Source organism: Pseudomonas palmensis (assembly GCF_017848315.1).
Lineage (GTDB): Bacteria > Pseudomonadota > Gammaproteobacteria > Pseudomonadales > Pseudomonadaceae > Aquipseudomonas > Aquipseudomonas palmensis.
The window spans coordinates 1-55,838 of the sequence record NZ_JAFKEC010000025.1 but is presented as its reverse complement, the minus strand read 5'-3'; the positions used below and the strand labels follow the sequence as shown (position 1 = coordinate 55,838).

General features: G+C 65.6%; 54 protein-coding genes and 1 tRNA gene (1 of these 55 running past the window's edge). 36 read left to right on the top strand and 19 right to left on the bottom strand.

Annotation, left to right across the window (positions count from 1 at the left end):
* The 4 genes from JZZ72_RS14975 to bfr all read left to right on the top strand — a co-directional run.
* Window positions 1-794 carry the 3' portion of a DNA-directed RNA polymerase subunit alpha gene (locus JZZ72_RS14975; RefSeq protein ID WP_003186012.1) on the top strand. The gene continues 208 nt to the left of window position 1, outside the view, so only the last 794 of its 1,002 coding nucleotides appear in the window; its start codon lies beyond the left edge, outside the window; it ends in the stop codon at window positions 792-794.
* Window positions 795-837: 43 nt separating this feature from the next.
* The gene (gene rplQ, locus JZZ72_RS14970; RefSeq protein WP_002555463.1) at window positions 838-1,224 is read left to right on the top strand and encodes a 50S ribosomal protein L17; all 387 of its coding nucleotides are present in this window, start codon (window positions 838-840) and stop codon (window positions 1,222-1,224) included.
* A 175-nt stretch (window positions 1,225-1,399) separates the two neighbouring features.
* Window positions 1,400-2,848 (top strand): catalase, encoded by a 1,449-nt coding sequence (locus JZZ72_RS14965; protein ID WP_210014653.1) that lies wholly within the window; start codon window positions 1,400-1,402, stop codon window positions 2,846-2,848.
* Between the two features lie 155 nt (window positions 2,849-3,003).
* The gene (gene bfr / locus JZZ72_RS14960) at window positions 3,004-3,468 is read left to right on the top strand and encodes a bacterioferritin (RefSeq protein ID WP_043861921.1); all 465 of its coding nucleotides are present in this window, start codon (window positions 3,004-3,006) and stop codon (window positions 3,466-3,468) included.
* A 99-nt stretch (window positions 3,469-3,567) separates the two neighbouring features.
* Here bfr and uvrA read toward each other — a convergent pair whose 3' ends face one another.
* On the bottom strand, window positions 3,568-6,402 hold the full coding sequence (gene uvrA, locus JZZ72_RS14955) for an excinuclease ABC subunit UvrA (RefSeq protein ID WP_043861920.1): 2,835 nt from the start codon (window positions 6,400-6,402) through the stop codon (window positions 3,568-3,570).
* 129 nt (window positions 6,403-6,531) lie between these two features.
* On the opposite strand from uvrA, the gene JZZ72_RS14950 reads away from it, so the two are divergent.
* Both JZZ72_RS14950 and JZZ72_RS14945 read left to right on the top strand, forming a co-directional pair.
* Window positions 6,532-7,926, top strand: a complete 1,395-nt coding sequence (locus JZZ72_RS14950; RefSeq protein ID WP_054916437.1) for an MFS transporter — start codon at window positions 6,532-6,534, stop codon at window positions 7,924-7,926.
* 9 nt (window positions 7,927-7,935) lie between these two features.
* Complete coding sequence (locus JZZ72_RS14945; protein WP_043861918.1) at window positions 7,936-8,451, top strand: single-stranded DNA-binding protein; 516 nt, start codon at window positions 7,936-7,938, stop codon at window positions 8,449-8,451.
* A 174-nt stretch (window positions 8,452-8,625) separates the two neighbouring features.
* Here JZZ72_RS14945 and JZZ72_RS14940 read toward each other — a convergent pair whose 3' ends face one another.
* Window positions 8,626-9,198, bottom strand: a complete 573-nt coding sequence (locus JZZ72_RS14940) for a hypothetical protein (RefSeq protein ID WP_052504272.1) — start codon at window positions 9,196-9,198, stop codon at window positions 8,626-8,628.
* 193 nt (window positions 9,199-9,391) lie between these two features.
* On the opposite strand from JZZ72_RS14940, the gene fdnG reads away from it, so the two are divergent.
* The 7 genes from fdnG (at window position 9,392) to JZZ72_RS14905 (ending at window position 18,511) form a co-directional block, all read left to right on the top strand.
* Entirely contained in the window at window positions 9,392-12,457 is a 3,066-nt protein-coding gene (gene fdnG, locus JZZ72_RS14935) for a formate dehydrogenase-N subunit alpha (protein WP_146094976.1), read from the top strand.
* Entirely contained in the window at window positions 12,457-13,404 is a 948-nt protein-coding gene (gene fdxH / locus JZZ72_RS14930) for a formate dehydrogenase subunit beta (protein WP_043861915.1), read from the top strand. Before fdnG ends, fdxH begins: the two co-directional genes overlap by 1 nt.
* The gene (locus JZZ72_RS14925; protein ID WP_088514373.1) at window positions 13,401-14,054 is read left to right on the top strand and encodes a formate dehydrogenase subunit gamma; all 654 of its coding nucleotides are present in this window, start codon (window positions 13,401-13,403) and stop codon (window positions 14,052-14,054) included. Before fdxH ends, JZZ72_RS14925 begins: the two co-directional genes overlap by 4 nt.
* On the top strand, window positions 14,051-14,971 hold the full coding sequence (gene fdhE / locus JZZ72_RS14920) for a formate dehydrogenase accessory protein FdhE (protein ID WP_210014652.1): 921 nt from the start codon (window positions 14,051-14,053) through the stop codon (window positions 14,969-14,971). The genes JZZ72_RS14925 and fdhE overlap by 4 nt, the downstream gene beginning before the upstream one ends.
* Before the next feature lie 103 nt (window positions 14,972-15,074).
* On the top strand, window positions 15,075-16,499 hold the full coding sequence (selA, locus tag JZZ72_RS14915) for an L-seryl-tRNA(Sec) selenium transferase (RefSeq protein ID WP_210014651.1): 1,425 nt from the start codon (window positions 15,075-15,077) through the stop codon (window positions 16,497-16,499).
* Complete coding sequence (gene selB / locus JZZ72_RS14910) at window positions 16,496-18,409, top strand: selenocysteine-specific translation elongation factor (protein WP_210014656.1); 1,914 nt, start codon at window positions 16,496-16,498, stop codon at window positions 18,407-18,409. The genes selA and selB overlap by 4 nt, the downstream gene beginning before the upstream one ends.
* Before the next feature lie 6 nt (window positions 18,410-18,415).
* Window positions 18,416-18,511: transfer RNA gene (locus tag JZZ72_RS14905), tRNA-Sec, on the top strand.
* 14 nt (window positions 18,512-18,525) lie between these two features.
* Here the strand turns inward: JZZ72_RS14905 and JZZ72_RS14900 are convergent.
* Both JZZ72_RS14900 and JZZ72_RS14895 read right to left on the bottom strand, forming a co-directional pair.
* Complete coding sequence (locus JZZ72_RS14900) at window positions 18,526-19,518, bottom strand: asparaginase (protein WP_210014650.1); 993 nt, start codon at window positions 19,516-19,518, stop codon at window positions 18,526-18,528.
* A gap of 80 nt (window positions 19,519-19,598) precedes the next feature.
* On the bottom strand, window positions 19,599-21,053 hold the full coding sequence (locus JZZ72_RS14895; RefSeq protein WP_210014655.1) for an alanine/glycine:cation symporter family protein: 1,455 nt from the start codon (window positions 21,051-21,053) through the stop codon (window positions 19,599-19,601).
* A 168-nt stretch (window positions 21,054-21,221) separates the two neighbouring features.
* On the opposite strand from JZZ72_RS14895, the gene JZZ72_RS14890 reads away from it, so the two are divergent.
* Window positions 21,222-22,040 carry a helix-turn-helix domain-containing protein gene (locus JZZ72_RS14890; RefSeq protein ID WP_043861908.1) on the top strand — a complete coding sequence of 273 codons (819 nt, stop codon included), beginning with the start codon at window positions 21,222-21,224 and terminating at the stop codon, window positions 22,038-22,040.
* A 12-nt stretch (window positions 22,041-22,052) separates the two neighbouring features.
* On the opposite strand, the gene JZZ72_RS14885 is transcribed toward JZZ72_RS14890, so the two are convergent.
* Window positions 22,053-22,895: an alpha/beta hydrolase gene (locus JZZ72_RS14885; RefSeq protein ID WP_054916428.1), complete on the bottom strand. Its 843-nt coding sequence runs from the start codon at window positions 22,893-22,895 to the stop codon at window positions 22,053-22,055.
* Between the two features lie 254 nt (window positions 22,896-23,149).
* On the opposite strand from JZZ72_RS14885, the gene JZZ72_RS14880 reads away from it, so the two are divergent.
* Together JZZ72_RS14880 and JZZ72_RS14875 are read left to right on the top strand one after the other, a co-directional pair.
* Window positions 23,150-24,034: a sugar nucleotide-binding protein gene (locus JZZ72_RS14880; RefSeq protein ID WP_043861906.1), complete on the top strand. Its 885-nt coding sequence runs from the start codon at window positions 23,150-23,152 to the stop codon at window positions 24,032-24,034.
* Window positions 24,027-24,956 carry an NAD-dependent epimerase/dehydratase family protein gene (locus tag JZZ72_RS14875; protein ID WP_058541922.1) on the top strand — a complete coding sequence of 310 codons (930 nt, stop codon included), beginning with the start codon at window positions 24,027-24,029 and terminating at the stop codon, window positions 24,954-24,956. Before JZZ72_RS14880 ends, JZZ72_RS14875 begins: the two co-directional genes overlap by 8 nt.
* 102 nt (window positions 24,957-25,058) lie before the next feature.
* On the opposite strand, the gene JZZ72_RS14870 is transcribed toward JZZ72_RS14875, so the two are convergent.
* From JZZ72_RS14870 to JZZ72_RS14850, 5 genes are all read right to left on the bottom strand, one after another.
* A complete protein-coding gene (locus JZZ72_RS14870; protein WP_043861904.1) occupies window positions 25,059-25,742 on the bottom strand; it encodes an OmpW/AlkL family protein in 684 nt (227 codons plus the stop codon).
* 110 nt (window positions 25,743-25,852) lie between these two features.
* The gene (locus JZZ72_RS14865; protein WP_043861948.1) at window positions 25,853-26,365 is read right to left on the bottom strand and encodes a DUF3299 domain-containing protein; all 513 of its coding nucleotides are present in this window, start codon (window positions 26,363-26,365) and stop codon (window positions 25,853-25,855) included.
* 11 nt (window positions 26,366-26,376) lie between these two features.
* Window positions 26,377-27,642 carry an ABC transporter permease gene (locus JZZ72_RS14860; RefSeq protein WP_210014649.1) on the bottom strand — a complete coding sequence of 422 codons (1,266 nt, stop codon included), beginning with the start codon at window positions 27,640-27,642 and terminating at the stop codon, window positions 26,377-26,379.
* Window positions 27,642-28,361 carry an ABC transporter ATP-binding protein gene (locus JZZ72_RS14855; protein WP_043861902.1) on the bottom strand — a complete coding sequence of 240 codons (720 nt, stop codon included), beginning with the start codon at window positions 28,359-28,361 and terminating at the stop codon, window positions 27,642-27,644. Before JZZ72_RS14855 ends, JZZ72_RS14860 begins: the two co-directional genes overlap by 1 nt.
* 1 nt (window position 28,362) lies before the next feature.
* Entirely contained in the window at window positions 28,363-28,926 is a 564-nt protein-coding gene (locus tag JZZ72_RS14850; RefSeq protein ID WP_058541921.1) for a DUF2796 domain-containing protein, read from the bottom strand.
* Between the two features lie 125 nt (window positions 28,927-29,051).
* Here JZZ72_RS14850 and JZZ72_RS14845 point away from each other — a divergent pair, with 125 nt between their 5' ends.
* Window positions 29,052-29,396 (top strand): hypothetical protein, encoded by a 345-nt coding sequence (locus JZZ72_RS14845; RefSeq protein ID WP_058541935.1) that lies wholly within the window; start codon window positions 29,052-29,054, stop codon window positions 29,394-29,396.
* Between the two features lie 79 nt (window positions 29,397-29,475).
* Here JZZ72_RS14845 and trxA read toward each other — a convergent pair whose 3' ends face one another.
* From trxA to JZZ72_RS14830, 3 genes are read right to left on the bottom strand one after another with little or no spacing between them, the layout of a single operon-like run.
* On the bottom strand, window positions 29,476-30,348 hold the full coding sequence (trxA, locus tag JZZ72_RS14840; RefSeq protein WP_210014648.1) for a thioredoxin: 873 nt from the start codon (window positions 30,346-30,348) through the stop codon (window positions 29,476-29,478).
* Between the two features lie 31 nt (window positions 30,349-30,379).
* Window positions 30,380-31,042: a class I SAM-dependent methyltransferase gene (locus JZZ72_RS14835; protein WP_054916423.1), complete on the bottom strand. Its 663-nt coding sequence runs from the start codon at window positions 31,040-31,042 to the stop codon at window positions 30,380-30,382.
* The gene (locus tag JZZ72_RS14830) at window positions 31,039-31,485 is read right to left on the bottom strand and encodes a YbaY family lipoprotein (RefSeq protein ID WP_043861898.1); all 447 of its coding nucleotides are present in this window, start codon (window positions 31,483-31,485) and stop codon (window positions 31,039-31,041) included. Before JZZ72_RS14830 ends, JZZ72_RS14835 begins: the two co-directional genes overlap by 4 nt.
* A 108-nt stretch (window positions 31,486-31,593) precedes the next feature.
* On the opposite strand from JZZ72_RS14830, the gene nrdR reads away from it, so the two are divergent.
* From nrdR to JZZ72_RS14775, 11 genes are all read left to right on the top strand, one after another.
* The gene (gene nrdR, locus JZZ72_RS14825; RefSeq protein WP_043861897.1) at window positions 31,594-32,058 is read left to right on the top strand and encodes a transcriptional regulator NrdR; all 465 of its coding nucleotides are present in this window, start codon (window positions 31,594-31,596) and stop codon (window positions 32,056-32,058) included.
* On the top strand, window positions 32,055-33,191 hold the full coding sequence (gene ribD / locus JZZ72_RS14820) for a bifunctional diaminohydroxyphosphoribosylaminopyrimidine deaminase/5-amino-6-(5-phosphoribosylamino)uracil reductase RibD (protein ID WP_210014647.1): 1,137 nt from the start codon (window positions 32,055-32,057) through the stop codon (window positions 33,189-33,191). The genes nrdR and ribD overlap by 4 nt, the downstream gene beginning before the upstream one ends.
* A gap of 43 nt (window positions 33,192-33,234) precedes the next feature.
* Window positions 33,235-33,897 carry a riboflavin synthase gene (locus JZZ72_RS14815; RefSeq protein ID WP_043861895.1) on the top strand — a complete coding sequence of 221 codons (663 nt, stop codon included), beginning with the start codon at window positions 33,235-33,237 and terminating at the stop codon, window positions 33,895-33,897.
* An 18-nt stretch (window positions 33,898-33,915) separates the two neighbouring features.
* The gene (gene ribBA / locus JZZ72_RS14810; RefSeq protein WP_043861894.1) at window positions 33,916-35,007 is read left to right on the top strand and encodes a bifunctional 3,4-dihydroxy-2-butanone-4-phosphate synthase/GTP cyclohydrolase II; all 1,092 of its coding nucleotides are present in this window, start codon (window positions 33,916-33,918) and stop codon (window positions 35,005-35,007) included.
* Window positions 35,008-35,097: 90 nt separating this feature from the next.
* Window positions 35,098-35,574 (top strand): 6,7-dimethyl-8-ribityllumazine synthase, encoded by a 477-nt coding sequence (gene ribH / locus JZZ72_RS14805; RefSeq protein WP_043861893.1) that lies wholly within the window; start codon window positions 35,098-35,100, stop codon window positions 35,572-35,574.
* On the top strand, window positions 35,571-36,071 hold the full coding sequence (nusB, locus tag JZZ72_RS14800; protein WP_043861892.1) for a transcription antitermination factor NusB: 501 nt from the start codon (window positions 35,571-35,573) through the stop codon (window positions 36,069-36,071). Before ribH ends, nusB begins: the two co-directional genes overlap by 4 nt.
* An 18-nt stretch (window positions 36,072-36,089) precedes the next feature.
* Window positions 36,090-37,043 carry a thiamine-phosphate kinase gene (thiL, locus tag JZZ72_RS14795; RefSeq protein ID WP_100634157.1) on the top strand — a complete coding sequence of 318 codons (954 nt, stop codon included), beginning with the start codon at window positions 36,090-36,092 and terminating at the stop codon, window positions 37,041-37,043.
* A gap of 9 nt (window positions 37,044-37,052) precedes the next feature.
* Window positions 37,053-37,556 carry a phosphatidylglycerophosphatase A family protein gene (locus JZZ72_RS14790; protein ID WP_043861890.1) on the top strand — a complete coding sequence of 168 codons (504 nt, stop codon included), beginning with the start codon at window positions 37,053-37,055 and terminating at the stop codon, window positions 37,554-37,556.
* 13 nt (window positions 37,557-37,569) lie between these two features.
* Window positions 37,570-38,364 carry a substrate-binding periplasmic protein gene (locus JZZ72_RS14785; RefSeq protein ID WP_078481663.1) on the top strand — a complete coding sequence of 265 codons (795 nt, stop codon included), beginning with the start codon at window positions 37,570-37,572 and terminating at the stop codon, window positions 38,362-38,364.
* Window positions 38,365-38,432: 68 nt separating this feature from the next.
* On the top strand, window positions 38,433-39,050 hold the full coding sequence (gene ribA, locus JZZ72_RS14780; RefSeq protein ID WP_043861888.1) for a GTP cyclohydrolase II: 618 nt from the start codon (window positions 38,433-38,435) through the stop codon (window positions 39,048-39,050).
* Window positions 39,047-39,466 (top strand): hypothetical protein, encoded by a 420-nt coding sequence (locus JZZ72_RS14775; protein WP_043861887.1) that lies wholly within the window; start codon window positions 39,047-39,049, stop codon window positions 39,464-39,466. The genes ribA and JZZ72_RS14775 overlap by 4 nt, the downstream gene beginning before the upstream one ends.
* A gap of 62 nt (window positions 39,467-39,528) precedes the next feature.
* Here JZZ72_RS14775 and dxs read toward each other — a convergent pair whose 3' ends face one another.
* From dxs to JZZ72_RS14760, 3 genes are all read right to left on the bottom strand, one after another.
* Entirely contained in the window at window positions 39,529-41,427 is a 1,899-nt protein-coding gene (gene dxs, locus JZZ72_RS14770) for a 1-deoxy-D-xylulose-5-phosphate synthase (protein ID WP_054916420.1), read from the bottom strand.
* Window positions 41,428-41,579: 152 nt separating this feature from the next.
* Window positions 41,580-42,467 (bottom strand): polyprenyl synthetase family protein, encoded by an 888-nt coding sequence (locus tag JZZ72_RS14765; RefSeq protein ID WP_210014646.1) that lies wholly within the window; start codon window positions 42,465-42,467, stop codon window positions 41,580-41,582.
* Window positions 42,464-42,706 (bottom strand): exodeoxyribonuclease VII small subunit, encoded by a 243-nt coding sequence (locus JZZ72_RS14760; protein ID WP_043861884.1) that lies wholly within the window; start codon window positions 42,704-42,706, stop codon window positions 42,464-42,466. Before JZZ72_RS14760 ends, JZZ72_RS14765 begins: the two co-directional genes overlap by 4 nt.
* 244 nt (window positions 42,707-42,950) lie before the next feature.
* Between JZZ72_RS14760 and JZZ72_RS14755 the strand changes: the two genes are divergently transcribed.
* Genes JZZ72_RS14755 through JZZ72_RS14745 form a run of 3 tightly spaced genes read left to right on the top strand, consistent with a single transcriptional unit; the run spans window position 42,951 to window position 46,718 of the window.
* Window positions 42,951-44,354: an MBOAT family O-acyltransferase gene (locus JZZ72_RS14755; RefSeq protein WP_238596467.1), complete on the top strand. Its 1,404-nt coding sequence runs from the start codon at window positions 42,951-42,953 to the stop codon at window positions 44,352-44,354.
* Window positions 44,341-45,507: an SGNH/GDSL hydrolase family protein gene (locus tag JZZ72_RS14750; RefSeq protein WP_210014645.1), complete on the top strand. Its 1,167-nt coding sequence runs from the start codon at window positions 44,341-44,343 to the stop codon at window positions 45,505-45,507. The genes JZZ72_RS14755 and JZZ72_RS14750 overlap by 14 nt, the downstream gene beginning before the upstream one ends.
* Before the next feature lie 2 nt (window positions 45,508-45,509).
* On the top strand, window positions 45,510-46,718 hold the full coding sequence (locus JZZ72_RS14745; protein ID WP_043861881.1) for an SGNH/GDSL hydrolase family protein: 1,209 nt from the start codon (window positions 45,510-45,512) through the stop codon (window positions 46,716-46,718).
* 243 nt (window positions 46,719-46,961) lie between these two features.
* On the opposite strand, the gene JZZ72_RS14740 is transcribed toward JZZ72_RS14745, so the two are convergent.
* Window positions 46,962-48,047, bottom strand: coding sequence for an alpha/beta hydrolase (locus JZZ72_RS14740; protein ID WP_177333013.1), 1,086 nt, complete (start codon window positions 48,045-48,047; stop codon window positions 46,962-46,964).
* Window positions 48,048-48,132: 85 nt separating this feature from the next.
* Window positions 48,133-49,716: an RNA repair transcriptional activator RtcR gene (gene rtcR, locus JZZ72_RS14735; RefSeq protein WP_043861879.1), complete on the bottom strand. Its 1,584-nt coding sequence runs from the start codon at window positions 49,714-49,716 to the stop codon at window positions 48,133-48,135.
* Window positions 49,717-50,327: 611 nt separating this feature from the next.
* Between rtcR and JZZ72_RS14730 the strand changes: the two genes are divergently transcribed.
* From JZZ72_RS14730 to JZZ72_RS27835, 5 genes are read left to right on the top strand one after another with little or no spacing between them, the layout of a single operon-like run.
* Entirely contained in the window at window positions 50,328-51,473 is a 1,146-nt protein-coding gene (locus JZZ72_RS14730; RefSeq protein ID WP_043861878.1) for a slipin family protein, read from the top strand.
* 45 nt (window positions 51,474-51,518) lie between these two features.
* Entirely contained in the window at window positions 51,519-52,733 is a 1,215-nt protein-coding gene (locus JZZ72_RS14725) for an RtcB family protein (protein WP_100634145.1), read from the top strand.
* A 50-nt stretch (window positions 52,734-52,783) separates the two neighbouring features.
* Window positions 52,784-53,581 (top strand): nucleotidyltransferase domain-containing protein, encoded by a 798-nt coding sequence (locus tag JZZ72_RS14720; protein ID WP_210014644.1) that lies wholly within the window; start codon window positions 52,784-52,786, stop codon window positions 53,579-53,581.
* Between the two features lie 28 nt (window positions 53,582-53,609).
* Window positions 53,610-53,921 carry a hypothetical protein gene (locus JZZ72_RS14715; RefSeq protein ID WP_043861876.1) on the top strand — a complete coding sequence of 104 codons (312 nt, stop codon included), beginning with the start codon at window positions 53,610-53,612 and terminating at the stop codon, window positions 53,919-53,921.
* A 4-nt stretch (window positions 53,922-53,925) separates the two neighbouring features.
* Window positions 53,926-54,999 (top strand): DUF6708 domain-containing protein, encoded by a 1,074-nt coding sequence (locus tag JZZ72_RS27835; RefSeq protein ID WP_052504270.1) that lies wholly within the window; start codon window positions 53,926-53,928, stop codon window positions 54,997-54,999.
* Here JZZ72_RS27835 and JZZ72_RS14705 read toward each other — a convergent pair.
* Window positions 54,929-55,834 carry a DMT family transporter gene (locus JZZ72_RS14705; RefSeq protein ID WP_210014654.1) on the bottom strand — a complete coding sequence of 302 codons (906 nt, stop codon included), beginning with the start codon at window positions 55,832-55,834 and terminating at the stop codon, window positions 54,929-54,931. The two genes, JZZ72_RS27835 and JZZ72_RS14705, sit on opposite strands and share 71 nt — an antisense overlap.
* Window positions 55,835-55,838 lie beyond the last annotated feature (4 nt).

Here is a 55,838-nt window from a genome sequence, read left to right as displayed (position 1 = left end):
CCATCGAAGGTGTTCAGGAAGACGTCATTGAAATCCTGTTGAACCTGAAAGGCCTGGCTATCAAACTGCACGGTCGTGACGAAGTTACGCTGACCTTGTCGAAGAAGGGTTCGGGGGTGGTTACCGCTGCCGATATTCAGCTGGATCATGATGTCGAGATCGTTAACCCCGATCACGTAATCGCTAACCTGGCGTCCAATGGCGCCTTGAACATGAAGCTCACCGTAGCTCGTGGTCGTGGTTATGAACCGGCCGATTCGCGTCAGAGCGATGAAGACGAAAGCCGCAGCATTGGTCGCTTGCAGCTCGACTCTTCGTTCAGCCCGGTTCGCCGTATCGCATACGTGGTGGAAAACGCCCGTGTCGAGCAGCGTACTAACCTGGACAAGCTGGTTATTGATCTGGAAACCAACGGTACTCTGGATCCTGAAGAGGCAATCCGTCGTGCTGCAACCATCCTGCAACAGCAGTTGGCTGCATTCGTCGACCTCAAGGGTGACAGCGAACCAGTGGTAGTCGAACAGGAAGACGAGATCGATCCGATCCTGCTTCGTCCGGTTGACGATCTGGAATTGACCGTGCGTTCGGCCAACTGCCTTAAGGCGGAGAACATTTACTACATCGGCGACCTGATTCAGCGTACCGAAGTAGAACTGTTGAAGACTCCGAACCTGGGCAAGAAATCCTTGACCGAAATCAAGGACGTTCTGGCCTCCCGTGGTCTGTCCCTCGGCATGCGCCTCGACAACTGGCCGCCTGCAAGTCTTAAGAAGGACGACAAGGCGACTGCCTGATCGTCGTAATCACCGAACGTAGTGTTTGGTAAGGAATGAACCCATGCGTCATCGTAAAAGTGGACGTCACCTGAGCCGTACCAGCTCTCACCGTAAGGCCATGTTCCAGAACATGGCGGTGTCGCTGTTCGAGCACGAGCTGATCAAAACTACTCTGCCAAAAGCCAAGGAACTGCGCCGCGTTGCCGAGCCGCTGATCACCCTGGCCAAGGAAGACAGCGTTGCTAACCGTCGTCTGGCTTTCGACCGTACCCGTTCGAAAGAAATCGTCGGTAAGCTGTTCAACGATCTGGGCAAGCGCTATGCCACCCGTCAGGGCGGCTACCTGCGTATCCTCAAGTGCGGTTTCCGCGCTGGCGATAACGCACCTATGGCGTACGTCGAGCTGGTTGATCGTCCTGTTGGTGGCTCGGTTGAAGCTGCTGAGTAAGGCGAACAGTCTGTAACAAGGAACCGGGCCCAGTGCCCGGTTTTTTGTTTCTGCGTGAATTGAAATAATCTATTGATCTCAGTCATGTAATGAATTTGATGGTGTCATGTTCCTGGTCGATACTTCTGCCTACGCCGATTAGCCGGCCGCAAAAGTCTGATTAAGGAGAGAGTGCATGAGCCAGAACAAAACGCTGACCACCGCCAGTGGCGCGCCGGTCGCCGACAACCAGAACTCGCGTTCGGCAGGCCCGCGGGGTCCGTTGTTGCTGGAAGACTTCCACCTGATTGAAAAGCTTGCGCACTTCAACCGCGAGAACATCCCTGAGCGCCGTGTACACGCCAAGGGGTCGGGTGCCTATGGCACGTTTACCGTCAGCCGCGATATCACCCAGTACACCTGCGCCAAGCTGTTCGGCAGCGTCGGCAAGCAGACCGAGACCTTCCTGCGTTTCTCCACCGTGGGTGGCGAGCGGGGTTCGGCCGATACCGAGCGTGACCCTCGGGGTTTTGCACTCAAGTTCTACACCGAGGAAGGCAACTGGGACATCGTGGGCAACAACACGCCGGTGTTCTTCATCCGTGATCCGTTGAAGTTCCCGGACTTCATCCACACCCAGAAGCGCCTGCCTCAAAGCAACCTGAAAAGCCCGCAGATGATGTGGGACTTCTGGTCGCATTCGCCCGAATCGCTGCACCAGGTCACCATCCTGTTTTCCGACCGCGGCATCCCGGACGGTTACCGTCACATGCACGGTTTCGGCAGCCACACCTACAGCCTGATCAACGCACAGGGCCAGCGTACCTGGGTCAAGTGGCACTTCAAGACCAAGCAGGGCATCAAGAACCTGGCGCCTGCCGAGGCGGCCCGCCTGGCCGGTACCGACCCGGATTACGCCCAGCGCGACCTGTTCGAAGCGATCGAGCGCGGTGACTTCCCTAAATGGAGCGTGTGCATCCAGGTCATGAGCGAAGCCGAGGCCGCCAGCCGTGCCGAGAACCCGTTCGACGTGACCAAGACCTGGTCGCAGAAGGACTATCCGCTGATCGAGGTGGGCGAACTGGAGCTCAACCGCAACCCGCTCAACTACTTTGCCGAAGTCGAGCAGGCCGCGTTCGGCCCCAGCAACATGATCCCCGGTGTGGGGCTGTCGCCAGACCGCATGCTGCAGGGCCGCATATTCGCCTACGCAGACGCTCACCGTTACCGTGTGGGTACCAACCACCAGCAACTGCCGGTAAACGCCCCACGCAGCCCGGTGAACAGCTACCAGCGCGATGGTTCGATGGCCTTTGGCAGCAACGGCGGCGCGGCGCCCAACTACGAGCCCAACAGCTACGCCGACGCACCCAAGCAGGCCCCGCAGTACGCTGAGCCTGCACTGGCCCTCGGTGGCGCAGCAGACCGTTACGATCATCGTGAAGACACCGACTACTACAGTCACGCCGGTGCGCTGTTCCGCCTGATGAACGATGAGCAGAAGGCCCTGCTGATCGCCAACATCGCCGGCACCATGGCCAGCGTCTCGCGCGATGTGGTGGAGCGTCAGCTGCAGCACTTCTTCAAGGCCGATCCGGCCTACGGAGGGGGAATCGCAAAGGCATTGGGTCTCAATCTGGCCTAAGTCGAAGTGATAAGAAGAACCGCCCTCATCTGGGCGGTTTTTCAATGCAATTGACTACTGTTTGCCCACTTTTTTAGCGGTTTTAGCGCAATTTGCAGTGACCTTACAGTCATCCTGGTTCAAACTATGGCTTTCACACAGGGAGAGTCAGGGCAATGCAAGGTCACCCGGACGTAATCGATTATCTCAACACGTTGCTGACGGGCGAACTGGCGGCACGTGACCAATACTTCATCCACTCGCGCATGTACGAAGACTGGGGCTTCAGCAAGCTCTACGAGCGTATCAACCACGAGATGGAAGAAGAGGCACAACACGCCGACGCCCTGATGCGCCGCATTCTCATGCTCGAAGGCACCCCGCGCATGCGCCCGGACGACCTGGACATCGGCACCACCGTGCCCGAGATGATCGCCGCCGACCTGCGCCTTGAGTACAAGGTGCGCGCTGCGCTGTGCAAAGGCATCGAGCTGTGCGAGCTGCACAAGGACTACGTCAGCCGTGACATCCTGCGTGTGCAGTTGGCCGACACCGAAGAAGATCACACCTACTGGCTGGAGAAGCAGCAGGGTCTGATCAAGTCGCTGGGCCTGGAGAACTACCTGCAATCGCAGATGTAATCCACCGCGCAACGAACAAGGCCATCGGGGTGTACCCGATGGCCTTTTTTTGTGCCCGCATGCCGCTGTGCAGGAGACGGCAAGGCCGGCTCCTGCAGTTCAGGCCCGGTCGCGCGCCAGCAGCGGCTTGAGGTAATACCCCGTGTGCGACTGCTTCATCTCGGCCAGCTCCTCCGGCGTGCCGCAGGCGATGATCTGTCCGCCCTTGGAGCCGCCTTCCGGCCCAAGGTCCACCAGCCAGTCGGCGGTCTTGATCACGTCCAGGTTGTGCTCGATCACCACCACGGTGTTGCCGTGATCACGCAGGCGATGCAGCACGTCCAGCAGTTGCTGGATATCGGCAAAGTGCAGGCCAGTGGTCGGCTCATCGAGGATGTACAGCGTCTTGCCGGTATCGCGCTTGGACAGCTCGCGTGACAGCTTGACCCGCTGCGCCTCACCACCGGACAGCGTGGTCGCCGACTGGCCCAGCTTGATGTACGACAGGCCCACGTCCATCAGCGTCTGCAGCTTGCGCGCCAGTGCCGGCACCGCATCGAAGAACTCGCGGGCTTCCTCGATGGTCATTTCCAGCACCTCGTGGATGTTCTTGCCCTTGTACTTGATCTCCAGCGTTTCGCGGTTGTAGCGCTTGCTCTTGCACACGTCGCACGGCACGTAGATGTCGGGCAGGAAGTGCATCTCGACCTTGATCAGGCCATCGCCCTGGCACGCCTCGCAGCGCCCGCCCTTGACGTTGAACGAGAAACGCCCCGGCCCGTAGCCGCGCGAGCGCGACTCCGGCACGCCGCTGAACAGCTCGCGGATCGGCGTGAACAGCCCGGTGTAGGTCGCCGGGTTGGAGCGCGGTGTACGCCCGATCGGGCTCTGGTCGATATCCACCACCTTGTCCAGGTGCTGCAGGCCATCGCAGCTGTCGTGGGCCGCAGCTTCCAGCGTGCTGGCACCGTTGAGCGCGGTAGCCGCCAGCGGGAACAGGGTGTTGTTGATCAGCGTCGACTTGCCCGAACCGGACACGCCGGTCACGCAGGTCAGCAGGCCGATCGGGATCTCCAGGTCGACGTTCTGCAGGTTGTTGCCGCGTGCGCCCTTGAGCTTGAGCGACAGCTTCTTGTTGCGCGGGGTGCGCTTGGCCGGCACGGCGATCTTCACGCGGCCCGACAGGTACTTGCCGGTCAGCGAGTCCGGGTGCGCCATCACCTCGGCCGGGGTGCCCTCGGCCACGATCTGGCCGCCATGCACGCCCGCGCCCGGGCCGATATCCACCACGTAGTCGGCCATGCGGATGGCGTCCTCGTCGTGCTCCACCACGATCACCGTGTTGCCGATGTCGCGCAGGTGGTTGAGGGTGCCCAGCAGGCGATCGTTGTCGCGCTGGTGCAGGCCGATGGATGGCTCGTCGAGAATGTACATCACCCCCACCAGGCCGGCGCCGATCTGGCTGGCCAGGCGGATACGCTGGGCCTCGCCGCCCGACAGGGTATCGGCGCTGCGATCCAGCGTCAGGTAGTCCAGGCCCACGTTCACCAGAAACTGCAGGCGTTCGCAGATTTCCTTGAGGATCTTGTCGGCGATCTCGCCACGGCGCCCGGTCAGCTTGAGGCCGCCGAAGTAGTCGCTGGCATCGCCGATCGGCAGGTTGGTAACCGCCGGCAGGGTCTTCTCGCCCACCCACACATGGCGCGCCTCGCGGCGCAGGCGGGTGCCGCGGCAGTCGGGGCAGGGCTGGGTACTAAGGAACTTGGCCAGCTCTTCACGCACGGTGGCCGATTCGGTCTCGCGGTAGCGCCGCTCCAGGTTCGGCACGATGCCCTCGAAGGGGTGCGAGCGCTTGACGATATCGCCCCGGTCGTTGAGGTACTTGAAGTCGACGTTGTGCTTGCCACTGCCGTTCAGGATCACCTTCTGCTGGTCGGCCGGCAGCTCGTTGAACGGCACCTCCAGGCTGAACCCGTAATGCGCGGCCAGCGAGCCGAGCATCTGGAAGTAATACACATTGCGCCGGTCCCAGCCGCGAATCGCGCCCTCGGCCAGGGTCAGCTCGCCGTTGACCAGGCGCTTGATGTCGAAGAACTGCTTCACGCCCAGGCCGTCGCAGGTCGGGCAGGCGCCGGCCGGGTTGTTGAAGGAGAACAGCTTGGGCTCCAGCTCGCTGATCGCGTGGCCGCAGATCGGGCAGGCGAAGCGCGCCGAGAAGATCATCTCTTCACCCGGCTCGTCGTCCATCGGCGCCACCAGGGCGATGCCATCGGCCAGCTTAAGGGCCGTCTCGAACGATTCGGCCAGGCGCTGCTGCAGGTCGTCGCGCACCTTGAAGCGGTCGACCACCACATCGATGCTGTGCTTCTTCTGCTTGTCGAGCTTGGGCAACTCGTCCAGCTCGTACAGCTTGCCGTTGACCCGTGCGCGCACGAAGCCCTGGGCACGCAGCTCTTCGAACACCGCCAGGTGCTCGCCCTTGCGCTCGCGAATCACCGGAGCCAGCAGCATCAGCTTGCTGCCCTCGGGCTGGGCCAGCACCAGGTCGACCATCTGGCTGACAGTCTGGGCTTCGAGCGGGATGTCGTGGTCGGGGCAGCGTGGGGTGCCCACACGGGCATACAGCAGGCGCAGGTAATCGTAGATCTCGGTGATGGTGCCCACGGTCGAGCGCGGGTTGTGCGAGGTCGACTTCTGCTCGATCGAGATGGCCGGCGACAGCCCCTCGATGGTGTCGACGTCTGGCTTTTCCATCATCGACAGGAACTGGCGGGCATACGCCGACAGCGATTCCACGTAGCGACGCTGGCCTTCGGCGTACAGGGTGTCGAACGCCAGCGATGACTTGCCGGACCCGGACAGACCGGTGATGACGATCAGTTTGTCCCGGGGCAGGGTCAGGTCGATGTTCTTAAGGTTGTGGGTACGTGCCCCACGTATCAGGATCTTGTCCACTGCGGCCTCGCTTGGCGGGCATAAACGGAGGAGTATACGGCGCGCTGCCACCACGCGGCAAAGCGTCGCGTATATGCCGTTAACCGATCCGACTGGTAGAATCGCCGCCGGTTCACACGAGGTTTATCCATGCACGATCCCCACAGCGAACGCATGAGCGGCAGCGAGACCCGCGCCGCAGGCGGCCTGGCCCTGGTGTTCGCCTTCCGTATGCTGGGCATGTTCATGGTGCTGCCGGTACTGGCCACCTATGGCATGGACCTGGCGGGCGCCACGCCGGCGCTCATCGGCCTGGCCATCGGTGCCTATGGCCTGACCCAGGCCGTACTGCAGATTCCGTTCGGGGTCATTTCCGACCGCATCGGCCGTCGGCCGGTGATCTACCTGGGGCTGGTGATCTTTGCCCTGGGCAGCGTGCTGGCAGCGCAGGCCGACTCGATCTGGGGCGTGATCGCCGGGCGCATCCTGCAGGGTGCGGGCGCCATCTCCGCCGCGGTCATGGCGTTGCTCTCGGACCTCACCCGCGAACAGCACCGCACCAAGGCCATGGCCATGATCGGCATGAGCATCGGCCTGTCGTTCGCCGTGGCGATGGTCGTGGGGCCTCTGGTAACGCGGGCCTTCGGCCTGTCGGGGTTGTTCCTGGCCACCGCGGCGATGGCGGTGGTGGGCATCGGCCTGATCGCCTTCGTGGTGCCGGCCTCCAACGGCCCGCTGGCGCACCGCGAGTCGGGCGTGGCCAAGCAGGCCCTGGGGCCGACCCTGCGTCACCCCGACCTGCTACGCCTGGACGTCGGCATCTTCGTGCTGCACGCCATCCTCATGGCCAGCTTCGTCGCCTTGCCGCTGGCGTTCGTGGAGCGTGGCGGGTTGCCGAAAGAGGAGCACTGGTGGGTCTACCTCACCGCCTTGCTGGTTTCATTCTTCGCAATGATTCCGTTCATCATCTACGGTGAAAAAAAGCGCAAGATGAAACGTGTCCTGCTGGGCGCGGTCAGTGTGCTCATGCTCACAGAGCTGTTTTTCTGGGAGCTGGGCAACAGCCTGCAGTCACTGGTGATCGGCACGGTGATCTTCTTCACCGCCTTCAACCTGCTCGAAGCCTCGTTGCCTTCGCTGATCAGCAAGGTGTCGCCGGCCGGTGGCAAGGGCACGGCGATGGGGGTGTACTCCACCAGCCAGTTCCTGGGGGCGGCGCTGGGCGGGATCATGGGTGGCTGGTTGTTCCAGCATGGCGGCTTGAGCGTGGTTTTCCTGGGGTGCGCAGGCCTCTGTGCCCTTTGGTTGGCCATAGCTGTTACTATGCGCGAACCACCTTACGTGACGAGCCTGCGCTTGCCGTTGTCGCCAGAAGCGATGCGCGAAGCGGGCTTGACCGAGCGCCTCAAGGCCGTGCCGGGTGTGACCGACGCAGTGGTGGTGGCAGAGGAAGCCGCCATCTATATCAAACTGGATACACAAATTTTGGATCGTACGGCCCTGGAGCTGCTGGTAAACCCGGCGCCCGCGGCGTGCCAAGCCTAGGAGAACGTTATGGCCCGTGGGGTTAACAAAGTCATTTTGGTCGGCACTTGCGGCCAGGACCCTGAAGTTCGCCACCTGCCCAACGGCAACGCGGTGACCAACCTCAGCCTGGCCACCAGCGAGCAGTGGACCGACAAGCAGACCGGCCAGAAGGTCGAGCGTACCGAGTGGCACCGAGTGTCGATGTTCGGCAAGGTTGCCGAGATTGCCGGCGAGTACCTGCGCAAGGGTTCGCAGGTGTACATCGAGGGCAAGCTGCAGACCCGCGAGTGGGAAAAGGACGGCATCAAGCGTTACACCACCGAGATCATCGTCGACATGCAGGGCACCATGCAGCTGCTGGGTGGTCGTCCGCAAAACCAGGACGGTTCGCAGCAGGGTGGCAACAACTACAACCAGGCCCCACGTCAGCAGGCGCCTCAGCAGCGTCCGCAGCAGGCCCCTCAGCAGCGCCCTGCGCCGCAACAGCCTGCGCCGCAGCCGGCTGCCGACTTCGACAGCTTCGATGACGACATCCCGTTCTGAGCCCTGGCCAACGCCGCGCTTCAAGACAAACGCCCGATGCGCAGCATCGGGCGTTTTGCGTTCTGGGGAAACCTCGGTGGGCGGTGGCCCTGACACGCTTGCGATGTTCAGCGCACGTGCGGGCCTCGCGGTACCTCTAGCGGGCCGCCAGGAGGTGAAGCGGCCCGTGAGCACTCACGCCGCGGCCACGCCTTGGCCCACCAGCCCGGCCAGTGCATTGAGCATCGGTGCGCGATACTCCACGTCCTTCTCGTTCCAGTACACATGACCGGCTGGCAGGTCGACATTGAAGAAGCTTTCGTAGTAGCTGCCTGGCGCCGAATCCGAACGGTCGTTGCCGAACACCTTCAGGCGCACCGCACCCGCTTCAAGCCCGGTGTCCGCCTGGTGCAGCGCAATCACGCTGAAGCGCTCGCCGACCGCCCCGGGGCCATCGACCAGCTCGATTTCATACAGCTGTGCCAGCGCCTCGATGAACCGCTCGGTCTCCAGGCCCAGCGACGAGATCTCGAGCCCGTCGCTGTAGAAGTGCGCCTGTATCACGTTCATCTCACCATCGAACCCCGGCTGCACGTCGCGCCGCAGCCGCGCCCGCACACCCACCGAGTGCCCGGCGAACGCGGCACGCAGGTCAAAGTGGTAGTGCACGTCATCCTGCATCAGGTGCTGCACCTGAAACACGCAGTCCACAAAACCTTCTTCGCCAAACTGCTCCAGCAGCGGCAACCCGTTCTTGTCCAATTGCATCATGCAGTCCCTTGGCGATGGTGGTCAGGCTGGCGATTATGCACCCGTTGCACGCATCGATAATCCGTTTTAATGGTGCTTGGCCCGATCTTGGCTAGAGTGAATATTGACGACCACCCAGTGGCCGCCACCGTGACTGTTCACGAGACGCCGGCAATGCTCCGCGCGTCCACCACCTGATCAGGAGTGCACGATGGATCTCAACCGTCGGCAATTTTTCAAGGTCGCCGCCATCGGCCTTGGAGGTTCGAGCCTGGCGGCGCTGGGCATGGCCCCCACGCCGGCCTTCGCCGAACAGATACGCCACTTCAAGCTGGCCCGCACCAAGGAAACCCGCAACACCTGCCCCTACTGCTCGGTCGGCTGCGGCCTGATCCTGTACAGCCAGGGCGATGCGGGCAAGAACGTGGCGCAGAGCATCATCCACGTCGAAGGCGACGCCGATCACCCGGTCAACCGCGGCACCCTGTGCCCTAAAGGTGCAGGCCTGCTGGACTTTATCCACAGCCCCAGTCGCCTGCAGTACCCGCAGGTGCGCAAGCCGGGCAGCAACGAGTGGACGCGCGTCAGCTGGGATGAGGCCATGGACCGCGTGGCCGAGCTGGTCAAGGCCGACCGCGACGCCAACTTCATCGAGAAAAACGCCCAGGGCCAGACCGTCAACCGCTGGCTCAGCACCGGGTTCCTCGCGGCCTCGGCGGCTTCCAGCGAAGCCGGCTACCTGACCCACAAGGTCATTCGCAGTTTGGGCATGCTGGGGTTCGACAACCAGGCGCGTGTCTGACACGGCCCGACGGTGGCAAGTCTTGCCCCGACGTACGGCCGTGGTGCCATGACCAATCACTGGACCGATATCGCCAACGCGAACCTGATCCTGGTGATGGGCGGCAACGCAGCAGAAGCGCACCCGTGCGGTTTCAAATGGGTGACCGAAGCCAAGGCGCACAACCAGGCGCGGCTGATCGTGGTCGACCCACGGTTTACCCGTACCGCCTCGGTGGCCGATTACTACGCGCCGATTCGCACCGGCAGCGACATCGCCTTCATGGGCGGCCTGATCAACTATCTGCTCAGCACTGACCAGATCCAGCACGAGTACGTGCGCAACTACACCGACGTGTCGTTCATCGTCAAAGCCGGCTTCGGCTTCGAGGACGGGCTGTTCAGTGGCTACGATGCGGCCAAGCGTACCTATGCCGACAAGTCCGGTTGGGGCTACGAACTGGGTGAAGACGGTTTCGCCAAGGTCGACCCGACCTTGCAGGACCCGCGCTGCGTCTACCAGCTGATGAAGCAGCACTACAGCCGCTACACCCCGGAGCTCGCCAGCATGACCTGCGGCATGCCCCAGGCCAGCATGCAGAAGATCTGGGAAGAGATCGCCACCTGCTCCACACCCGGCAAGACCATGACCATCCTCTATGCCCTGGGCTGGACCCAGCATTCGATCGGTGCGCAGATCATCCGCAGCGCGGCGATGGTGCAACTGCTGCTGGGCAACGTCGGCATGCCGGGTGGCGGGGTCAACGCCCTGCGCGGGCACTCCAACATCCAGGGCCTGACCGACCTGGGCCTGCTGTCCAACTCCTTGCCGGGCTACCTGACCCTGCCCGGTGATGCCGAGCAGGACTACGACGGCTACATCGCCAAGCGCGCCCTCAAGCCGCTGCGCCCTGGGCAGCTGTCGTACTGGCAGAACTACGGCAAGTTCCATGTCAGCCTGATGAAGGCCTGGTATGGCGCCAACGCCACTGCCGAGAACCACTGGGGCTACGACTGGCTGCCCAAGCTCGACATCCCAGGCTACGACGTGCTCAAGATGTTCGACATGATGGGCAGGGGCGAGGTGCACGGCTATATGTGCCAGGGCTTCAACCCGATTGCTGCGCTGCCCGACAAGAACCGCGTCACTGCCGCGCTCAGCAAGCTCAAGTGGCTGGTGGTGATGGACCCGCTGGCCACCGAAACCTCGGAGTTCTGGCGCAACGCAGGGCCGTACAACGACGTCAGCACGGCCGACATCGCCACCGAGGTCATCCGCCTGCCCACCACCTGCTTCGCCGAGGAGGACGGCTCGCTGGTCAACAGCAGCCGCTGGCTGCAGTGGCACTGGAAGGGCGCCGACGGCCCGGGCGAAACCCGTACCGACGTGCGCATCATGAGCGACCTGTTCCTGCGCCTGCGTGAACGCTACCGCGCCGAGGGTGGCGCGTTTGCCGAACCGCTGCTCAACCTCAGCTGGCCGTACAAGGTCGCCGACGAACCCTCCCCCGAAGAGCTGGCCAGGGAGCTCAACGGCGTGGCCGTGACCGATCAGGTCGATGCCACCGGCGCTGCGCTCAAGGGCGGCCAGCAACTGTCGGGGTTCGCCCAGCTCAAGGACGATGGCAGTACCGCGTCCGGCTGCTGGATCTTCTGCGGCAGCTGGACCGAGCAGGGCAACCAGATGGCTCGGCGCGACAACAGCGACCCGTATGGCATGAAGCAGAACCTGGGCTGGGCCTGGGCCTGGCCGATGAACCGGCGAATCCTCTACAACCGTGCCTCGGCCACCCCGCAAGGCCAGCCCTGGGACCCGAAAAAACGCCTGGTATGGTGGAACGGCAAGGCCTGGACCGGCACCGACACCCCGGACTACAAGGCCGACGTGCCCCCCGAGGCGGGCATGAACCCGTTCATCATGAACCCCGAAGGGGTGGCCCGGTTCTTCGCCGTCGACAAGATGGCCGAAGGCCCGTTCCCCGAGCACTACGAACCCTTCGAGACGCCGATCGGGATCAACCCGCTGCACCCCACCAACAAGAAGGCCACCAGCAACCCGGCCGGACGCATCTTCGACTCGGTGTGGGACACCCTCGGCCAGGCCAAGGACTACCCCTACGCGGCCACCACCTACCGGCTGACCGAGCACTTTCACTTCTGGAGCAAGCATGCGCGCCTGAACGCCATCGCCCAGCCCGAGCAGTTCGTCGAGATCGGTGAAGTGCTGGCGCAACAGAAGGGTATCCAGGCCGGCGACCGGGTGCGGGTGAGTTGCAAGCGTGGGCATATCGAGGCGGTGGCGGTCGTCACCAAGCGGATTCGTCCGCTGCAGGTCAACAACCAGACCGTGCACCAGGTCGGTATCCCGCTGCACTGGGGCTTCACCGGGCTGACGCGGCATGGCTACCTGACCAACACCCTGGTGCCGTTCCTCGGCGATGGCAATACACAGACCCCGGAATCGAAGTCGTTCCTGGTCAACGTGGAGAAAATCTGATGGCCAGCCAAGACATCATTGCCCGTTCGGCCACCACCACGCTGCCCCCCTCGGTGCGCCAGCAGGAGCAGGTCGCCAAGCTGATCGACACCACCAAGTGCATCGGCTGCAAGGCCTGCCAGGTGGCGTGTTCGGAATGGAACGAGCTGCGCGACGAGGTGGGTCACAACCACGGCACCTATGACAACCCGCAGGACCTCAGTGCTGAAAGCTGGACGCTGATGCGCTTCACCGAGCACGAGACCGCCGACGGCAACCTGGAGTGGCTGATCCGCAAGGATGGCTGCATGCACTGCGCCGACCCCGGGTGCCTCAAGGCCTGTCCCAGCCCGGGGGCGATCATCAAGCACGCCAACGGCATCGTCGACTTCAACCAGGACCACTGCATCGGCTGCGGCTACTGCATCACCGGCTGCCCGTTCAACATCCCGCGCATCTCGCAGAAGGATCACAAGGCCTACAAGTGCACCCTGTGTTCCGACCGCGTGGCCGTGGGGCTGGAGCCGGCCTGCGTGAAGACCTGTCCCACCGGCGCCATCGTGTTCGGCAGCAAGACCGACATGCAGGAGCACGCCGCCGAACGCATCGTCGACCTCAAGTCGCGGGGCTTCGAGCATGCCGGCCTGTACGACCCGGACGGCGTGGGTGGCACCCATGTGATGTACGTGCTGCACCACGCCGACACGCCGCGCGTGTACGCGGGGCTGCCCGACAACCCGGTGATCAGCCCGCTGGTCGGGCTGTGGAAGGGCGTGAGCAAACCGCTGGCGCTGCTGGCCATGGGTGCGGCGGTGCTGGCCGGGTTCTTCCACTACGTGCGCATCGGCCCGCAGCGGGTCGAGGAAGAGGATGACGAGCATCCTGACACCAGCGTGCATCAGGTCGACCCGTCGGTGCATGTGTATGACCCGGGCAAGCCCACCGCACCAGGGGAGCAACGGCCATGAAGCACAAGCCGATACTGCGTTACACCGCCAACGAGCGCACCAACCACTGGCTGGTGGCGATCCTGTTCTTCATGGCGGCACTGTCGGGGCTGGCGCTGTTTCACCCGGCGCTGTTCTGGCTCAGCCACCTGTTCGGCGGCGGGCCGTGGACGCGCATCCTGCACCCGTTCATGGGTGTGCTGATGTTCGTGCTGTTCCTGGGGCTGGTGCTGCGCTTCTGGCGGGCCAACTTCATCACCGCCACCGACCGGCAGTGGCTGCGCCGGGTCGACCGGGTGATCCGCAACGAGGAGGAGGGCGTACCACCGGTGGGCAAGTACAACGCCGGGCAGAAGTTGCTGTTCTGGACCCTGCTGGCGTGCATGCTGGTGCTGCTGGTGAGTGGCGTGGTGATCTGGCGTGCCTACTTCAGCGCGTACTTCGGTATCGACACCATTCGCCTGGCCACCCTGCTGCATGCCCTGGCCGGCTTCGTGCTGGTGCTGAGCATCATCGTGCACATCTATGCCGGCATCTGGATCAAGGGCTCGGTCAGCGCGATGCTGCATGGCTGGGTCAGCCGCGCGTGGGCGCGCAAGCACCATGCGCTATGGTACCGGGAGGTCACTCGGGACGAGCGGCCCGACACGCACAAAGGAGCCAAGCCTTGAGTACCGTGATGGAACCCGATCAGATCCAGGCGTCGGCCAGTTCGCCGCCGTTTCTGCACCCGCCACCGCCCCAGCTGTTTGCGCTGCGTGCCGAACGCCTCGACCTGCTGGCCGAGGGGCATGCGCTGGGCGACTACCTGCGCTTCGTGGCCGGGTTGTGCCGCGTGCAGCAGGGGTTGCTGGACAACCCGCCGGCAGCGGCCATGCCCGACCCGCAGCGCCTGCAACTGTGCGTGACCCACGGCCTGGCGCCACTGGCCGCCGACAGCCTGGTGCGCGAGGGCGCCTGGCAGGGCTGGCTGGATGCCCTGTTGCAACGCTACGAGGCGTCTTCGCCGCTGGCGCATCAGGCCCAGACGCAATTGCGCGAGGCCGGGGCAGGGCAGCGCATGGTGTGGGCGCTGGCACTGCTGGGCGGGCAGTACAGCGCGGTGCCGGCGGCGCTGGTGCCGTTTCTGGGGGCCGCGCTGCAGGCGGCGTGGAGCCATTGGCTGCTGGCCATGCCCGGCGTCGAACTCAAGCCCGGCGACAGCCTGGGGCAGTGCCCGGCATGTGGTTCGCCGGCGATGGCGGGGGTAATCCGCCACCGCGGCAAGTACAACGGCCTGCGCTATCTGGTGTGTGCGTTGTGTGCCTGTGAATGGCATGCAGTGCGGGTCAAGTGCGTGTATTGCGAGCAAAGCAAGGGCTTGCAGTACTTCAGCCTGGAGGATGACCGCCATGTCGCCGGGCAGGCGCCGTTGCGGGCCGAATGCTGCCCCGAATGCCACAGTTACCTGAAGCTGGTCTACCTTGAAAGCGATGCGCAATCGGAGGCCCTGTCGGCAGACCTGGCCAGTCTGGCACTGGACATGCGCCTGGATCAGGAGGGCTACCAGCGCCTGGCGCCGAACCTGTTGCTGGCCCCAGGCCTGTAGGGCCGGCCTTGCGCGAAGGGCGCACTACACTGTGGGATCCGTCCCTGCGCGGTGTTCCATTCGCCGGCAAGGCCGGCTCCTACATAGGCCGGAGCGTTTTTGCATGTCCTCCAACGTCACTCAGTGCACCCACCGTCTACCCTCCATCGACACCCTCCTGCGCAGCCCCGCCTGCGTTCCCCTGGTGGACCGCTACGGCCGCGACGCCGTGCTCGCCACCTTGCGCCAACTGCTCGATGACCTGCGCGAGCCCGCCCGCCACGGCCAGCTCGGCGCTGCCGAACTGGCCCCCGAGGTGCTCGCCGGCCGCACCAACGAACGCCTCGCCGCCCGGCACCGCAGCCACATCCGCCGGGTGTTCAACCTCACCGGCACCGTGCTGCACACCAACCTGGGCCGCGCGCTGCTGCCGGAAGCCGCCATCGAGGCCGTCCAGCTTGCCGCGCGCCACCCCCTCAACCTCGAGTTCGACCTGGACAGCGGCAAGCGCGGCGACCGTGACGACCTGATCGAAGGCCTGATCCGCGAGCTCACCGGCGCCGAGGCCGTGACCGTGGTCAACAACAATGCCGCCGCCGTGCTGCTGGCGCTCAACAGCCTGGGCGCGCGCAAGGAGGGCATCATTTCGCGCGGCGAACTGATCGAGATCGGTGGTGCATTCCGCATCCCCGACATCATGGCCCGCGCGGGGGTCAGGCTGCACGAGGTGGGCACCACCAATCGCACCCACGCCCGCGACTACGAAGCGGCAATCAACCCGCGCAGCGGCCTGCTGATGCGCGTGCATTGCAGCAATTACAGCATTGAAGGCTTCACCAGCCATGTGCCCACCGCCGAGCTGGCGCAACTGGCCCACCAGCACGGCCTGCCGCTGCTCGAAGACCTGGGCAGCGGCAGCCTGCTCGACCTGACCCGCTGGGGCCTGCCCGCCGAACCCACGGTGCGTCAGGCCCTGGCCGATGGCGCCGATATCGTTACCTTCAGCGGCGACAAGCTGCTCGGCGGTCCGCAGGCCGGGATCATCGTGGGCAGCAAGGCGCTGATCGCGCGCATCAAGAAGAACCCGCTCAAGCGTGCCCTGCGGGTCGACAAGTTGACCCTCGCCGCGCTGGAAGCGGTGCTGGGCCTGTACCGCGACCCCGACCGCCTGGCCGAGCGCCTGCCCAGCCTGCGCCTGCTGACCCGGCCGCAAGCCGAGATCCTGGCCCAGGCCGAACGCCTGGCGCCGCGCATGGCACAGGCGTTGGGCGCGTCGTGGAGCGTTGCCGCGCTGCCTGCACTGGGCATGATCGGCAGCGGCAGCCAGCCGGTGGCACGCCTGCCCAGTGCTGCGCTGTGCATGCGCCCACAGGTGTCCAAGCGCCTGCGCGGTCGCAGCCTGCTGGCGCTGGAAGCGGCCTTGCGCGCGTTGCCCATCCCGGTGCTCGGGCGCCTGGACGACGACGCGCTGTGGCTCGACCTGCGCCAGCTGGATGACGAACCCGCGTGGCTGGCGCAGCTGGCGCAACTGGCGGTACTGCCCACGTGATCGTCGGCACCGCCGGGCACATCGACCATGGCAAGACCGCGCTGCTCGAAGCCCTCACCGGCCAGGCTGGCGACCATCGGCGCGAAGAGCGTGAACGCGGCATCACCATCGACCTTGGCTACCGTTATGCAGCGCTGGCGGCGGATGCGCCTTTGACCGGCTTTGTCGACGTGCCGGGCCACGAGCGGTTTATCCACAATATGCTGGCCGGCGCCCAGGGTATCGACCTGGTGCTGCTGGTGGTGGCGGCCGACGACGGGGTGATGCCCCAGACCCGCGAGCACCTGGCCATCGTCGAACTGCTGGGCATCGCGCAGGCGCTGGTGGCCATCACCAAATGCGACCGGGTCGAGCCGGCGCGGGTGCAGGCGGTGCAGGCCCAGGTGCGCGGGCTGCTTGCGCCGGGACCGTATGCCGGGGCGGCGCAGTTCGCGGTGTCGAGTGTCAGCGGCCAGGGTATCGAGGCACTGCGTCGGGCATTGCTCGCCGCGCAGCACGCCCTGCAGCCGCGTAGCCAGGGTGGCGCTTTTCGCCTGGCCATCGACCGGGCCTTCAGCGTGGCCGGGGCCGGTATCGTGGTCACGGGCACCGCGTTGTCCGGGCAGGTTCAGGTGGGCGACAGCCTGGTGCTGGGCAAGGCGGGCAAACCGGTGCGGGTGCGCGGCCTGCACGCGCAGAACCAGGTCGCGACCCAGGCCTTCGCCGGGCAGCGCGTGGCCCTGAACATCAGCGCCGAGCGGCTGGCGCTGGAGCATATCCACCGCGGTGACTGGCTGCTGGCCGAGTGGCTGCATGCGCCCACTCAGCGGCTGGATATCGAACTGCACCTGCTGGCCGGGGAAGCTCGTGCACTCGAGCACTTCAGCCCGGTGCACCTGCACCTGGGCACCCAGGATGTCACCGCCCGCGTGGCATTGCTGGAGGGCGAGCGGTTGGCGCCCGGGGCGCGCATGTTCGCGCAGTTGCTGGTCAACGCGCCGGTGCAGGCGGTGCATGGCGACCCCGTGGTGCTGCGCGACCAGAGCGCCCAGCGCACCCTTGGCGGCGGGCGCATACTCGATCCATTCGCCCCGGCCCGCCAGCGCCGCAGCCCGCAGCGGCTGGCGCAGCTGCAGGCACTGGCGGCGGCCGACAGCCTGGAACAGGCCTTGCCGGCGCTGCTTGCGCAAGGCACGGGCGGGCTCGACCCACAGCGCCTGGAGCGCCAGTTCAATCGCTTGCGCAACCACTGGCGGCTGGATGCGCAGGTGCAGGTGGTGGCCACGCGGCAGGGGCCGCTGCTGTTCGACACGACGCAATGGCAGGCGCTCAAGGCCCGGGTGCTGGCGCAACTGGCGCGTTTTCACGAGCTCGAACCCGACCAGCTCGGCCCTGACCGCGACCGCCTGCGCCGTTTCGCCAGCCTGGCACTGGAGCGGCCGGCGTTCATCAGCCTGGTGGACGAGTTGCTGGGCGAGCAGGCGATTGCCAGCAGCGGCCCGTGGCTGCACCTGCCCACGCACCAGGCGCGCCTGAACGAGGCCGACACGGCGCTCTGGCAACAGGTGCAACCGTTGCTGCTGGCGGCGCGTTTCGATCCGCCCTGGGTGCGCGACCTGGCCCGCGCCACCGGCAGCGAAGAAGCCGAGGTACGGCTGCTGCTGCGCAAGATGGCGCGTCTGGGCCAGGTGCACCAGGTGGTGCGCGATCTGTTCTATCCCGAGGCCACAGTGCGGCAAATGGCGGCTATGCTGTTGCGCATGGCGGGTGATGAGGTGCAGGTGACGGTTTTTCGTGATGCGCTGGGTATCGGGCGCAAGCGCAGCATCCAGGTGCTGGAATACTTCGATCGCATCGGCCTGACCCGGCGCCTGGGCGACCAGCGCCGCATCCGCCGCGACAATGCCCTGGCTCAACCGGGCGACAACTGAATTCAAGGAAGGCAATCGCGCCCGGTGGCGCGGCCGGGCTTCAAACCCGGTTGGGGACGGCAGCCGTTCCCGGGCAGGTTCGACTCCGGCTGCCTTCCGCCATTTTTCGCGGGGCCTCAGGCCACCCGTTCACCGCACAGGTCCAGGGCGAACCAGTGCTCGGCGGTGTCGATGTCCAGCCCCGCGCCCAGCAGGGCGAACAGCTTGCCCAGCGCCGCCTCGCGGGTCATGCCACCGCCCGATACCAGGCCGGTCTCGCGCAGGCGGCTGCCGGCGGCGTAGGTATCGAACAGCACACTGCCCTCGATGCACTGGCTGATGGCGGCAATCAGCACGCCACCCTGGCGCGCCTTCTGCAACGCCTGCATCAGTGCTGCATCTTCCGATGGGCCGGTGCCGCTGCCATAGCATTCAAGCAGCAGGCCGCGCACGCCGCTCGCCACCAGTGCCTGCACCTGCTCGGCCTGCAAGCCGGGGTACACCGGCAGCACCGCCAGTTTCACCGGCACCCGCGGCTGGGCATAGTCGAGTACCGCGGGCAACGCGCTGGCGCGGCTGCCTTCGCGGTGGCGCGCCGGCGCGGCAAACGCATCGAAGGCCTCGCTGCGCAGTTTGCTGGCCCGTACGCCGTGCAGCAGCTGGCCTGCGAAATACAGCTGCACGCCGCTTTGCAGGCCGCTTTCGAACAGGGCCAGGGCGCCGTGCAGGTTGTCCCAGGCGTCGCTGTGCGGTGCGCCGGCCGGCAGCATCGAGCCGGTGAGCACAACCGGCACATCCAGCCCCAGCAGCAGGAACGACAACGCTGCTGCGCTGTAGGCCAGGGTGTCGGTGCCGTGCAGCAGCAGGATGCCGTCGTGGCCGTCACGCGTCACCGCCGTGACGATGGCCGCCTGCATGGCCAGCCAGTTGGCCTGCTGCATGTTGGCGCTGTCGAGCAGCGGTGACATCTCCTGCAGGCGCCAGTCCACCCGGGGTGGCGTTGGATGCGTGTCCAGCCAGGCGCGCATGCGTGCCTCGAAGCCACCGGCCGGCGCCAGGCCATGGGGCGTTTGCAGCATGCCGATGGTGCCGCCGGTGTAGAGGACGAGAAGGTTCTTGACCGCGCGCATGGTGAGCATTCCAGGCAGGTGAGAAAAGGGGCATCGCGAATCGGCTGCCGCCCGCGAACGGGGCGGCGGCACAGGGTTGCTCAGCGTTGCGCTTGAGCTTGAGCTTGAGCTTCGCCCACGCTGGCAGGGCGTACGCTTTCAGCGGGCTGGACAGCAGGCCAGGCCTGGGTGTCCAGGTCCAGGTCGGGGAACCTGGCCGAGTCGAATACCGGCTGCTTGATGCCTGCCTTGCGCTGGTCGTCGTAGTCGCGCATCACGCGCAGGCCGATCTTGAACAGCAGCGCCAGGGCGATCAGGTTGACGAAGGCCAGGCACGTCATGGTGATGTCGGCGAAGGCGAACACGGTCGACAGGTTCTGCACCGAGCCCCACACGATCAGCGCCAGCACCAGGGCACGGTAGACCATCAGCACCGCACGGTTGCGGGTCAGAAACTGCAGGCTGTTTTCGCCCAGGTAGTAGTTGTAGAGGATGCAGGTGAACACGAACAGCGACAGCGCCACGCTGACGAACAGGCGACCCCAGTCACCGACCACGGCAGCCAGCGAGTTCTGGGTCAGCACGATGCCGTCACCTTCGAAGCCCGGGGTGTAGAAGCCCGACAGCAGAATCAGCAGCGCGGTGCAGGTGCAGATCACGAAGGTATCGAGGAACACGCTGAATGCCTGCACCACGCCCTGGGCGCCAGGGTGTTTCACTGCCGCCACGGCGGCCACGTTGGGCGCACTGCCAAGGCCCGCTTCGTTGGCGAACACGCCACGCTTGACGCCCATCACGATGGCACTGCCCAGCAGGCCGCCGAACGCAGGGTCCAGGCCGAAGGCGCTCTTGAAGATGGTTTCGAGCATGGCCGGCACGTGTTCGATCTGGCTGCCGATCACGTACAGTGTGACGCCGATGTAGGCCAGGGTCTTGACCGGCACCAGCAGGTCGGACACCGAGGCGATGCGCTTGATCCCGCCCAGGAACACGATGGCCAGCAGCACGGCCAGGGCAATCCCGGTGTGCTCCGGGGCGAAGCCGAAGGCGTTCTGCAGCGAGTGGGTCACGGTGTACGACTGCAGGCCGTTGAAGGCGAAGCCGTAGGTCACCAGCAGCAACACCGAGAACACCACTGCCATGGTGCGCAGGTTGAGGCCGTGCAGGATGTAGTAGGCCGGGCCGCCGCGGTACAGGCCGTCACCGTCGGCGCGCTTGTAGACCTGCGCCAGGGTGCATTCGAAGAAGCTGCTGGACATGCCCACCAGCGCCGTCACCCACATCCAGAACACCGCGCCCGGGCCGCCCAGGGTCACGGCGATACCGACGCCGGCGATGTTGCCGGCACCCACGCGCCCGGCCAGGCTCAGCATCAGTGCCTGGAACGAACTCAACTGGCCCGCCTGGCCGCGCAACGATTCCTTGAATACGCCGAACATATGGATGAAATGGCGAAACTGCACAAATCGCGAGCGCAGGGTGAAATAGCTTCCCAGTCCGACGATAAGCACGATAAGGAGCTTCCCCGAAAGGAAATCGTTGAGCACTTCGAGCATGGCGTGACCTCGGTTCTTGTTCTGAATGACAGTGGCTGACGGCGTGCGCCGTTTGCCTGGGGGCGCATGGTTGGTCATGACAAACGTCGTTACAATTTCGCGGGTTGCTCTGAGTTGATGCGACCTGATGCTAAGCTGGCGCCTATCGCATCAATCGGTACCTGATCAATGAGTCAACACCTGGGCCCCAACCTCAAGCTGGCGTGCAGCCATTACCGCTCTATTTCCGAGGTTTGCCGGCAGCTGTCGATCAACCGGGCGCAGTTCAACAAGTACCTGAGCGGGCAGAGCCAGCCGACGGCGTACAACCTCAAGCGCATCGGCGACTTCTTCGGCGTCGAGGACTACGAACTGGGCCTGCCGCCGGAACAGTTCGCGCGCCTGATCGGTGCGCGCAGCTCGGCGCTTGCCAGCCCGGCCCAGGCCGACCCGTTGCTGGAACTGCTGCGCCCGCTGCGCGAGCACGAGGGCAATCTGTCGCGTTACTGCGGCTACTACTTCGAATATTCCAACTGCATGTCGGTGCCGGGCAGCATCCTGCTGTCGCTGGTGCACCTGCGCGAAGAACGCGGCACGTTCCTGTTCGAGCGCCAGGAACGCCAGGAGCGCTCCAGCAGCACCGACGTGCAGGCCGAAGACTGGGTGCGCTGCCGCTACCTGGGCGCGGCCTTTCAGTTGCAGGACCGGGTGTTTCTGATCGACTACGAATCGCTGACGGTCAACGAGATGAGCCAGACCATCCTGATTCCCAGCTTCAAGAGCCGCATCACCCGGCTCAACGGCCTCAAGACCGGCGTCTCCAGCGGTGACCGGCGCACTCCGGCGTGTACCCGCGTGGTGTGGGAATACCTGGGCCCGGAAATCAACCGCATCAATGCCTACCGCCAGGTCCGGCTGTACCGCCCGGATGACCCGCGCATCGATGACGATGTGCGCGCACGGCTCAACGTCGGGCCGATTCGCAACGGCCTGTTCGAGATCGAGTGAAGGGCGCCGTGCTCAGCGGCGAATGAATGCCGCCACCTGCTGCGCCAGGGCCCCGGCCTGTGGGGGATGGGCGCGCAGGTGGGCGGCGATGCCGTGGTCGCAGTCGGGCAGGGTCAGCTGTTCGAAATGCCCGGGGGGTAGGGTGTCGCTCAGCGCCTGGATGACTTCGGCCGGGATCGGGCTGTAGCGCAGCATGCCGTCGATTTCCACATGGCCTGCCGACGTGCCCGGGGTTCGCCCATGGTGGGCGGCCAGCAGGCCATCGTACTGGCCCAGCACCAGCAGCACCTGGCCGCGATAGCTGCGCAGGAACTTGTAGCTGTCGCTGTCGAGAAACCCGTGGGGGGTGCTGATGGCGCGGGTGAAGGCCGGGCCGAACGGTGCATCGTAGGCGCTGTCGGCATAGACCGCCGGGCACAGCAGCACCAGCTTGTTCACCTGGCGTGCATGGTGCGCTGCCACTTTCAGCGCCAGCGCTGCGCCCAGGCTGTGGCCGATCACGGTGTTGCAGCGATGCTCGACGTGGCGAAAGAAGCGCAGCGCCTCGGCCAGGTTGGTGTGCAGCGACGGCGCCCGGGCCCCCGGCAGGCTGGCCAGGCTGTGCCCCGACAGGTTGCCGGTCAGCGAGCCGATGCCCAGGGCCTGCAGGCGGTACAGCAGCGGGTTGAGGTGGGTGAAGTCGCTGCGTGCGCCGCCGAGCATGAACAGCGGCGGCGCGTGCTCGATATCGGGGATCAGCAGGCGACCTTCCTGGCTGTAGCCGTCGAACGTTTCGACCACCAGGCACTCGCGGCCCGGGCTGGGTTCGTCGAATTGCCAACGCTCACGTCCGTGTGCGGCCGTCTTGATCGGCATGAAGCGGTCCTCTTGCCCGGGGTGAAGGGTCGACAAGTCGACATGAACCAGCGAGGCTGACGCTTTTACAGTAGATGCAGTCGGGCATTTCTGGTGGGCGCGCAGGTTATTTCTTGAACTACGTTGAACCCGTCACACTTTGCGCTGACACACTCTAGACTTTGGCGTCAGTCGGCCCCGCGTTGGACTTCGCTTGCTGGAAGCCGCAAAATATCCGCTTTCCCTCAATTTATCTGACCGGACCTGCTGACTCTATGCGAATGCGCCTGATGCTGTTGGGTGGTGGAAATGCCCTTGGGCAAGCGCTGATTCGCCTCGGGGCCGAGGAAGATATCGGCTTTCTGGCGCCGCGCCCACCTGACCAGGGCTGGGATGCCGCGAGCCTGACCCAGCTGCTCGATGACACCCGCCCCGATGCGCTTATCAATCTGGCCTACTACTTCGACTGGTTCCAGGCCGAATCGGTGAGCGAGCAGCGCCTGGCTTCGCAGGAGCGTGCGGTCGAGCGCCTGGCCGAACTGTGCCAGCACCACAACATCATCTTGCTGCAACCCTCCAGCTACCGGGTATTCGACGGTTCGCGGGCCACGGCCTACAGCGAAAAGGACGAGCCGGTACCGCTCGGCCAACGTGGCCAGGCGTTGTGGCGCATCGAACAGAGCGTGCGCGCGACCTGCCCGCAGCACGTGCTGCTGCGCTTTGGCTGGGTGCTCGACGACAGCGTCGACGGCGTGCTGGGGCGTTTTCTGACCCGCGCCGAGCACTCGCAGGAACTGCTGCTGGCCGACGACCGGCGTGGCAACCCGACCCCGGTCGACGATGCAGCGCGGGTGATCCTGGCGGTGCTCAAGCAACTGGACTGTGGCGCGCCACTGTGGGGCACCTACCATTACGCCGGCAACGAGGCGACCACGCCGCTGGCGCTGGGTCAGGCGATCCTCAGCGAAGCCGGGCAACTGCGTCAGCTGGCCGTCGAAGCGCCCACTGCGCAGGCCCACGCCGCCCGCCCGGATGCTGCCGAAGAACCCCAGCACGCGGTGCTGGCCTGCAAGAAAATCCTCCACACCTTCGGCATCAAGCCGCGTGCCTGGCGCGCCGGCCTGCCGACCCTACTGGACCGGTTCTATCGTCATGGCTGATGCTCCTATCCTGATTACCGGGGGGGCCGGCTTCATCGGCTCCCACCTGAGCGACGCGCTGCTGGCCAAGGGGTACGCGGTGCGCGTGCTCGACGACCTGTCTACCGGTCGGCGTCTGAACCTGCAGCTGGACAACCCGCGTCTGCAACTGATCGAGGGCGACGTGGCCGATGCCGCCCTGGTGGCCCGGGCCGCCGAGGGCTGCCAGGCCGTGGTGCACCTGGCGGCGGTGGCCTCGGTGCAGGCCTCTGTGGAAGACCCGGTCAGGACCCACCAGAGCAACTTCATCGGCACGCTGAACGTGTGCGAGGCGATGCGTGTGGCCGGCATCAAGCGCGTGCTGTTCGCCTCCAGCGCTGCGGTGTACGGCAACAACGGTGAAGGCCAGGCCATCGACGAGGACACGCCCAAGGCGCCGCTGACACCCTATGCGGTGGACAAGCTGGCCAGCGAGCAGTACCTGGACTTCTATCGCCGCCAGCATGGGCTGGAGCCGGTGGTGTTCCGCTTCTTCAATATCTTCGGCCCGCGCCAGGACCCGTCGTCGCCGTATTCGGGAGTGATCAGCATCTTCTGCGAGCGCGCCCTCAACGGCACGCCGATCAACCTGTTTGGCGATGGCGAGCAGACCCGTGACTTCCTGTATGTGGCCGACCTGGTGGCGGTGCTGGTGCAGGCGCTGGAACAGGCGCAGGTGCAGGAGGGCGCGGTGAACGTGGGGCTGAACCGCGCCACCACGCTGAACCAGTTGCTCGAGGCACTGCGCAAGGTGGTAGGGCCGTTGCCCGAGGTCAATCACGGGCCGGCGCGCGCGGGTGATATCCGTCATTCGCGGGCCGACAATGCGCGGCTGCTGGCGCGCTTCGACCTGCCCGAGCCGACGCCACTGGCCGATGGGCTGGCGCACCTGCTGGGGCGCTGAACGTAAAAAGCTTCGCCGGCAACGCCGGCTCCTGCAGGCGGTATCTCCCTGACGGGAATCGCAGCCAAAAAAAAGCCCCGAATGATCGGGGCTTTTTCATGGTCAGAACTTGTAACCCACACCCACCATGTAGACCCATGGGTCCACATCCACGCTCACCTTGGTCTTGCCCACGCCCAGCGCGCTTGGGCCGTCGATGGTGGCCTTGGTGTCGATGTCCACGTACCAGACCGCGGCGTTGACCAGCAGGTTGTCGGTCAGCATGTAGTCCATGCCCAGTTGGCCGGCCAGGCCGACCGAGTCCTTGAGCTTCATGTTGCTGAAGCCCTGGGCCTTGCGGCTGCTGCTCAGGTCTTCATCGAAGAACAGGGTGTAGTTAAGACCGATACCGGCGTAAGGCTGGAACTTGGAGGTCGGCTCCATCGGGTAGTACTGCAGCGACAGGGTCGGTGGCAGTTGCTTGATGTTCGCCAGCTTGCCGTCCAGGCCCGCGCCCAGGCCCTTTACGCCCACTTCGTGCTGGAACGGGGTGGCTGCCAGCAGTTCCAGGCCGATGTGGTCGGTCAGCATGTAGGCAAAGGCCAGGCCCAGCTGGGTGTCGCTGTCCAGGGTGGCCTTGGTGCCGCCAACCTTGGTGCCGTCGAGCTTGATATCGCCGCTGTCTTCGTTCGGTGCGGTGGTGATCGCACCGGCACGCAGAATGAAATCGCCCGCCTGGTGGGCGTGGGCAACAGGGGCTGCAAGCGCGAGGGCAATGAGCGAGGCGCTGAGCAAGGACTTGTTCATGGAAGCTCCCAAAGGACGTTTAGAATTTAATGTGTCCAATGGTAAGGAGCTGACAGGCGGTGATTCTTGACGCAGCTCAATGAAACCGCAAACGCCCTGGCGCGGGGCTTCTATTGTAGTTCATAGGCGTAGATCTTCTCGGCTTCCATCTGGTAGCCGGCCTCGGCCAGCTCGCTGCTGGAAGCCTTGACCTGCATCGGCCCCTCGATCCAGTAGGGCTGGTACAGCTCCTCGACCTTGATGCCGATTTCGCTGAACACGTGCACGATCTGGTTCGACGGTGGGGGCGGCACGTGAATGCACGCGCCGTAGTACGGCACCAGCAGGAACTCGGTGGTACGGCCTTCCTCGCTGACTTCCAGTGGCACGATGTAGCCCGGCAGCTTCACCTGCTGGCCATCCAGTGCCTTCACCACCGGCGCGTCGGGCGCCTGCTGCTGCGCCGCCGGGCCGCTTTCGCCGGCCAGCGCGTTGCTCAACTGCGAAAGGTCGTGCAGTGGGGTCATCTGCGGCACGATCACCGGTGCACCCTCGGGGATCAATTGCGGCCATTCCAGCGTGCGCGGCTCACCCGCCCACAGGGGCGGGGCAATCAACAGCAACAACAGCAGGGCACGACGTATCACGGGCGTTCTCACAGGTGAATGGACAAACCGTCGGCCAGCGACTGGCGGTAGGCCCGCCAGGCCGGAATGCTGCCCATCAGCACGGCGGCGCCGAGGATGATCCCCAGCAGGCTCCACTCGTGGGCGCTGGGCAGCGCCAGCGGCAGGTACAGGCCGTAGTTGGCCTGCACCGTGCCCTGGGCCAGGGCGATGCCAAGGTAGAGCAGACCCAGCCCGGCGGCAATCCCCGCCAGCGCCAGGGTGAACGCCTCCATCACCAGCAGCCCTGCAATATGCCAGGGGCGTGCACCCACCGAGCGCAGGATGGCCATTTCGCGGCGGCGCTCGTTGAGGCTGGTGAGGATCGCCGTGAGCATGCCGATCAGGCCGGTCAGCACCACGAACAGCGACACCACGAACAGCGCCTGTTCGGCGGTGCCCATCAGGCTCCACAGCTCCTGCAGGGCCACGCCGGGCAGAATCGCCAACAGCGGCTCGCCGCGAAACTCGTTGATCTCGCGTTGCAGGGTGAAGGTGCTGATCTTGTTGTTCAGGCCCAGCATGAACGCGGTGATGGCCTTGGGTGTGAGGTCCATGCCACGGGCCTGTTCGGCGCTGACGCGGCCGGTGCCGCGGGCGGGCACGCCGTTGTGCCAGTCGACGTGGATCGCCTCCATGCCGCCAAGGCTGATGTGCAGGGTGCGGTCCACCGGGGTGCCGGTGCGTTGCAGCACGCCCACCACGGTGAACGGCTTGTCGTCATGCTTGACCAGGCTGATGGCGGCCACGCCATGGGCCAGCACCAGCTTGTCGCCGAGTTTGTAATGCAGCGCGTCGGCCACCTCGGCGCCCAGCACCACCTCGAACGGGTCGCTGGCGAAGGCACGCCCGCTGGCCAGCTGCAGGTGCTGCTTGCGCCCGTACTGGTAATGCTCGAAGTAGGCTTCGGTGGTGCCCATCACCCGGTAACCGCGGTGCGAGTCGCCCAGCGAGATCGGGATGGCCCACTTCACCCGCGGGTTGCTGGCGTAGTGCTCGAAGCTGTCCCAGCGGATGTTGTTGGTGGCGTTGCCGATGCGAAACACCGAGTACAGCAGCAGGTTCACCGAGCCCGAGCGCGCACCGACAATCAGATCGGTGCCACTGATGGTGCTGGCAAAACTGGCGCGGGCCTCGGTGCGTACCCGCTCCACCGCCAGCAGCAGGCACACCGACAGGGCGATGGCGAAGGCGGTGAGCAGGGCAGTGAAGCGGCGGTTGGCGAGACTCGCCAGGGCAAGGCGGAGCAGGTACATCAGGCCTCCAGGTCGCTGGCAGGGCGCGCGGCGCGGTTGAGTTCGGCAAGCGACAGCTGGCGATCGAACAGCGGTGCCAGGCTCTGGTCGTGGCTGACGAACAACAGGCTGGAGCCGGCTGCGCGGCATTCGGCGAACAGCAGGCGGATGAAGGCTTCACGGGTGTCGGCATCGAGCGCCGAAGTCGGCTCGTCGGCAATCACCAGCTCGGGTTGGCCGATCAGCGCGCGGGCGGCGGCCACCCGTTGCTGCTGACCGATCGACAGGCTGTCGGCGCGCCGTGCCAGCAGTGCCGGGTCCTTCAGGCCCAGATGGGCGAGCAGGCTGGCGGCGGCCTTGTCCACACTGCCGTAGCGCTGGCCGGCGCGTTGCGCCCGGCTGCGCGAGAAACGGCACGGCAGCTCGACGTTTTCGCGTACCGACAGAAACGGCAGCAGGTTGAACTGCTGGAAGATGTAGCCGGTATGATCGACGCGAAAACGGTCGCGCTGGCCCTGGCTGAGCGCGCCCAGCTCCTGGCCGAGCAGGCGGATGCTGCCGCGGTCGGCCTTCTGCACCCCGCCCAGCAGGCCCAGCAGGGTGGTCTTGCCACTGCCGCTGGGGCCCTTGAGGAACAGCGACTCGCCGGCCTGCAGGCGCAACGCCGGGATGTCCAGCAGCTCAGGCTGGCCGGGCCAGGCGAAACCCAGCCGGGACAGTTCGATCAGTGCCTGGCCCATGTCAGAAGTCGATCGCGCTGTGGGTCGGGGTCAGTTCCACGCCCTTCTGGCCATTGGGGCCCACCAGTTGCAGCTGGATCTTCTGGGTGGCGGGGAAGGCCTTGAACAGTGGCGCCAGGTCCAGGCGGGTGAGCTGTGCCGGGGTGGTGCATTCGAGTTTGTAATGGGCGTTGATGTCGCTGTGTTCGTGATCGTGGGCGTCGCCATCCTCGTCATGCACCGGCTTGTCGCCGAACAGCGGGCTTTGCAGGTCCTGGTCGGTTTCGCTGCAACCGGCTGCCTTGTTCAGGCCGAACAGCGCCAGGGGTGTTTCGAGCCGGGCGCGCACGGCCGCGACCTTGGCCTTGTCGGTGGCAGAAGTGGCGGCATGTTCGAAGCCCACCAGGTTCATCGCCGGGCTGTCGAATTCCAGCTCCAGGGCATTGCCGTCGAGTGCGACGTTCAGGTGCGCCACGCCATGTTCATGGGCGCCCAGGCTGCCATGCTCATGGTCATGGTCGTCATGGGCGTAAACCAGACTCAGGGGCAGCAGGGCGAACGGCAAGGCAAGCAGCAGACGACGCATGGGCGGAACTCCGGAAGGCGCTGAAAGAGTTTCGAAATGTTATAACAACTTGTCGGCCGCGTACCAGTGTCGCTGGATGAAACTTCGTGGGAGCATGGGCGCCTGATCGAGTGGAGGGTGCGAACGTGCGTATTCGTGGACACATCGGCGAATGGCCGGTGGATTTGAGCGTGGAGCTGGAGCCCCATGAGTGGGCGCAGCTGGGCGGGCAGTTGCATGCGGCCGGGGCGCCGGCGGTTGCCGCTGCTGTACCGACGGCGCCGGTTCGCCCGGACGATGCAGTGTGGCAGGCGGCGCGCGAGGTGTTGCGCAAGGCCGGTCAGTTGAACGGGCCCCAGTTGCTGGAGGCGCTGGAGGGGTTGGCGGGCAATACGGCGGCCGGCAAGCGCCTGCTGGTGCGTTTGCGCCATAGCAGCGAGGTGAGGGTGGAAAGCGGGGCGGATGCGCCGGTCTATCACTGGGTCGGCTGAACACCGCGTTGATCCCATCGCGGGTCAAGCCCGCTCCCACAGCGCGGGTAGGTAACCTTGTGGGAGCGGGCGGTTGACCTCAGTACAACGCAGCAAACAGCTTGCGGCGGTAATCCAGCACCAGCGGGTGCTCGTTGCCCAGCAGGTCGAACACCTGCAGCAGGGTCTTGTGCGGCAGGCCGCTTTCATACCCGCGGTTGCGCTTGAACAATTTCAGCAGCCCGTCCAGCGCCGCCTCGTACTGCTGGCGCGACAGCTGCTGCACTGCCAGCTGATACGCCGCCTCGTCATCCTCGGCGTTCTGTGCCAGGCGTGACTTCAGGTCGGCCACGTCCGGCAGGCTGGCGGCCTGCTTGAGGAACGTCAGCTGCGCCTTGGCACCGGCCAGTGCAGCCTTGTGCTCATCGCTCTTGACCGCATCGAGCACGGTCTGCGCTTCGCCCAGCTCGCCACGCTCGGCCAGGCAACGGGCATACAGGATCAGTGCCGCGGCATTGCTGTTGTCTTCGGTCAGCAGGGCCTGGAGCAGCGCCTCGGCCTCGCTGAAGCGTCCCTCGGCAAACAGCCCCTGGGCCACTACCAGCGGGTCGGCCGCCGCCGGTGGCGGCAGTTGCACATGCGGTTCGAGCATTGCGCGGATTTCCGACTCCGGGCGTGCCTCGGCAAAGCCGTCGACCGGCTGGCCATCCTTGAACAGCACCACCGTCGGCAGGCTGCGGATACCGAAGCGCGCGACAATGTCCTGTTCCACATCGCAGTTGACCTTGGCCAGCAGCAGCTCACCCCGGTATTCGGCGGTGATTTTCTCCAGCAGCGGCATCAGCACCTTGCACGGCGCGCACCAGTCGGCCCAGAAGTCGACGAGCACGGGTTTGACGTGGGAGTTCTGGATCACCGACTGGTCGAAGTCGGCGCTGGTGGCATTGAAGTTGTACGGGGTTTCCTGGCTCATCGCGACTCTCGCAAATCCTTGAATGGCAACACTATAAAGCGCTGCGGCTGGCGTGGTACAGGCTCACCTGGCGGAATTCGTGGGGTTCGGCCAGGTCTGGCAGGGTCAGGGCGTGCAGGGTGTCGAGCTGGCGGTACAGGGGGTGACGGAAGTCGCGCACCCGCGAGTCGGCCACCAGCGCCTGGTGCCCGCGGCTGAGAAACGCATCGAGCAGCGGCAGGTTGGCGCGGTCGTAGAGCACATCGGCCACCAGCACCAGGTCGAAGCGGTCGGCCTCGGCGAAGAAATCGCTGGAGTAGCCCAACTGCACCTGGTTGAGCGCGGCATTCGCGCGGCTTGCCTGCAGCGCCAGCGGGTCGAGGTCGCAGGCCACCACTTCAAGCGCCCCGGCGCGGGCGGCGGCGATGCCGGCAATGCCCGAGCCTGCGCCGAAGTCCAGCACGCGTTTGCCGGCCACCCACTCGGGGCGGGCGGCCAGGTAGCGCGCCATGGCCAGACCGCTGGCCCAGCAGAAGGCCCAGTAGGGCGGCTCGTGCAGGATGCGCCGGGTTTCCTCGGGGCTGAACGCGCGGTCCATGTTGTGCGCATCGATCAGCCACAGCTTGAGGTCGCAGGCCGGCAGCTCGCTGACCACCAGCCGTGCGTCCCCCAGCAGCCCGCTCAACGCCTGTTGCAGGTGGATCGGCGCGGTCACGGCGCTTTTTCGAGGCGCAGCGGGCCGGTGGCCTGGGTTTGCGGGCTGCTGACCGCCACAGGTTGCAGGTGCAGGATCAACTGCCCGGACTGGCTGGCACGCCCGCGCAGCTCCACCCGCGCACCGGCAGGGAACGCCTCGGGGTTGAAACGCAGCTGGAACGGCAGGTCCTGGCCGTTGGCGTCCAGGTTGCTGCTGGCCAGCAGGCGTTGCGGGCGGCCGCGCGGGTCGACCACCAGCAGCGCCAGCTCGACCTCGGCGCCCGACGGGATGCCAAGCAGGGTGCCGCTGATTTCACGCTGGTAGGCCGGCAGCGGGCCCAGGGCCACAGGTTGCTTGGCCGCTACCGGGGCCTTGGGGGCCAGCACCGGCTTGGGTTCATCGCTGCTGCAGGCGGCCAGCAGGGCGGCAAAACTGAGCACAACGAGCGCTCTAAAGGGCATGATCAATTCCTTCGGGGGGATATTTCCTCACTGGATGGTAACTGCTTTGGCTTGTCTTGCCAGTGGGATGCGCTACCATGACCCTCCCTTTTTTTGTTGCCTGCCACCATGCACTGTCCCTTCTGCGGTGCCAACGACACCAAGGTCATCGACTCGCGACTGGTTGCCGAGGGCGAACAAGTGCGCCGTCGCCGCGAATGCGTGGCCTGCGGTGAGCGCTTCACCACCTTCGAAACCGCCGAACTGGTGCTGCCGCGCCTGATCAAGACCGACGGCAGCCGCCAGCCCTTCGACGAAGAAAAACTGCGCGCCGGCATGCAGCGGGCGCTGGAAAAGCGCCCGGTGAGCGTCGAGCGCCTCGAAGCGGCGCTGGCCCACATCAAGCACAAGCTGCGCGCCACCGGCGAGCGCGAGGTCAAGTCGCTGGTCGTCGGCGAACTGGTGATGGCCGAGCTGCAAAAGCTCGACGAAGTGGCCTACATCCGCTTCGCCTCGGTGTACCGCCGCTTCCAGGACCTGGACGAATTTCGTGAAGAAATCGACCGCCTGGCGCGCGAGCCTTCCAAGCAATGAGCCTGCCCAGCGAACGCGACGTGCTCGACGCCCACTACATGGCCCGTGCGCTGGAACTGGCGCGCAAGGGTCTCTATTCCACCCACCCCAACCCGCGGGTCGGTTGCGTGATCGTGCGTGACGGTCAGGTGGTCGGCGAAGGCTGGCACGTACGCGCCGGCGAACCGCATGCCGAGGTGCACGCGCTGCGCCAGGCCGGCGAGCTGGCCCGTGGCGCCTGTGCCTATGTGACCCTGGAGCCGTGCAGCCACCACGGGCGCACGCCGCCATGTGCCGAGGCGCTGGTCAAGGCCGGTGTGGCGCGGGTGGTGGCGGCCATGCAGGACCCCAACCCGCAAGTGGCGGGGCAGGGGCTCAAGCGCCTGGCCGACGTCGGTATCGAGGTTGCCAGCTGTGTGCTGGAGGCCGAGGCCCGCGCACTCAACCCGGGCTTTCTGAAGCGCATGGAACACGGCCTGCCCTTTGTGCGGGTCAAGCTGGCGATGAGCCTGGACGGGCGCACCGCCATGGCCAGTGGCGAGAGCAAGTGGATCACCGGCCCGGCCGCACGCTCGGCGGTGCAGCGTCTGCGCGCGCGCTCCAGCGTGGTGCTGACCAGCGCCCAGAGCGTGCTGGCCGACAACGCGCGCATGACCGTGCGCGCCGACGAGCTTGGGCTGGACGCAGACAGCACCGCCCTGGCGATGGCCCGCCCACCGTTGCGCGTGCTCATCGACGGGCGCCTGCGCCTGCCGCTGACGGCGCCTTTCTTCCAGGCCGGCCCGGTACTGGTGGTGACGGCCGCCGCGCCAGTTGCGCAGTACGCCCAGGCCGGCCATGACCTGCTGAGCCTGCCCGGCACCGACGGGCACGTCGACCTGCCCGCGCTGCTGCGCGAACTGGCCCGGCGTGGTGCCAGCGAGGTGCTGGTGGAGGCCGGCCCGGGCCTGGCCGGTGCCTTCGCGCAACAGGGCCTGGTGGACGAATACCAGCTCTTCATCGCTGCCAAGTTTCTCGGCTCCAGTGCCCGCCCATTGCTCGATTGGCCCCTGGCCAGAATGAGCGAAGCGCAGGCCCTCAACATCACCGACATGCGCGCCGTAGGCGATGACTGGCGAGTCACTGCCATTCCTGTGCCTGCGCCCGGCGTATAATTCGCGGCCTGCGCCTTGCGCGACCCGTTCTGAAGGAGGACTCATGTTCACCGGCATCATCGAATCCATCGGCAGCATCCGTTCACTCACCCCCAAAGGCGGCGACGTGCGCGTGTATGTCGAAACCGGCAAGCTCGACCTGGGCGACGTGAAACTGGGCGACAGCATCGCCGTCAACGGCGTGTGCCTGACCGCCGTCGAACTGCCTGGCGACGGTTTCTGGGCTGACGTCAGCCGCGAAACCCTCGACTGCACCGCCTTTGCCGACTTCAAGGTAGGCAGCCGGGTCAACCTGGAAAAGGCCCTGACCCCCAGCAGCCGCCTGGGCGGCCACCTGGTCAGCGGCCACGTCGACGGTGTCGGCGAGGTCATCTCGCGCAGCGATAACGCCCGCGCCATCCAGTTCCGCCTGCGCGCGCCGGCCGAGCTGGCCAAGTACATCGCCCACAAGGGCTCGATCACCGTCGATGGCACCAGCCTCACGGTCAACCAGGTCGATGGCGCCGAGTTCGAGCTGACCATCGTGCCGCACACCCTCGCTGAAACCATCATGGCCGACTACCGCACCGGGCGTCGGGTTAACCTTGAGGTCGACCTGCTGGCCCGTTACCTGGAGCGTCTGCTGCTGGGCGACAAGGCCGCCGAGCCGGGCAAGGGTGGCATCACCGAAAGTTTCCTGGCCGCCAACGGCTACCTGAAATCCTGATTTAGAAGGGGGTGCCGCGTGGCGCTCAACAGCATCGAAGAACTGGTCGAAGACATTCGCCAGGGCAAAATGGTCATCCTGATGGATGACGAAGACCGCGAGAACGAAGGCGACCTGATCATGGCCGCCGAGTGCTGCAAGGCCGAACACATCAACTTCATGGCCAAGCACGCCCGTGGCCTGATCTGCATGCCGATGTCGCGCGAGCGCTGCGAGCTGCTCAAGCTGCCGCTGATGGCCCCGCGCAACGGCTCGGGCTTCGGCACCAAGTTCACCGTTTCGATCGAAGCTGCCGAAGGCGTCACCACCGGCATCTCCGCCGCCGACCGCGCGCGCACCGTGCAGGCCGCCGCCGCCCGGGACGCCAAGGCCGAAGACATCGTCAGCCCGGGCCACATCTTCCCGCTGATGGCCCAGCCCGGCGGTACCCTGGCCCGTGCCGGCCACACCGAGGCGGCCTGCGACCTGGCGCGCATGGCCGGTTTCGAGCCGAGCGGGGTGATCTGCGAGGTGATGAACGACGACGGCACCATGTCGCGTCGCGCCGAGCTGGAAGTGTTCGCCGCCGAGCACAACATCAAGATCGGCACCATCGCCGACCTGATCCACTACCGCATGATCCACGAACGTACCATTCAGCGGATTTCCGAGCAGCCGCTGGACAGCGAACTGGGTCAGTTCAACCTGGTGACCTACCGCGATTCGGTCGAAGGCGACGTGCACATGGCCCTGACCCTGGGCAAGATCTGCGCCGAGGAACCGACCCTGGTGCGGGTGCACAACATGGACCCGCTGCGCGACCTGCTGCTGGTCAAGCAGCCCGGCCGCTGGAGCCTGCGCGCCGCCATGAGCGCCGTGGCAGAGGCCGGCAGCGGCGTGGTGCTGCTGCTCGGACACCCGCTGGACGGCGACGTGCTGCTGGCGCATATCCGCGAAAGCGCCGACAGCAGCCAGGTCAAGACACCCACCACCTACAGCACCGTGGGTGCCGGTTCGCAGATTCTGCGCGACCTGGGCGTACGCAAGATGCGCCTGATGAGTTCGCCAATGAAGTTCAATGCGATATCCGGATTCGATCTGGAAGTTGTAGAATACGTGCCCTCCGAATAAAGCAGGGGCTGGTTTCCCGCTGTTGATCCGGAACAAAACTCCCACAGGCCGCACCGTTGCGGCCTGGCTCTTTAAGATGAGAACCCCGCAATGTCCCTGAAGACCATCGAAGGTACCTTCATTGCCCCCAAAGGTCGCTATGCTTTGGTGGTTGGCCGCTTCAACAGCTTCGTCGTCGAAAGCCTGGTAAGCGGTGCCGTTGATGCCCTGGTTCGCCACGGCGTGAGCGAAAGCGACATCACCATCATCCGTGCACCGGGTGCGTTCGAGATTCCGCTGGTGGCACAGAAGGTCGCCCAGCAGAGCGAATACGCCGCGATCATCGCCCTGGGCGCCGTGATCCGTGGTGGCACCCCGCACTTCGAATACGTGGCGGGCGAATGCACCAAGGGCCTGGCCCAGGTGTCCATGGAGTTCGGCGTGCCGGTTGCCTTCGGTGTCCTGACCGTCGATTCGATCGAACAGGCCATCGAGCGTTCCGGCACCAAGGCCGGCAACAAGGGCGCCGAAGCGGCCCTGTCCGCCCTGGAAATGGTCAGCCTGCTGGCGCAGTTGGAGGCCAAGTGATTAGCGACGAAAGCGATCGTTTCAACCCGCGCGATCCAAAACCTGCGGATGCTGGCAAGCCCTCCAAGAGCGCCAAGCGTCGCGAAGCCCGCAAGCTCGCGACCCAGGCGCTGTACCAGTGGCACATGGCCAAGCACTCGCTGAACGAGATCGAAGCGCAGTTCCGGGTCGATAACGATTTCACCGATGTCGACGGTGCCTACTTCCGCGAGATCCTGCACGGCGTGCCGGCGATCAAGGAAGAAATCGACAAGGCCCTCGCGCCTTGCCTGGACACCGTGCTCGAAGAGCTCGATCCGGTCGAGCTGTCGGTGCTGCGCCTGTCCACCTGGGAGCTTATCAAGCGGGTCGACGTGCCTTATCGCGTGGTCATCAACGAAGGTATCGAGCTGGCCAAGGTGTACGGCGCCACTGACGGGCACAAGTTCGTCAACGGTGTGCTCGACAAGCTCGCACCGCGGCTGCGCGAAGCCGAAGTGAAGGCGTTCAAGCGCTGATTGCGGCGCTGCCTGCCCATGGGTGAATTCGAGCTGATCCGCCACTACTTCGCCGCCGCGCCCTGTGCGCAGGCCGGCGACGGGGTCGCCCTGGGGATCGGCGACGATTGCGCCCTGCTGGCGCTGCCGGCCGGCGAGCAACTGGCCGTGTCCACCGACACGCTGGTGGCCGGGGTGCATTTCCCGGCTGTGTGCGAACCGTTCCTGCTCGGCCAGCGCTCGCTGGCGGTGGCTGCCAGTGACCTGGCAGCCATGGGCGCCACCCCCGTGGCCTTTACCCTTGCCCTGACCCTGCCGACGGTTCACGCCGATTGGTTGAAGGCCTATGCCCAGGGTCTGAACCTGATGGCCCGACAATGCGGCCTGAGCCTGGTAGGCGGGGACACCACCCATGGGCCGCTGAGCCTGACCATGACCGTGTTCGGCCGCGTGCCTGCCGGCCAGGCCCTGACGCGCAGCGGTGCGCGGCCTGGTGACCTGGTGTGTGTCGGCGGTGAGCTGGGCAACGCTGCCGGGGCCTTGCCGCTGGTGCTTGGCGAACGCGAGGCGGCGGTGGCGCTGGCCGAGCCGCTGCTGGCGCACTACTGGTCGCCGCCACCGCAACTGGCGCTGGGTCAGGCGCTGCGAGGCAAGGCCAGCGCGGCGCTGGATATCTCCGATGGCCTGCTGGCCGATTGCGGACACATTGCCACGGCCTCGGGCGTGTCGATTGTGCTGTCGCTCGAACAGCTGCCGCTGGGTGCGGCGCTGCAGGGCCTGCTGGGCCTGGAAGGTGCGCGACAGGCCGCGCTCACCGGTGGCGACGACTACGTGATTGCCTTCACCTTGCCCCCCGCGCACCTGGCCGGCCTGCAGGCTGCCGGCTGGCCGGTGCACGTGGTCGGTCGGGTGGAGGCGGGCAGCGGCGTCAGCCTGCGTGACCACGCCGGGGCGGACATCACCCCGCGCACGCGGGGTTATCAACATTTTTAGGGAGACACCGTGACCGATCACCCCAATCAGGTGCCGGCAGAAAACGTGCCGCCTTCAGTCTGGCGCAACCCCTGGCATTTTCTGGCCTTCGGCTTCGGCTCCGGCACCCTGCCCAAGGCGCCGGGCACCTGGGGTTCGCTGGTGGCCGTGCCGTTCATCCCGCTGTGGCAGATGCTGCCCGACTGGGGCTACTGGCTGATGCTGGGGCTGACCATGCTGTTCGGCGTATGGTTGTGCGGCAAGGTCGCCGACGACCTGGGCGTGCATGACCACGAGGGCATCGTCTGGGACGAGATGGTCGGCATGTGGATAACCCTCTGGCTGGTACCGGAAGGTTGGCTATGGTTGTTGGCAGGCTTTCTGATGTTCCGCTTCTTCGACATACTCAAGCCGTGGCCGATCCGCTGGATCGACCGGCATGTGCATGGCGGTTTCGGCATCATGTTCGATGACGTGCTGGCCGGCGTGTTCGCCTGGTTGGGCATGCAGGCGCTGGTGTGGAGTTTCACCTGAAGGGAGTGGCCTGATGCGCGCATGGCGAGTGTTGCTGCTGGTGTTGGCGCTGGGTGGCGGCATCGCCTGGGCTGGCGAGCCGACCGCGTTGCCGCAGGAGGTGCGCCTGGCCAGCGAGATCTGGCCGGACTACACCGACGTCGAAGGGCGCGGCATGGCCTGGGACGTGCTGCGCAAGGTGTTCGAGCCGGCGGGGGTCAAGGTGCTCGCCATCAGCGTGCCCTACAGCCGCGCCGTGGGCCTGGTCAAGCGCGCCGAGGCCGATGCCTGGGTCGGCTCCTACGAGCAGGAAAGCAACGACTACCTCTACCCGCGCAACGCCTTCGACCAGGACCATATCTACGCCCTGGGCCTGGCCAGCCTGCCGGTGCCGAGCGCCGCCACCATCGGCCGCTACAAGCTCTCCTGGGTGCGTGGCTACGAGTACCAGCGCTACCTGCCCGATGTGAAGGAGTTTCGCGAGGTGCAGCGGCGCGACGGCATCCTGCCGATGCTCGAACTCAAGCGCGTGGACTTCTACATCGATGCCCAGACCGAGGTGGACTACGTGTACAACCAGGCCCGTGACAAGGCCCGGTTCCGCCGCACCCACATCGCCGAGTTACCGTTGTACCTGGCCTTTGCCAGGACCGAGCAGGCCTGTGCGCTCCGGGCGCTGTTCGATCGGCGCATGGACGAACTGATCGCCAGCGGCGAATTGCGCGAGATCTTCGAGCGCTGGCAGCAGCCGTATCCGTTCCCGATTCCGGGCAGGGCGCACGTGCCAGCATCTAACTTCTCGATCTGTTTGCCCAAGAATTCAGCCTAAGCACCCGCCTTACGCTGCTGTTACAATCGGCGCACATCAAATTTCACGTTATTGATCAGGAGCACAAGGTGCCCGTCGTCTTTGTTGCCGCTTCCAAGCTGCCCACCCCCTTTGCCACGTTCACCATGCATGGTTTTCTCGACGAAGCCACCGGCCGCGAGCACGTTGTGCTCAGCCTGGGTGATGTAGCCGATGGCGAGCCGGTACTGGGGCGCCTGCATTCCGAATGCCTGACCGGCGATGCGCTGTTCAGCCAGCGCTGCGACTGTGGTTCGCAGCTGGAGGCCGCTCTGCAGGCCATCGCCCGCGAAGGCCGTGGCGTGCTGCTGTATCTGCGTCAGGAGGGTCGTGGCATCGGCCTGCTGAACAAGATTCGCGCCTACGAACTGCAGGACGGCGGCGCCGACACCGTCGAGGCCAACGAGCGCCTGGGCTTTGCCGCCGACCAGCGTGACTACGCCATGTGCCAGCCGATGCTCGAGCACCTGGGTGTCACGTCATTGCGCCTGATGACCAACAACCCGCGCAAGGTAAAAGCCCTCACCGCCATGGGCATTGCGGTAGCCGAGCGCGTGCCGCTGCACACCGGGCACAATCCGCACAACAAGCACTACCTGGCCACCAAGGCCGGCAAGCTCGGCCACATGATGGGCAACGAGCACCAGGGCGAGGCCGGTCGGGCGTGACCCGCGGCCAGGTCAAGCGGCGGCTGGCGTTCGCCTGGTGGCAGTTCTTCGCGATTGCCCTGGCGCCGCTGCTGGTGTTCGGCTGGGCGTTCGGAGGCAGTGTGGCGCGTGTCCCGCTGCTGGTGATGCCGGTGTTTCTGGCCGGGCTGGCCTCGATGTTCTTCAGCCTGCCGCGTTTCAGCGCCTACAAGCGTGCATTGATTGCCACTGAAAAGGCGCTGAACAGCGCTGAAGAGCCGGCGGCCTGGATAGAGCTGGCGCGGGTTCGCCGTGTGTCGATGCTGTTTGCCTGCCTGCCGGCGTGGGTGGCCGCACTGTCGGTGTTCGTGGGCCTGGAGGGAGTGCCGCAGATTCTGCTGGCCATCGCCAGCGTGGTGATCCTTTACCTGTACCGGGTACCGCGTCAGCTGGGCTGATGCGCCCTTCGCCAGCCAGGCTGGCTCCTGCAGGCAGGAGCAAGCCTGGCTGGCGAAAGGGTCTAAAGGCCCAGCAGTTGCATCCGCTGACGCACCGAAGCCTCGATCCCGGCAGCATCCAGCCCGCATTCGGCCAGCATCTGCGCCGGCTTGGCATGCTCGACGTACACATCCGGCAAGCCCAGGTGCAGCATCGGCTTGAGCACGCCTTCAGCGCTCAGGAACTCGCTGACCGCAGAGCCGGCGCCGCCCATGATGGCGTTCTCTTCGATGGTCACCAGCAGTTCATGGCTGCCGGCCAGCTCGCGCACCAGCGCTTCATCCAGCGGCTTGACGAAACGCATGTCGACCACGGTGGCATCCAGGTTTTCGGCCACCTTCAGCGCTTCGGCCAGTTGCACACCGAACACCAGCAGGGCGACCTTGCTGCCCTGGCGGCGAATCACGCCCTTGCCGATCTCCAGCGGCTCAAGGTCGCCGTCGATCGTCGCGTTCGGCCCGCTGCCACGCGGGTAGCGCACGGCGGCAGGGCCGTTGTACAGGTGCCCGGTGCTGAGCATCTTGCGCAGCTCGTTCTCGTCGCTGGGGGTCATCACCAGCATGCCGGGGATGCAGCGCAGGAACGACAGGTCGAAGCTGCCGGCGTGGGTCGGGCCGTCTTCGCCCACCAGGCCGGCGCGGTCGATGGCGAACAGCACGTCGAGGTTCTGCACCGCCACGTCATGGATCAACTGGTCGTAGGCGCGCTGCAGGAAGGTCGAATAGATCGCCACCACCGGCTTGGCGCCCTCGCAGGCCATGCCCGCCGCCAGCGTCACCGCGTGCTGCTCGGCAATCGCCACGTCGAAGTAGCGCTCGGGGTAGCGTTCGCTGAACGCCACCAGGTCCGAGCCTTCCTTCATGGCAGGGGTGATGCCCACCAGGCGCTGGTCGGCGGCGGCCATGTCGCACAGCCACTGGCCGAACACCGCCGAGTACTTCGGCCCGGCGGCCTTTTTCGGCGCGGTGGCCGGGGCGTCCAGCGGTTCGAGCTTGGTGATCGCGTGGTAGCCGATCGGGTCGACCTCGGCCGGGGCGAAACCCTTGCCCTTCTTGGTCACCACGTGCAGGAACTGCGGCCCCTTGAGGTCGCGCATGTTGCGCAGGGTGGCGATCAGGGTAGGCAGGTCGTGGCCGTCGATGGGGCCGATGTAGTTCCAGCCCAGCTCTTCGAACAGCGTGCCGGGCACCAGCATGCCCTTGGCATACTCCTCGGTGCGGCGGGCGATCTCCCAGGCGCCGGGCAGGCGCGACAGCACCTTCTTGCTGCCCTCGCGCATGCTTGCATAGGTGCGGCTGGAGAGGATCTTGGCCAGGTAGTTGGACAGGCCGCCGACATTGCGCGAAATCGACATGTCGTTGTCGTTGAGGATCACCAGCATGTCGGCGTTGACTTCCTGGGCGTGGTTCAACGCCTCGAAGGCCATGCCGGCGGTGAGCGCGCCGTCACCGATCACTGCAATCGACTTGCGTGCCTGGTTCTGCAGGCGGGCGGCTATGGCCATGCCCAGCGCGGCGCTGATCGAGGTGCTGGAGTGCCCGACGCCAAAGGTGTCGTACTCGCTCTCGACGCGGCGCGGGAAGGCGGCCAGGCCGTCCTTCTGACGCAGGCTGTGCATGCGTTCGCGCCGACCCGTGAGGATCTTGTGCGGATACGCCTGGTGGCCCACGTCCCACACCAGCCGGTCGTCCGGGGTGTCGAAGACGTAGTGCAGGGCGATCGTCAGTTCGATGACGCCCAGGCCGGCACCGAAGTGCCCGCCGGTCTGGCCGACGCTATAGAGCAGCTCCTGGCGCAGTTCGTCGGCCAGTTTCTCCAGGTCGGCTTCGGCCAGACGACGCAGGCCGGCTGGCGTATCGGCACGGTCAAGCAGCGGCGTGACCGGGCGTTCGCGGGGGATCTCTTGAAACGTCGTGGGCATCAGGCGAATCGTTATAGGTGTGATGAGGCGGCAGTTTACCTTATTGCGGTGAAGGCTGCCCATTGAGGTATGTGGTGCGCGTTTCGCCGGCAATGCCGGCTCCTACAGGGTTCGATGCAGGAGCCGGCATTGCCGGCGAAGGGCCGCTGCGGTCAGCTGCGGCGTTCGACGATGTACCGCGCCAACGCCCGCAGCGGCTCGGCCTTGTCATCGAACCCAGCCAGCGCTGCCAGCGCCTGGTCGCGCAGTTCCAGCGCGTAGGCCTTGGCGGCTTCGAGCCCCAGCAATGCCGGGTAGGTCGGCTTGTCGCGGGCGATATCTGCGCCCTGGCGCTTGCCCAGGGTCGCGGTATCGCTCTCGACATCCAGGATGTCGTCCTGCACCTGGAACGCCAGGCCGATGGCCTGGGCATACTGCTGCAAGGCCGCAAGCGTCTGGGCATCGGCCCGCGCGCTGGCCAGGGCGCCGACCTTGACGCTGGTTTCGATCAGCGCGCCGGTCTTGTGCCGGTGCATGTATTCCAGCGCGGTCTGATCGAGCTTGAGCCCCACCGAGCCCAGGTCGATGGCCTGGCCACCGACCATGCCGGCGGGGCCGGCGCCCTGGGCCACGGCCTGCACCATGGCCAGGCGAATGGCATCGCCCTGCGGGCTCAGGCGCGGGTCGAGCAGGGCGCTGAAGGCCAGGCTCTGCAAGCCGTCGCCGGCCAGGATCGCGCAGGCCTCGTCGAATTTCTTGTGGGTGGTGGGCTGGCCGCGACGCAGGTCGTCGTCGTCCATTGCCGGCAGGTCGTCATGCACCAGCGAATAGGCGTGGATCAGCTCGACTGCGCAGGCGGCGCCGTCGGCATCGCTGCTGGCGCCACCCAGCGCCTCGCAGGCGGCATAGGCCAGCAGCGGGCGTACCCGCTTGCCGCCGTTCATCACGCTGTAGCGCATGGCGGCATACAGGCGCTCGAGTTCGCTCGAGGGGGCGTGGAACAGGGTTTCCAGCGCGGCATCCACCTGGGCCTGGCAACGGGCCTGGTAGGCGGCGATCATTCCGGCTGTTCCGCGTCGAACGGCTCGGCGCGCAACTCGCCGTCGCGCTCCAGCAGCACCTGGACCTTCTGCTCGGCCTGGGTCAGGGCGCTCTGGCAATCGCGGGTCAGGCCGATGCCTTGCTCGAAGGCGGTCAGCGAGTCTTCCAGCGACAGTTCGCCGTTCTCCAGGCGTTCGACCAGCGCTTGCAGGTCGGCAAGGGATTGCTCGAAGTCAATGGCAGCTTTTTTTCGGGCCATGGCGGCTGTCTCTGGTGGCGGTTTGAACGGCGCGACACTAGCAGAGCAGGGCAGGGGGAGCAAATCAGCGCCTGTGATCTTTCGTCGCATTCTGTTGCATAAATGCCGTGGGAACAGGCTTGATTTTCCTGCACCGCTTGCATTGTGGGGGCTCACTGCTGTCTGCCATAATCGCGCCCGCTCTGCGCCGCGGGTTGTATCCGGGTCAGGGTCCCCCCTTCCATGTCGCGTAATGGACTACGTTGTGAGCTTTCTTTCGATCGAGTTCGGCCTCTGCTTCACTCTGTTTTTCGCGGTCTACTGGAGCCTTTGCTGGAGCGTTCGCCTGCAGAACGTCCTGCTGCTGGCGGGCAGCTATGCGCTGGTCGCAAGCTTCAGCCTCGATTCGCTGTACATCCTGCTCGGCTACACCCTGCTGGTCTACCTGCTGGGGCTGTTCAGCGCGCGACATCCCGGACGGCGCTTCACCTACCTGATGGTGTTGCTGCTGGTGCTGGGCTGCTTCTATGTCTTCAAGTACCAGGAATTCTTCGTGGGGGGTGTGCAGGCCGCGCTGGCCGACCTGGGCCTGGACGTCTCGCTGCCGGTGCTGGAGGTGCTGCTGCCGATCGGGCTGTCGTTCTACACCTTCCATTCGGTCAGCTACCTGGTGTCGATCAACCGCGGTGAAATGGCCCCGGCCGCGCCGCTGGACCTGGCCCTGTACCTGGCCTTCTTCCCCAGCCTGGTGGCCGGCCCGGTCAACCGCGCCGCGCACATGCTGCCGCAGATTCGCCCGGCGCAGATCCGCCAGGTGCTGGAGCCGCAGCGGGCGCTGGGGCTGATTGCGCTGGCGGTGGTCAAGCTGTTCTTCTTCAGTGCCTGGCTGGGCAGCGAGTGGGTCGACCCGGTGTTCGAGACCCCAAGCGGCTTCAGCGCCGAGCAACTGCTGCTGAGCGTGTACGGCTACAGCCTGCTGATCTACCTGAACTTCAGCGGCTACACCAACCTGGTGACCGGCGTGGCGCTGCTGCTGGGCTTTCGCCTGCCGGCCAACTTCAATGCGCCCTACGCGGCCCGCAACCTCAAGGAGTTCTGGGGGCGCTGGCACATCAGCCTGTCGACCTTCATTCGCGACTACGTGTACATCCCGCTGGGCGGCAACCGCCAGGGCGTGTGGCGCGGCAACCTGAACATGCTGCTGGCGATGCTGGTTTCCGGCCTGTGGCACGGCGCGAGCCTCAACTTCATCATCTGGGGTGCGCTGCATGGCGTGGGGCTGGCGCTGTACAAGGCCTCCACCTACGTGCTGCCACAACCGATGCGCTGGCCGGGCGCGGATGTGCTGGCGCGCCTGCTGACCTTCCACTACGTCGCCTTCGCCTGGATCTTCTTTCGCTGCGCGAGCCTGGATGATGCGCTGGACATGCTCGGCGGCATCGCCGGCCTGAGCCTGGGCGGGCTGTTGAGCACCACCGGCCTGCTGTTGCTGGGCTGCGTGCTGTACATCGCGGTGTACCCGCAGGTGCTGGCGCTGCTGCGCCAGGGTTTTGCCGCCAGCAGCCGGCTGCCCTGGCAGCTCTACCCGATCCCGCTGGGGCTGTTCGTGTCGTTGGTCATCTTCGCTTCGCAATCGGGCGTGCCGGGGTTCATCTATGCAAGCTTCTAGTACCGGTCAGCTGTTCAAGACGCAAATGGGCGCGGCCAAGGTGCTGTACGCGATCCTGGTCACCACCTTGCTGCTGTTCTGGCTGAACCAGAACTCCATCAGCCTGTACTGCCAGCAGAAGTATCACCAGAGCTGCGAGCTGCCCTGGGTAGGGCAGAGCCAGGCGTGGCGCCTGGGCGGCAACCTGACCCAGGCCCTGGGGGATGCGCGCAGTAGCTTCATCGACAGCCTGGAGCGCCAGACCCTGCTGGCCCAGGCCGAGGGCATGCCGACGGTCGAGCTGCCGCCCAGTATGCCGGTGGTGCTGGTCGACCTGGCGCAGCCGCATGCCAAGGCGCCGGCGCCTGCCAAGGTACCGGTGATGGCGCCGACACCTGCGGCCAGGCCCACTGCAGTGCAGCCAGCGACAGTGCCGCCGGTTGTGGCGCAGGCGCCCGCCGCGCAACCGGTCAAGGTGGCGGCGCAACCGCTGGTGCCGGGGCAGCCGCCCAAGGCCGTGAGCCTGGCGGCTGGCGACGAAGTGTTCCTGGTGGGCGACTCGCTGATGCAGGGCGTGGCGCCGCACCTGGCCAACACCTTGCTCAAGCGCTACCAGATCAAGAGCGTCAACCTCAGCCGCCAGAGCACGGGCCTGGCGTACCCCGGTTTTTTCAACTGGCCGCAGACGGTGTCCGACACGCTGCAGAATCACCCCAACATCCGCCTGATGGTGGTGTTCCTGGGCCCGAACGACCCGTGGGACATGCCCGAGTCCAAGGGCAAGCCGTTCCTGCGTTTCAAATCGCCTGAGTGGGAGGCGCTGTACCGCAAGCGCATCGACCGGATCCTGGACGAGGCCCGCGCTCACAATGTGCAGGTTATCTGGGTCGGCCCGCCCAACATGCAAAAGCCCAGGTTGTCGACGGCCATGGCCTATCTCAGCGGGCTATATGAAAGCCAGGCGCAGCTGTACCAGCAGCATTACGTGTCGGCCAACGGCGTGCTCGGTTACCAGGCCGACGAGTTCTCCTATACCCTGCAGAACAGCCAGGGCAAACGGGTCAAGACCCGTGTCGACGACGGCATCCACTTCACCACCACGGGCCAGAAGCTGATCGCCGAGCAGGTACTGTCGATGATCGCCTTCCCGGGCCTGACCGTAACGGGACACTGAGCATGCGCCGAGCGCACAACATCCTGGTGCTGGCGGCGCTTATCTGCGCACTGCCGGGCTGCAGCCCGGTGGCGGCGGTCAACGCGCCGGCCGCGCGCCCCCTCGCCGTGCAGCAGAAGGCGACCGGCAGCCGTGACGGCAACCTTGCGGTGCTGGCCGGCAAGCTGCGCACCTCCAGTCGCACACCGGTCAATATCGTGCAATTCGGAGATTCGCACACTGCCGCCGACCTGTTCAGCGGCGAGATGCGTCGCCTGCTGCAGTCGCAGTACGGCGATGGCGGCATAGGCTTTGTGGCGGCGACACCGGTACCTGGCACGCGCTACGACAACCTGATCCTCAAGACGGCCAGGCGCCAGTGGGAGCTGGTGTCGGCGCGCAACCAGCAAAGCACCCAGTTCCCGCTGGGGGGCTACCTGTCGGTACCGCTGGCGGCGAACCCGAGCGTGCGCCTGGAGGCGCGCGAACCCAGTGCCCAGCGCTACCGTATCTCGGCCCTGTACCAGGCGCGGGAGAACAGCAGCCTTACCGCCCGTGGCGGGCAGAACGCGGCGCGCCGCGTGATGCTGGCCGCAAGCAACGGGCAGTGGCGCTTCAGCCCGCCGCTCAACAGCATCAGCCTGCCGGTGGACATGAGCCTGAATGCCCACCCGGGCACGGTGCTGGGTGGCTGGTACATCCAGGGCCAGAAGAACGCCGGGGTGACCTATTCGGCCCTGGGCATCAACGGTGCGCGGCTGGAGGTGCAGGACAAATGGCAGGCTGGCTGGCAGGAAAACCTCAAGGCCCTGCGCCCGGACCTGATCATTCTGGCCTATGGCACCAACGAAGCGTTCGACAACACCCTGGACATGGCCAAGTACCGTGACCAGTTGCGCCGTACCGTGGCCCAGCTCAAGCGGGTGCAGCCACGGGCGGTGATCCTGCTGGTGGGGCCTTCGGACTCGATCAAGCAGCGTGGCGCGCGCACCTGCGCGACGCGGCGCCCGCAGTCGTTGCCGCAGGTGGTGCAGATCCAGCGCCAGGTGGCACGCCAGGCCAACGTGCTGTTCTGGGACTGGCAGGCCTACATGGGCGGGGAGTGCTCGATTGCGCGGTGGCAGGCAGAGGGGCTGGCGCGAGGCGACCTGGTGCACCTGACGGCTGATGGCTATCGCAAGAGTGCGTCGGGGCTGTATGACTACCTGCGTGGGCAGTTGGGGCTGCGCTGAGGCAAAAAAAGAGGGGCTGTATCGGTGTCGGGATTGGCTTGCGGCGCCCCGGTGCATCGATAACAGCCCCCCAGCTTCGAGCCACAGGGGCGTCGAACTCAGGTGCAAGCATAGAATGGTTTTTTGGGGCCTGCTGTAGGACTTTTGGACAGATCTCGAAGGGTTCTTCGTCAGCATGGCTGACTCCTGCCGTTTATCCCAACCCTGCAGGAGCCGGCCTTGCTGGCGAAAGCCGCGCTGTAGTCAGCCCGCCGGGGTCAGCCCCAACGCGTAATCGAGGTACCCGCGATACGCCGTTTCCCAGTCATCCTGGAAGGTGTGCCCGGCCGGGTGTTCGTGGCTTTGCACCGGGTTGCTGCCTTCGAACGCCTTCTGCGTGGTTGCGGTCAGTTCCAGGTTGCTCGAATGCTCCTTGGCGCCGTGCACGATCACGATGCGCTTGTCCTTGGCCTTCTGCACGGCGAATGGAATGCGAAAGCCGCCCGGCGACAGCAGTACCGCGCCGCTGTAATGCTGCGGGTATTCGGCGATCAGGTGCGCCGCATGTTCGGCGCCCTGGGAAAAGCCGATCAGCGCCACGTTCGAGCGGTCGATGCGGGTCTGCTTTTCCAGGGCCTTGAGCGCGGCCGCCACGGCTTTCTCGGTCGGCTCGACCGAGTGTTGCTGCCACATGAACTGGCCCTCGTCGCGCTTGAGCGTGCCGTTCACGCCCACCAGTACGGCGCGTTCGCCCACCAGCTCTTCACGCATGCGAATGCCCTTGCTGCCTTCGGTGCCGTAGCCGGACAACCACACCACTACCGGCCAGCCGCCGGCCGGGGCCTTGCCTTCGGGGATGCTGAACGCCGCCGCACCGGCATCCTTGGCCTGTTTGGCGTAGTTGGCCTCGGCGCTCTGCAGCAGTTTCTTGTAGGCCGGTGCGTCCTTCATGCTCTCCAGCTCGTCGTCGTCACGCAGGATCACGGCCTGCCAGAAACCGCGCTCGCGGGCCTGGTCGAGCAGGTCGCCAGCCAGATCGAACTTCTCCATCGAGGCCAGGGCGGCGCCGGCCTGGTAGGACGCATAGGCGTTCTTCGGGTCCAGGCGTGCGGCCGTCAGGTAATAGGCCAGGGCGCCAGCCATGTTGTCGTGCTCGCTTTTCTCCTTGTCGCCGGCATCGATGAATTCCTGTGCGTCGGCATCGTTCAGGTAGAGGTTGGCCATGCCGGCCAGGCCCTGCCAGCGGCCCTTGGCAACGGCCTCGTCTTCGTCGGCGAAGCTGGCGGTGGCGGTAAGGCTCAGGGCGGTGAACAGGCTGAGGGTGGCAAAGTGCAGACGAGGAGATGTCATGAACGACAAGACCGAGAGTCCTTTTTCGGTGGAAGGGAAAGTGTGCCGGCCAATACGGCCGGGGCGCGGATTCTAGCATGGCAGCTCAGCTGCGCAGCTGGTTCCAGTCCAGTTCGAAGCGCGCCAGGTATTTGCGCAGGCGGTCGGCATCGTTGGGTTTTTCCTTGTCCTGGCGCGACACCGCAAACAGCTGGCGCCCTGCGTCGGACAGCGAGCGGGCATCGCGACACACCCGCAGCACGGCCTCCAGTTGCAGGCGGTCGAACAGGTCCAGCTCACGCCCTTCAAGCAACGGCTCGGTGGGCGCGGCAACCCCCCAGGCCCGTTGCAGCCGGGTGATCTCTTCGCTGACCAGGGGCTCGTCGATGCGTCCGCTGTCGGCCAGGGTCGCCATGCGCGTGATCGAGGCCGACAGCTCGCGAAAGTTGCCGGCCCAGCGTGCTTGCGGTGAATGGGCGAACGCCAGGTACTGGCGCTTGGCTTCAAGGTTGAAGCGCACGTTGCGGCCCTGTTCGCGGGCGTGGCGCTGCAGTTCGAAATCGATGTTCGGCTCGATGTCTTCGCGCCGCCCGGCCAGCCCCGGCAGTTCGAAGGTCCACAGGTTGATGCGCGCATACAGGTCTTCGCGAAACAGCCCTTCGGCCACCTGCTTGCGCAGGTCACGGTGGGTGCCGGCGATCAGCTGGAAGTCGCTTTGCACCTCGTTGTCTGCGCCCATCGGGAAGAAGCGCTTCTCTTCGATGGCCTTGAGCAGCATGGCCTGTTCGTCGGCGCCCAGTTCGCCGATTTCGTCGAGAAACAGCATGCCGCCGTCGGCGGCGCGCAGCAGGCCGTCGCGGGCGTTCTGTGCTCCCGTGAAGGCGCCCTTGATATGCCCGAACAGGCTCGACATGGCGCCGTCGCCGCGCAGCGTGGCGCAGTTCACTTCGACGAAGCGGCCCTCCAGCTGGTGGCGCGTGCGCTTGAGTTCATGGATGCGCCGGGCCAGGAACGACTTGCCGGCACCGGTCGGCCCCACCAGCAGCATCGGGGCGGTTGAGCGCAGGGCGACGCGCTCGATCTGCTCGATGGAGTGGTTGAACGCCACGTTGCGCGTGGCGATGCCGGCCTTGAGAAACGCCAGGCTGTGCGCCTGCTCGCGCTGAAAGCGCGAAGCGATGTGGTCATAGCGCGACAGGTCGAGGTCGATCAGCGTGCTGGTGCCGGCCGGGTCACGCTCTTCTTCCTTGCCGCGCGCCGGCGAGGTCTGTACCAGTCGCGCCGGCAGGTAGCGCGCCTCGGTCAGCAGAAACCAGCAGATCTGCGCAACGTGGGTGCCGGTGGTGATGTGCACCAGGTAGTCCTCGTGCTCGGTGTCGAAGTGGTAGCTGCTGGCGAAGTCATGCAGCGCGCCGTACATCTCTTCGAAATCCCACGGGTTGTGCAGAGCCAAGCGGTGCAGGCGCACCTCGGTGTGGGGCGACACGCTGAGTACATCCTCGCGCAGGCGCTCGGCCAGGCCCAGATCACGTTCGCTCTTGCCGTGAATCAGCTCCAGGCGGTCGATCGAAAGATCAGGCTGCTGGCACAGCGCGACGGTGGGCCGCCACTTGTTCCAGCGCGCGGCACCCTTTCCGTTGCGGTCGAGGGTGGTACCGATGAAGCCGATGGCAACGCTGCGCTTGTGCATGCTGTTTATCTTTTTGGATAAATGAAGAGATAAAAGTATACATAAAAGCCCTCAAGCATTTGCCCGGTGCGCAGGTTGATTTAACGAAGATGAAAATAAAACACTTATAAATCAATGAGTTGAAAATAAATTCTAGCGCTTTGACGAAACCTGGCACGCCCCTCGCAATAACGCTTTCGACCGCATCGCCAAGCAGGCCAACGGGTCGGGGTTCACAACCCCACCGGTGCACGAGCCCACCCCTGGTGTTGGTGTCGTGCATGCCGCCGCCGCAACGACCGGTCGCTGGCGCAACCCCGGATGGGGCCGCCAACGAGCCTAGAACTCGTTACATACCCTCCACGGTAGCTGTACCCGTAACACCCGCCGGTGAGGCGAGGGCAACGCACTTGCAGCCAGGATGGCTGACTGTCGCGAAGGACGCCCCCGCCACCGCTGGTACGCCCGGCCTGCTGGCCGGGCCCTGGGCAAGGCGCAACGTCGGACCGAAGGACTCGGTCGGCAAAGGACTCTGATGTCCCGACGCGTGCACCTCCCCCCGGGCCCCACCTGCAGCGCTCGGCGTACCGGCAGCACCGGCACCACGGAATTCATTGAAAGGGAAATACAGAATGAAACTGCTCAAGCGCTTCATCGTGAAAAAGAACGAACGCGGCCTGCTGTTCTGCGAGGGCGACTTCGTGTCGATCCTGGAACCGGGCGTGCATCAGCGCTTTGACCTGCATAACCGGCTGACGGTGGAAACCTTCAGCCTCAACACCCCGCGCTTCGAGCACCGCCTGGCCGGCTACCTGCGCCAGAGCGAGCCGGCGGTGGTGGATCAGTACTTCGAGCGCATGGACCTGGCCGAACACGAAGTGGGCCTGCGTTTCGAGGATGGCGCACTGGCGGAACTGCTGCCACCGGGCAGCCGCCAGCTGTACTGGAAGGGCCAGAGCGCGCAGACCCTGCAGCGCATCGACCTGACCCACAGCTATCGCCTGGAGCCGATCCTGCTCGGCCAGCTCGGTCAGCCCAAGCTGCGCGGTCGCACCCTGGCCGGGCTGGATGCGGTGCTGCTGGCGCCGGTGCCGGCCTTCCATGTGGGCGTGCTCAAGGTCGATGGCGCAGTGGTCGAGCTGCTGCCGGCCGGTCAGTACGGCTTCTGGCGCTTCAACCGCCAGGTGAGCGTCGACATGGTCGACATGCGCATCCAGTCGCTGGAGGTCAGCGGCCAGGAGATCCTCACCCGCGACAAGGTCAGCCTGCGCCTGAACCTGGCGGCCAACTGGCGCTACAGCGACGTGCTGATGGCTTTCGCCAGCCTCAGCAAACCGCTGGAGCACCTGTACCGCGAGGTGCAGTTCGGCCTGCGTGCGGCCGTGGGCACGCGTACCCTCGACGAGCTGCTGGAGAACAAGCAACTGATCGACGACACCGTCAGCCAGTACCTGGCCGAGAAACTGGTGGGCAGCGGCATCGAGGTCAGCGGCCTGGGCGTGCGCGACATCATCCTGCCGGGTGAAATGAAGACCCTGCTGGCGCAGGTGGTGGAGGCTGAGAAGGCGGCCCAGGCCAACGTGATCCGGCGCCGCGAGGAAACCTCGGCGACCCGTTCGCTGCTCAACACCGCCAAGGTCATGGAAGACAACCCGACGGCCCTGCGCCTGAAGGAGCTGGAAACCCTGGAGCGGGTGGCCGAGCGCATCGACCGGATTTCGGTATTCGGCGGGCTGGATCAGGTGTTGAATGGGCTGGTCAGCCTGAAAACCGCATGACACCTGCCAGGCCTTCGGGCCTGGCGGGCTACAAGGACAATTGAGATGAAACACATGAACATCCTCGAAGTGGCCAACGGCAAACCGATCAAGCTCTGGACCCAGGGCGTGCCGGTGGACGAGGACGCACGCCAGCAACTGATGAACACCGCGCGCCTGCCGTTCATCTTCAAGCACCTGGCCGTGATGCCCGATGTGCACGTGGGCAAGGGCTCGACCATTGGCAGCGTGATCCCTACCCTGGGCGCGATCATCCCGGCGGCGGTGGGCGTGGACATCGGCTGCGGCATGATCGCGGCGCGCACCTCGCTGGTGGCGGCCGACCTGCCCGACAACCTGCAAGGGCTGCGCAGCGCCATCGAGAAGGCAGTGCCCCACGGCAAGACCTTCGGCCGGCGCGACCAGGGCGCGTGGAACCACGTACCGACCGCCGCCGATCAGGCGTGGTCGGCCCTGGCCGGGCGTTTCAAGGCGATCACCGACAAGTACCCGCAACTGCAGAAGACCAACAATCGCCAGCACCTGGGCACCCTGGGCGGCGGCAACCACTTCATCGAGGTGTGCCTGGATGAGGCCGACCGCGTGTGGTTCATGCTGCACAGCGGCTCGCGGGGCGTGGGCAATGCCATCGGCAACCTGTTCATCGAGCTGGCCAAGGCCGACATGCGCCAGCACATCGCCAACCTGCCGGACAAGGAACTGGCGTATTTCGAGGAAGGCAGCCGACATTTCGACGACTACGTCCAGGCGGTGGAGTGGGCCCAGGACTTTGCCCGGCAGAACCGTGCGCTGATGATGCACGCGGTGATCGAGGCAACGCGCCAGGTCATCCGCAAGCCGTTCGAGGCCAACCTGCAGGGGGTCAACTGCCACCACAACTACGTGCAGAAAGAGCAGCACTTCGGCCAGGAGATCCTGGTGACGCGCAAGGGCGCGGTGTCGGCGCAGAAGGGCCAGTTGGGGATCATTCCGGGCTCGATGGGCGCCAAGAGTTTCATCGTGCGCGGCCTGGGCAACGAGGAATCGTTCTGCTCCTGCAGCCACGGTGCCGGGCGGATCATGAGCCGTACCCGGGCCAAACAGGCCTTCACCCTTGAGGACCAGGTACGCGCCACCGCGCACGTGGAGTGCCGCAAGGACAAGGACGTGATCGACGAGATCCCGATGGCCTACAAGGACATCGATGCGGTGATGGCGGCGCAGCGCGAGCTGGTGGAAGTGGTGCACACGTTGCGTCAGGTGGTGTGTGTGAAAGGCTGATGGCCTCTTCGCCGGCCGTGCCGGCGAAGGGGTACAACGAGGATTCGAACATGAACATGGAAGACCGTCACCCCCTGCCCAGTGCGATGCGCAGCTGGGTACTCGAAGAACTGCAACGCATCGAGCGCGAGCATGACGTGCGCGTGCTCTACGCCTGCGAATCCGGCAGCCGCGCCTGGGGTTTTGCCTCCACCGACAGCGACTTCGACGTGCGCTTCATCTACGTGCACCGCCAGGACTGGTACCTGCGCATCGACGAGCCACGCGACGTGATCGAGCGCCCGCTCACCGACGAACTCGACATCAGTGGCTGGGAGCTGCGCAAGACCCTGCGCCTGCTGCGCAATGCCAACCCGACCCTGCTCGAATGGCTCGACTCGCCGCTGGTGTACCGCGCCGAGCCGGGGGCGCTGCAAGCCTTGCGCGGCCTGGCCAGGCAGTTCCATTCGCCGCAGGCGGCGTTTCACCACTACCTGTCGATGGCTACCAAGAACTTTCGCATCTACCTGCAGGGCGAAGAGGTGTGCCTGAAGAAGTACCTCTACGTATTGCGCCCGTTGCTGGCGGTGCGCTGGATCGAACAGGGCCTGGGCATGCCGCCCACCGCGTTCGCCCAACTGGTGGAGGCGACCCTGCACGACCCGCTGCTGCTGGCCGACCTGGACGAGCTGCTTCGCGTCAAGCGCATCGCCAGCGAAGCCGATTACGGGCCTCGCCGCGTACTGCTGCACCAGTTCATCGAGAGCGAGCTGGCACGAGGGGGAGCCGCTCCGGCACTGCCCAGGCCCCACGGCGATGTAAAACTGCTCGACGACTATTTGCGTGATACTGTGCGCCGTTTTTCATAGGAGCCTGTATGAACAAGGATGTCGACGCATGCTGAACCTGCGGCTGGCGCAACGCTGGGAGCGCCTGGGCAATCGCGATACCGAGGTGGGCCTGATGCTGCTGTTCGCCCTGCTGGCCGCGCTGTTTGCCTGGGGCGCCTATGTCATGGCCTATCCGGAGCATGGCTGTGTGCGCATGGGCAAGGGCAACAGCGGCCCCCTGGAGTGCAACCCGCGCCAGCTGCTCAACAATGCTGTCGGGCTGCTGTTGATCGGTGTCTGCTGCGCAAGCCCCATCTTCTACATCCTGTGGCACTGGATCAAAGACATGGCGCGGCCATTGACGCTGGAAGAGGAATAGCTCGATGACCGACAGCAAATACGAACGCCTGCCCCACGCCGGTGACTTCGAGCGGGTGGCCGGCACCGAGATCGTCTACCTCTCGCCCCTGCCGATCCCCACCGGCATGCCGGCCTACAGCAGCCGCAACCTGCACCGCGAATCCAACGAGGTGTACCTGGACTTTGCCATCGGCCAGGGCAACTTCGAGTTCATGGCGCGCTGCGGCATCGCCTCGGTGATGGGCGTGGTTACCTGTTTCATGCTCACTGCCTTGCTCGGCTCCTGGGCACGCCGCCATGTGGAGCCGTTCTGGAGCACCTTCGCCGACTTCATGGCCAACGGGTTCATCTGGGGCTTCATCGCCTGCCTGTCGTTGCTGTATGCGGGGATGTTCTGGCGGGTGATGCGCGAGGTGACGATTCACCCGCCGATACGCTTCAACCGCCAGCGCCGCGAGGTGGCGTTCGTGCCCACCCGGGGCGCGGCGCCGATCTTCGTGCCGTGGGAGTCGGTGATCGCCTGCGTCAGCGCGGGGCGCACCGTCACCGAGTACGCCGTGCTGCCCGCCTTCAACCTGATGTTCTGCCTGCGTCAGGCCGACACCGGCAATGTGCTGTGGATCAACGTGCCCAGCGGCCACCTGGGCGCGGCGATTGCCGAATGGGAAGCGATCCGGGTGTACATGGAAGAGGGCCCGGCGAGCCTGCCGCCAGCGCCCGATGAAGAGTTCGAGGAGGGCACCGTGGCGTTCTTCCACATGGCCCGCCAGGGCTATCGCGACAACTTCCCGTGGTGGCAGCACTGGTTTGGCTTTCTGTTTGTGCAGGCCTTCGGCGGCTGGACCTTGCCGTGCCATATCTCGCACTGGGTCAACAACCGGCCCAAGGCGGGCATACCTCCTGAGGTGAAGGCGTGGTCGACGCCGCTGCCGGCTGAACAGCATGCCAGGCCCAGCGCCGAACTGCTGGCGCAGAGCGAAGAGGTGCGCAGTACCTTGCGTCGTGGCCAGACCCTGCTCGACTACTTCAATGTGAAGTTTGGCGACCCGGCTGAACCGGCAGCCGAGGCGGCCTCAGGTTCAGCGCCAGCACGCTGATCAGCACCAACGGCCCGCCCAGCATCACCGAAGCCGAGGGCCGCTCGCCCAGCAGCGCTGCGGCGATCAGCATGGCGAAGGCGGGTATCAGGTACAGCGCCAGGGTCACCCGGGTGACCTCGCAGTGGCGCAGTACCCAGGCCCAGGCCAGGTAGGCCAGCGCGCTGGGGAATACCCCCAGCACCAGCACCGCAGTGTTGGCCTGGGACGGCGCGTGGCCCAGGTCGTCGAGCAGCCCCGGCAGGTACACCATCAGCAATGCAGTGCCCGACCATACGGTGTAGCAGGTGATGGTCAGCGCGTCGTAGCGGTGGCCGTGGTGTTTCTGCAGGGCGAAATAGATGCTCCACGACAATGCCGCCACCAGAATCAGCAACCCGTGCGGGTCGAACTGACCGAGCCCGCGATCGCCGGCCACCACGATCACCGCGCCGGCCATGCCCAGCAGCAGGCAGCCCCAATGCCAGGCCCCGGCCACCTGCTTGAACACCCAGTGCGCGATCAGCAGGCTGAACAGCGGCGTGGACTGCGCCAGCACACTGGCCGCCCCGGCGCTGACCCCACGCTGGCCGTAGTTGATGGCCACATGGTGCAGGCTGACCGCGAACAGGCCAAGCAACAGCAGGGTGGGCACGTCCCTGAGCCGGGGCAGGGCGATGCCGCGCAGCAGCGCGATGACCGCCATGAACAGCGACGCCACGATAAAGCGCGCCAGCGCCAGATGCGTGGGCGCATAGCCCTGCAAGCCCAGGCGGATGCCGGTGGGCGAGTAGGCCCAGCACAGCAGCACGAAGAGTACGGCGCAGGCAATTTTCAGTGAGCTGGGGCGGGTCATGGGG

Bases quoted from the DNA above. Each gene is read 5' to 3' on its own strand.
- rplQ (WP_002555463.1), top strand. From the start codon at position 838: ATGCGTCATCGTAAAAGTGGACGTCACCTGAGCCGTACCAGCTCTCAC.
- JZZ72_RS14965 (WP_210014653.1), top strand. From the start codon at position 1,400: ATGAGCCAGAACAAAACGCTGACCACCGCCAGTGGCGCGCCGGTCGCC.
- bfr (WP_043861921.1), top strand. From the start codon at position 3,004: ATGCAAGGTCACCCGGACGTAATCGATTATCTCAACACGTTGCTGACG.
- JZZ72_RS14950 (WP_054916437.1), top strand. From the start codon at position 6,532: ATGCACGATCCCCACAGCGAACGCATGAGCGGCAGCGAGACCCGCGCC.
- JZZ72_RS14945 (WP_043861918.1), top strand. From the start codon at position 7,936: ATGGCCCGTGGGGTTAACAAAGTCATTTTGGTCGGCACTTGCGGCCAG.
- JZZ72_RS14940 (WP_052504272.1), bottom strand. From the start codon at position 9,198: ATGCAATTGGACAAGAACGGGTTGCCGCTGCTGGAGCAGTTTGGCGAA.
- fdxH (WP_043861915.1), top strand. From the start codon at position 12,457: ATGGCCAGCCAAGACATCATTGCCCGTTCGGCCACCACCACGCTGCCC.
- JZZ72_RS14925 (WP_088514373.1), top strand. From the start codon at position 13,401: ATGAAGCACAAGCCGATACTGCGTTACACCGCCAACGAGCGCACCAAC.
- selA (WP_210014651.1), top strand. From the start codon at position 15,075: ATGTCCTCCAACGTCACTCAGTGCACCCACCGTCTACCCTCCATCGAC.
- JZZ72_RS14900 (WP_210014650.1), bottom strand. From the start codon at position 19,518: ATGCGCGCGGTCAAGAACCTTCTCGTCCTCTACACCGGCGGCACCATC.
- JZZ72_RS14895 (WP_210014655.1), bottom strand. From the start codon at position 21,053: ATGCTCGAAGTGCTCAACGATTTCCTTTCGGGGAAGCTCCTTATCGTG.
- JZZ72_RS14890 (WP_043861908.1), top strand. From the start codon at position 21,222: ATGAGTCAACACCTGGGCCCCAACCTCAAGCTGGCGTGCAGCCATTAC.
- JZZ72_RS14885 (WP_054916428.1), bottom strand. From the start codon at position 22,895: ATGCCGATCAAGACGGCCGCACACGGACGTGAGCGTTGGCAATTCGAC.
- JZZ72_RS14880 (WP_043861906.1), top strand. From the start codon at position 23,150: ATGCGAATGCGCCTGATGCTGTTGGGTGGTGGAAATGCCCTTGGGCAA.
- JZZ72_RS14875 (WP_058541922.1), top strand. From the start codon at position 24,027: ATGGCTGATGCTCCTATCCTGATTACCGGGGGGGCCGGCTTCATCGGC.
- JZZ72_RS14870 (WP_043861904.1), bottom strand. From the start codon at position 25,742: ATGAACAAGTCCTTGCTCAGCGCCTCGCTCATTGCCCTCGCGCTTGCA.
- JZZ72_RS14860 (WP_210014649.1), bottom strand. From the start codon at position 27,642: ATGTACCTGCTCCGCCTTGCCCTGGCGAGTCTCGCCAACCGCCGCTTC.
- JZZ72_RS14855 (WP_043861902.1), bottom strand. From the start codon at position 28,361: ATGGGCCAGGCACTGATCGAACTGTCCCGGCTGGGTTTCGCCTGGCCC.
- JZZ72_RS14850 (WP_058541921.1), bottom strand. From the start codon at position 28,926: ATGCGTCGTCTGCTGCTTGCCTTGCCGTTCGCCCTGCTGCCCCTGAGT.
- trxA (WP_210014648.1), bottom strand. From the start codon at position 30,348: ATGAGCCAGGAAACCCCGTACAACTTCAATGCCACCAGCGCCGACTTC.
- JZZ72_RS14830 (WP_043861898.1), bottom strand. From the start codon at position 31,485: ATGCCCTTTAGAGCGCTCGTTGTGCTCAGTTTTGCCGCCCTGCTGGCC.
- nrdR (WP_043861897.1), top strand. From the start codon at position 31,594: ATGCACTGTCCCTTCTGCGGTGCCAACGACACCAAGGTCATCGACTCG.
- ribD (WP_210014647.1), top strand. From the start codon at position 32,055: ATGAGCCTGCCCAGCGAACGCGACGTGCTCGACGCCCACTACATGGCC.
- JZZ72_RS14815 (WP_043861895.1), top strand. From the start codon at position 33,235: ATGTTCACCGGCATCATCGAATCCATCGGCAGCATCCGTTCACTCACC.
- ribH (WP_043861893.1), top strand. From the start codon at position 35,098: ATGTCCCTGAAGACCATCGAAGGTACCTTCATTGCCCCCAAAGGTCGC.
- thiL (WP_100634157.1), top strand. From the start codon at position 36,090: ATGGGTGAATTCGAGCTGATCCGCCACTACTTCGCCGCCGCGCCCTGT.
- JZZ72_RS14785 (WP_078481663.1), top strand. From the start codon at position 37,570: ATGCGCGCATGGCGAGTGTTGCTGCTGGTGTTGGCGCTGGGTGGCGGC.
- dxs (WP_054916420.1), bottom strand. From the start codon at position 41,427: ATGCCCACGACGTTTCAAGAGATCCCCCGCGAACGCCCGGTCACGCCG.
- JZZ72_RS14765 (WP_210014646.1), bottom strand. From the start codon at position 42,467: ATGATCGCCGCCTACCAGGCCCGTTGCCAGGCCCAGGTGGATGCCGCG.
- JZZ72_RS14760 (WP_043861884.1), bottom strand. From the start codon at position 42,706: ATGGCCCGAAAAAAAGCTGCCATTGACTTCGAGCAATCCCTTGCCGAC.
- JZZ72_RS14750 (WP_210014645.1), top strand. From the start codon at position 44,341: ATGCAAGCTTCTAGTACCGGTCAGCTGTTCAAGACGCAAATGGGCGCG.
- JZZ72_RS14745 (WP_043861881.1), top strand. From the start codon at position 45,510: ATGCGCCGAGCGCACAACATCCTGGTGCTGGCGGCGCTTATCTGCGCA.
- JZZ72_RS14740 (WP_177333013.1), bottom strand. From the start codon at position 48,047: ATGACATCTCCTCGTCTGCACTTTGCCACCCTCAGCCTGTTCACCGCC.
- rtcR (WP_043861879.1), bottom strand. From the start codon at position 49,716: ATGCACAAGCGCAGCGTTGCCATCGGCTTCATCGGTACCACCCTCGAC.
- JZZ72_RS14730 (WP_043861878.1), top strand. From the start codon at position 50,328: ATGAAACTGCTCAAGCGCTTCATCGTGAAAAAGAACGAACGCGGCCTG.
- JZZ72_RS14725 (WP_100634145.1), top strand. From the start codon at position 51,519: ATGAAACACATGAACATCCTCGAAGTGGCCAACGGCAAACCGATCAAG.
- JZZ72_RS14720 (WP_210014644.1), top strand. From the start codon at position 52,784: ATGAACATGGAAGACCGTCACCCCCTGCCCAGTGCGATGCGCAGCTGG.
- JZZ72_RS14715 (WP_043861876.1), top strand. From the start codon at position 53,610: ATGCTGAACCTGCGGCTGGCGCAACGCTGGGAGCGCCTGGGCAATCGC.
- JZZ72_RS27835 (WP_052504270.1), top strand. From the start codon at position 53,926: ATGACCGACAGCAAATACGAACGCCTGCCCCACGCCGGTGACTTCGAG.
- JZZ72_RS14705 (WP_210014654.1), bottom strand. From the start codon at position 55,834: ATGACCCGCCCCAGCTCACTGAAAATTGCCTGCGCCGTACTCTTCGTG.